The 57671-nt window shown below is 70.3% G+C and carries 43 protein-coding genes and 2 pseudogenes (2 of these 45 running past the window's edge); 18 read left to right on the forward strand and 27 right to left on the reverse strand.

Features of this window, described 5'->3' with window-relative positions; all coding sequences use genetic code 11:
- The 4 genes in view from QSK35_RS00480 to QSK35_RS00495 are tightly spaced (each overlapping or abutting the next) and all read right to left on the reverse strand, a layout consistent with a single transcriptional unit that may run on beyond the window.
- A protein-coding gene (locus QSK35_RS00480) for an ABC transporter permease subunit (protein ID WP_285741161.1) crosses the window boundary here: on the reverse strand, positions 1–95 show its 5' portion. Its footprint begins 706 nt before the window's first position; the window shows 95 of its 801 coding nt (coding positions 1–95); its start codon is at positions 93–95; its stop codon lies beyond the left edge, outside the window.
- Positions 85–972 carry an ABC transporter ATP-binding protein gene (locus QSK35_RS00485; protein ID WP_285741162.1) on the reverse strand — a complete coding sequence of 296 codons (888 nt, stop codon included), beginning with the start codon at positions 970–972 and terminating at the stop codon, positions 85–87. Before QSK35_RS00485 ends, QSK35_RS00480 begins: the two co-directional genes overlap by 11 nt.
- The gene (locus QSK35_RS00490; protein WP_285741163.1) at positions 969–1568 is read right to left on the reverse strand and encodes a hypothetical protein; all 600 of its coding nucleotides are present in this window, start codon (positions 1566–1568) and stop codon (positions 969–971) included. The genes QSK35_RS00485 and QSK35_RS00490 overlap by 4 nt, the downstream gene beginning before the upstream one ends.
- On the reverse strand, positions 1516–2205 hold the full coding sequence (locus QSK35_RS00495; protein ID WP_285741164.1) for a universal stress protein: 690 nt from the start codon (positions 2203–2205) through the stop codon (positions 1516–1518). Before QSK35_RS00495 ends, QSK35_RS00490 begins: the two co-directional genes overlap by 53 nt.
- A gap of 168 nt (positions 2206–2373) precedes the next feature.
- Here QSK35_RS00495 and QSK35_RS00500 point away from each other — a divergent pair, with 168 nt between their 5' ends.
- Complete coding sequence (locus tag QSK35_RS00500; protein WP_285741165.1) at positions 2374–3747, forward strand: MBL fold metallo-hydrolase RNA specificity domain-containing protein; 1374 nt, start codon at positions 2374–2376, stop codon at positions 3745–3747.
- A gap of 14 nt (positions 3748–3761) precedes the next feature.
- Here the strand turns inward: QSK35_RS00500 and QSK35_RS00505 are convergent, their stop codons facing one another.
- Entirely contained in the window at positions 3762–4217 is a 456-nt protein-coding gene (locus QSK35_RS00505; RefSeq protein WP_285741166.1) for a universal stress protein, read from the reverse strand.
- Between the two features lie 127 nt (positions 4218–4344).
- On the opposite strand from QSK35_RS00505, the gene QSK35_RS00510 reads away from it, so the two are divergent.
- The 4 genes from QSK35_RS00510 to QSK35_RS00525 all read left to right on the forward strand — a co-directional run bounded on the left by QSK35_RS00510 (position 4345) and on the right by QSK35_RS00525 (position 8710).
- Positions 4345–4905, forward strand: coding sequence for a CBS domain-containing protein (locus QSK35_RS00510; RefSeq protein WP_285741167.1), 561 nt, complete (start codon positions 4345–4347; stop codon positions 4903–4905).
- A gap of 238 nt (positions 4906–5143) precedes the next feature.
- On the forward strand, positions 5144–5599 hold the full coding sequence (locus tag QSK35_RS00515) for a universal stress protein (protein ID WP_285741168.1): 456 nt from the start codon (positions 5144–5146) through the stop codon (positions 5597–5599).
- Positions 5596–6219, forward strand: coding sequence for a CBS domain-containing protein (locus tag QSK35_RS00520; RefSeq protein ID WP_285741169.1), 624 nt, complete (start codon positions 5596–5598; stop codon positions 6217–6219). Before QSK35_RS00515 ends, QSK35_RS00520 begins: the two co-directional genes overlap by 4 nt.
- Positions 6200–8710, forward strand: coding sequence for a cation-translocating P-type ATPase (locus QSK35_RS00525; protein ID WP_285741170.1), 2511 nt, complete (start codon positions 6200–6202; stop codon positions 8708–8710). The genes QSK35_RS00520 and QSK35_RS00525 overlap by 20 nt, the downstream gene beginning before the upstream one ends.
- On the opposite strand, the gene QSK35_RS00530 is transcribed toward QSK35_RS00525, so the two are convergent.
- The 7 genes from QSK35_RS00530 to QSK35_RS00560 all read right to left on the reverse strand — a co-directional run bounded on the left by QSK35_RS00530 (position 8698) and on the right by QSK35_RS00560 (position 15676).
- Positions 8698–10368 (reverse strand): aminotransferase class V-fold PLP-dependent enzyme, encoded by a 1671-nt coding sequence (locus QSK35_RS00530; RefSeq protein WP_285741171.1) that lies wholly within the window; start codon positions 10366–10368, stop codon positions 8698–8700. The two genes, QSK35_RS00525 and QSK35_RS00530, sit on opposite strands and share 13 nt — an antisense overlap.
- Before the next feature lie 528 nt (positions 10369–10896).
- Positions 10897–11325 carry a hydrogenase maturation protease gene (locus tag QSK35_RS00535; RefSeq protein WP_285741172.1) on the reverse strand — a complete coding sequence of 143 codons (429 nt, stop codon included), beginning with the start codon at positions 11323–11325 and terminating at the stop codon, positions 10897–10899.
- Positions 11322–12617 carry a Ni/Fe hydrogenase subunit alpha gene (locus QSK35_RS00540; RefSeq protein ID WP_285741173.1) on the reverse strand — a complete coding sequence of 432 codons (1296 nt, stop codon included), beginning with the start codon at positions 12615–12617 and terminating at the stop codon, positions 11322–11324. Before QSK35_RS00540 ends, QSK35_RS00535 begins: the two co-directional genes overlap by 4 nt.
- The gene (locus tag QSK35_RS00545) at positions 12614–13366 is read right to left on the reverse strand and encodes an NADH-quinone oxidoreductase subunit B family protein (RefSeq protein ID WP_285741174.1); all 753 of its coding nucleotides are present in this window, start codon (positions 13364–13366) and stop codon (positions 12614–12616) included. The genes QSK35_RS00540 and QSK35_RS00545 overlap by 4 nt, the downstream gene beginning before the upstream one ends.
- Complete coding sequence (locus QSK35_RS00550; RefSeq protein ID WP_285741175.1) at positions 13366–14148, reverse strand: FAD/NAD(P)-binding protein; 783 nt, start codon at positions 14146–14148, stop codon at positions 13366–13368. Before QSK35_RS00550 ends, QSK35_RS00545 begins: the two co-directional genes overlap by 1 nt.
- Complete coding sequence (locus tag QSK35_RS00555; RefSeq protein ID WP_285741176.1) at positions 14145–14606, reverse strand: Crp/Fnr family transcriptional regulator; 462 nt, start codon at positions 14604–14606, stop codon at positions 14145–14147. The genes QSK35_RS00550 and QSK35_RS00555 overlap by 4 nt, the downstream gene beginning before the upstream one ends.
- Positions 14607–14608: 2 nt before the next feature.
- A complete protein-coding gene (locus QSK35_RS00560) occupies positions 14609–15676 on the reverse strand; it encodes a 4Fe-4S dicluster domain-containing protein (RefSeq protein WP_285741177.1) in 1068 nt (355 codons plus the stop codon).
- Positions 15677–15826: 150 nt separating this feature from the next.
- Here QSK35_RS00560 and QSK35_RS00565 point away from each other — a divergent pair, with 150 nt between their 5' ends.
- Both QSK35_RS00565 and QSK35_RS00570 read left to right on the forward strand, forming a co-directional pair.
- Positions 15827–16237, forward strand: coding sequence for an Hsp20/alpha crystallin family protein (locus QSK35_RS00565; RefSeq protein WP_285741178.1), 411 nt, complete (start codon positions 15827–15829; stop codon positions 16235–16237).
- Positions 16221–17195, forward strand: coding sequence for a magnesium transporter (locus QSK35_RS00570; RefSeq protein WP_285741179.1), 975 nt, complete (start codon positions 16221–16223; stop codon positions 17193–17195). Before QSK35_RS00565 ends, QSK35_RS00570 begins: the two co-directional genes overlap by 17 nt.
- Here the strand turns inward: QSK35_RS00570 and hypE are convergent.
- From hypE to QSK35_RS00605, 7 genes are all read right to left on the reverse strand, one after another.
- Positions 17192–18217, reverse strand: coding sequence for a hydrogenase expression/formation protein HypE (gene hypE, locus QSK35_RS00575; RefSeq protein WP_285741180.1), 1026 nt, complete (start codon positions 18215–18217; stop codon positions 17192–17194). The genes QSK35_RS00570 and hypE overlap by 4 nt on opposite strands.
- Positions 18217–19311 carry a hydrogenase formation protein HypD gene (hypD, locus tag QSK35_RS00580; protein ID WP_285741181.1) on the reverse strand — a complete coding sequence of 365 codons (1095 nt, stop codon included), beginning with the start codon at positions 19309–19311 and terminating at the stop codon, positions 18217–18219. Before hypD ends, hypE begins: the two co-directional genes overlap by 1 nt.
- A complete protein-coding gene (locus tag QSK35_RS00585; RefSeq protein ID WP_285741182.1) occupies positions 19308–19553 on the reverse strand; it encodes a HypC/HybG/HupF family hydrogenase formation chaperone in 246 nt (81 codons plus the stop codon). The genes hypD and QSK35_RS00585 overlap by 4 nt, the downstream gene beginning before the upstream one ends.
- Positions 19553–21736 carry a carbamoyltransferase HypF gene (gene hypF, locus QSK35_RS00590; protein ID WP_285741183.1) on the reverse strand — a complete coding sequence of 728 codons (2184 nt, stop codon included), beginning with the start codon at positions 21734–21736 and terminating at the stop codon, positions 19553–19555. The genes QSK35_RS00585 and hypF overlap by 1 nt, the downstream gene beginning before the upstream one ends.
- Positions 21733–23982, reverse strand: coding sequence for a phosphoenolpyruvate synthase (gene ppsA / locus QSK35_RS00595; protein WP_285741184.1), 2250 nt, complete (start codon positions 23980–23982; stop codon positions 21733–21735). The genes hypF and ppsA overlap by 4 nt, the downstream gene beginning before the upstream one ends.
- Complete coding sequence (locus QSK35_RS00600; RefSeq protein ID WP_285741185.1) at positions 23979–24971, reverse strand: Acg family FMN-binding oxidoreductase; 993 nt, start codon at positions 24969–24971, stop codon at positions 23979–23981. Before QSK35_RS00600 ends, ppsA begins: the two co-directional genes overlap by 4 nt.
- Positions 24972–25041: 70 nt before the next feature.
- A complete protein-coding gene (locus QSK35_RS00605) occupies positions 25042–25173 on the reverse strand; it encodes a hypothetical protein (RefSeq protein ID WP_285741186.1) in 132 nt (43 codons plus the stop codon).
- Between the two features lie 221 nt (positions 25174–25394).
- On the opposite strand from QSK35_RS00605, the gene QSK35_RS00610 reads away from it, so the two are divergent.
- From QSK35_RS00610 to QSK35_RS00620, 3 genes and pseudogenes are all read left to right on the forward strand, one after another.
- Positions 25395–25988 (forward strand): Rv1733c family protein, encoded by a 594-nt coding sequence (locus QSK35_RS00610; RefSeq protein ID WP_285741187.1) that lies wholly within the window; start codon positions 25395–25397, stop codon positions 25986–25988.
- 154 nt (positions 25989–26142) lie between these two features.
- A pseudogene (locus tag QSK35_RS00615) lies at positions 26143–26367 on the forward strand (DUF4389 domain-containing protein); the annotation flags it as partial.
- 145 nt (positions 26368–26512) lie between these two features.
- Positions 26513–27556 carry a DUF4389 domain-containing protein gene (locus QSK35_RS00620; protein ID WP_285741188.1) on the forward strand — a complete coding sequence of 348 codons (1044 nt, stop codon included), beginning with the start codon at positions 26513–26515 and terminating at the stop codon, positions 27554–27556.
- 96 nt (positions 27557–27652) lie between these two features.
- Here the strand turns inward: QSK35_RS00620 and QSK35_RS00625 are convergent, their stop codons facing one another.
- Positions 27653–28132 carry a universal stress protein gene (locus QSK35_RS00625; protein WP_285741189.1) on the reverse strand — a complete coding sequence of 160 codons (480 nt, stop codon included), beginning with the start codon at positions 28130–28132 and terminating at the stop codon, positions 27653–27655.
- Between the two features lie 2 nt (positions 28133–28134).
- Entirely contained in the window at positions 28135–28608 is a 474-nt protein-coding gene (locus tag QSK35_RS00630) for a GyrI-like domain-containing protein (protein ID WP_285741190.1), read from the reverse strand.
- A gap of 136 nt (positions 28609–28744) precedes the next feature.
- On the opposite strand from QSK35_RS00630, the gene QSK35_RS00635 reads away from it, so the two are divergent.
- A complete protein-coding gene (locus tag QSK35_RS00635) occupies positions 28745–29431 on the forward strand; it encodes a CBS domain-containing protein (RefSeq protein ID WP_285741191.1) in 687 nt (228 codons plus the stop codon).
- Positions 29432–29482: 51 nt separating this feature from the next.
- Here the strand turns inward: QSK35_RS00635 and QSK35_RS00640 are convergent, their stop codons facing one another.
- From QSK35_RS00640 to QSK35_RS00660, 5 genes are all read right to left on the reverse strand, one after another.
- Positions 29483–32083 carry a cation-translocating P-type ATPase gene (locus QSK35_RS00640; RefSeq protein ID WP_285741192.1) on the reverse strand — a complete coding sequence of 867 codons (2601 nt, stop codon included), beginning with the start codon at positions 32081–32083 and terminating at the stop codon, positions 29483–29485.
- 65 nt (positions 32084–32148) lie between these two features.
- Positions 32149–33081, reverse strand: a complete 933-nt coding sequence (locus tag QSK35_RS00645; RefSeq protein ID WP_285741193.1) for a DUF2157 domain-containing protein — start codon at positions 33079–33081, stop codon at positions 32149–32151.
- 45 nt (positions 33082–33126) lie between these two features.
- Positions 33127–33792, reverse strand: coding sequence for a LiaF transmembrane domain-containing protein (locus QSK35_RS00650; protein WP_285741194.1), 666 nt, complete (start codon positions 33790–33792; stop codon positions 33127–33129).
- Positions 33789–34061, reverse strand: a complete 273-nt coding sequence (locus tag QSK35_RS00655) for a DUF4342 domain-containing protein (protein WP_285741195.1) — start codon at positions 34059–34061, stop codon at positions 33789–33791. The genes QSK35_RS00650 and QSK35_RS00655 overlap by 4 nt, the downstream gene beginning before the upstream one ends.
- Positions 34062–34452: 391 nt before the next feature.
- Complete coding sequence (locus QSK35_RS00660) at positions 34453–35295, reverse strand: helix-turn-helix domain-containing protein (RefSeq protein ID WP_285741196.1); 843 nt, start codon at positions 35293–35295, stop codon at positions 34453–34455.
- Positions 35296–35438: 143 nt separating this feature from the next.
- Here QSK35_RS00660 and QSK35_RS00665 point away from each other — a divergent pair, with 143 nt between their 5' ends.
- The 5 genes from QSK35_RS00665 to QSK35_RS00685 all read left to right on the forward strand — a co-directional run bounded on the left by QSK35_RS00665 (position 35439) and on the right by QSK35_RS00685 (position 39978).
- Positions 35439–36479: an SDR family oxidoreductase gene (locus QSK35_RS00665; RefSeq protein ID WP_285741197.1), complete on the forward strand. Its 1041-nt coding sequence runs from the start codon at positions 35439–35441 to the stop codon at positions 36477–36479.
- 242 nt (positions 36480–36721) lie between these two features.
- Entirely contained in the window at positions 36722–37579 is an 858-nt protein-coding gene (locus tag QSK35_RS00670) for a 3-hydroxyacyl-CoA dehydrogenase family protein (protein WP_285741198.1), read from the forward strand.
- Positions 37579–37836, forward strand: coding sequence for an acyl carrier protein (locus QSK35_RS00675; RefSeq protein ID WP_285741199.1), 258 nt, complete (start codon positions 37579–37581; stop codon positions 37834–37836). The genes QSK35_RS00670 and QSK35_RS00675 overlap by 1 nt, the downstream gene beginning before the upstream one ends.
- Positions 37829–38926, forward strand: a complete 1098-nt coding sequence (locus QSK35_RS00680) for an acyl-CoA dehydrogenase family protein (protein ID WP_285741200.1) — start codon at positions 37829–37831, stop codon at positions 38924–38926. Before QSK35_RS00675 ends, QSK35_RS00680 begins: the two co-directional genes overlap by 8 nt.
- The gene (locus QSK35_RS00685; protein ID WP_285741201.1) at positions 38923–39978 is read left to right on the forward strand and encodes an HAD-IIIC family phosphatase; all 1056 of its coding nucleotides are present in this window, start codon (positions 38923–38925) and stop codon (positions 39976–39978) included. Before QSK35_RS00680 ends, QSK35_RS00685 begins: the two co-directional genes overlap by 4 nt.
- Here QSK35_RS00685 and QSK35_RS00690 read toward each other — a convergent pair.
- Entirely contained in the window at positions 39956–40606 is a 651-nt protein-coding gene (locus QSK35_RS00690) for an O-methyltransferase (RefSeq protein ID WP_285741202.1), read from the reverse strand. The genes QSK35_RS00685 and QSK35_RS00690 overlap by 23 nt on opposite strands.
- Positions 40607–40733: 127 nt before the next feature.
- Between QSK35_RS00690 and QSK35_RS00695 the strand changes: the two are divergent.
- Both QSK35_RS00695 and QSK35_RS00700 read left to right on the forward strand, forming a co-directional pair.
- Positions 40734–56156, forward strand: a pseudogene (locus QSK35_RS00695) (SDR family NAD(P)-dependent oxidoreductase); the annotation flags it as partial.
- Positions 56157–56311: 155 nt separating this feature from the next.
- Positions 56312–57671, forward strand: the start of a protein-coding gene (locus QSK35_RS00700; protein WP_285741204.1) for a type I polyketide synthase. Its footprint extends 8636 nt past the window's final position; 1360 of the gene's 9996 nt are visible here — the first part of the coding sequence; its start codon is at positions 56312–56314; the stop codon falls past the right edge of the window.

Raw genomic sequence — 57671 nt, forward strand, 5'->3', positions numbered from 1 at the left:
AGCTGCAACGCGACGCTGGCGACCAGGGCGAGGCCCCAGCCGATCGTGCTGCTCCGGTTGTCCCGCAAGGATTTCGTCACCAGTTCAGTCGTCATGGCCACGGTCCCCGGTGTAGTGCAGGAAAATCTCCTCGAGGTCCGGTTCGTCGCTGGTCACATTGAGCAGCGGGAATCGCGCGGCGGTGCGGACGAGCTCGCCGACCGCCCCGGTCACGCGGCAGCGCACGGTGGTTCCGTCGGCGTTGACCGAGCGGACGCCCTGGATGCCCTGGAACGTCGCGGCCGCCACGGGTTCGGCGAAGGTGAAGGTGAGCTCACGCAAGGCGTTGGCCTTCAACGAGGCGACGCTGTCCTCGACGACGAGACTGCCCGCGAGCAGGATCCCGACGCGGTCGGCGACCTGCTCCACTTCGGACAGCACGTGCGAGGAGAACAGCACGGTGCCGCCGCCGTGGACGTACTCGCGCAGATAGGAGTGGAACTCGCGCTGGGCCAACGGGTCCAGGCCGCTCGCGGGTTCGTCGAGGATCGCGAGGCCGGGCTGGTGCTGGAAGGCCTGCACGATGCCGAGCTTCTGCCGGTTTCCCTTGGACAGTTCGCCCGCCCGGCGGTCGAGGTCCAGGTCGAGCCGCTTGGCGAGGCGCGTCGCCTCGCCGAGGTCGTGGGTGCCGCGCATGGCGGCGCAGAACCGCAGGTACTCGGCGCCGGTGAGGCGGTCGTAGAGGACCAGGTCGCCTGGCAGGTATCCGATCCGGCCGCGCAGTCGCGGTGACATGGGTTCGCCGAACAGCGTGATGCTGCCGCGGGTGGGGCGGATGACGTCGATGAGCAGGCGCAGCGTGGTGGTCTTTCCCGCGCCGTTGGGGCCGAGCAGCCCGTAGACCTCACCGGGCCGGACCTCGAGGTTCAGGTCCCGCAACGCCGACGTCTGCCCGTAGCGCTTGGTGAGCTGCCTGGTGCTGATGACGTTCATCGCAGGCCGCCGGTTTCGGCGGAGTGCTTGGCGGTGCGCAGGATCGCGCGGCCGATGACGCCGAGGAACGGGGTGCTGATCCGCCAGAGGCGACGCAGGTTCAGCCAGGCGCCGGGATCGGTGAACATCACGCGTATCTCCGCGGTGAGCACGGTACGGCGTTGTCCGTAGGGCAGCGCGGAGATCGAGCAGACCACCTTGGCGTAGCCGGGTTTGCTGAAGTCCATGAAGTCGCGTGCCTCGACCGGCACCCATTCGATGACGGGTTTCCAGAACTTGCCGATCGCGCCGAACACGATCTCGTGGCCCGGCTGTTCGCCCAGGATCACCCAGTCCGATCCGGTCGCGAGGTCGTTGATCGTCATGCGGGTCCGGTGGCGGTAGCCGCCCTGTTTGCGGGCCCGCCACCATTCGGGCAGCTCGCGGAGCCGGAGGGCCGTGGTCGCCGCGATGCCGTGCAGTTCGGTGAGGTCGAGGTCGTGGACGGCTTTGTAGGCGGAGAGGGGATCGGCGTCGACCACGAGATGGTCGGTCCGGCCGAACTCACACCGTGGTCCGAACCGGTCGACGAGGAGCGGGGATGGCGGCGAGGTCATGACGTTCCTCCGGGACGGGGCGGTGCACGACGAGGACGGGGCAGGGGGCGTGGTGCAGCGCGGCCTTGGTCACGGCGCCGCAGTCGTGGGTCTCGCCGGCGCCGACGACGAGCAGGTCGGTGTCGGTACAGCGGGCGATCGCCTCATGCGGGTGCAGCCGCATGAGCACGGCCGTGTGCGGGAATCCGCCCAGGTGCCCGGTCGAGTGGGCGAGGACCCGGCTGTGGTCCTCGTCGAGGTCGGCGCGGATGATCGGGAGCGGTGCGGCGTGCAGCACCCGCAGCGCCGCGCCACGACGCCGGGCGAAGTCGGCGGCGTGGTCGAGCACGGCGAGGTCGTCGGGGCCGCCGCTGACGAGAGCGGTGATCCGGCCGTGTTCCCCGCGCAGTGCCGCTGGTGTCCCACGCAGGACGACCGTGTCGCAGGCCGTCGGGTCGCACACCTGGGGCACGACGTGCCTGCTCAACCCCAGTGGTGAGCCGGTCCGGCCCTGGATGACGACGAGCTGGGCGCGGAACGCCTCGCCGGAGCGGTGCGTCTCGACGTCCGCGCCGACCAGACGCGCGTGCTTGGACGCCCACCGCAGCGCGGCATCGTCCGGCACCGGGCCGTCTTGGATCACCACAACGGGTCTCATGCCTCCACGGTGTTCTCGCGGCGCCGCACCGGACAGGGCGGCGGGAAACGTCGTGGGCGGGACCAAAGTCCTGACGCGGTCGGGCCTCGCGGCCGCTGTTGCCGGAGTCCCCTGAAAAGCACCTTGGAGACGACTCCCGGAGAGCCGATCAGTGAAGGGGTGGACGGGATGACGTCACTGACCTTTCTCGGTGCGACCGGCACCGTCACCGGCAGCAAATACCTGTTCGACACCGGCAAGTCACAGGTGCTGGTGGATTGCGGGCTGTTCCAAGGGCTCGCGCCGTTGCGCAGGCGCAACTGGAAGCAGCCACCGCTCGACCTCGACCGGCTCGACGCCGTGGTCCTCACCCACGCCCACCTCGACCACTGCGGTTACCTGCCGGTGCTGGTACGGCACGGGTGGCGTGGCCCGGTGTTCACCACGGAAGGGACCGCGGATCTGGCCGCGATCGTGCTGGCCGACAGTGCCCACCTGATGATGGAGGAGGCGCGGCAGGCCAACGAGGGCGGCTGGACCAAACACAAGCCGGCGCTGCCGCTCTACGACGCCGACGACGCCGACCGCGCGATCCGGCTGTTCCGGCCGATCGACTTCTCGATGTCGCGGCGGGTCGCCGACGGCGTCGACCTGGAGTTCGGCCGGGCGGGCCACATCCTGGGTTCCGCCTGGGCGCACCTGACGTTCGGGTCCCGCGGTGTCGTGGTGAGCGGCGACCTCGGCCGCCCCGCCCACCGCGTCCTGCTCCCGCCGCAACAACGACCGGCGTGCGACGCGTTGCTGCTCGAGTCCACCTACGGCGACCGTACGCACGACGACGCGGCCGCCTCGTCGTTGTTCGCCGCGACGATCCGGCGGACCGCGGCTCGCGGGGGCAGCGTGCTGATCCCCGCGTTCGCGGTGGACCGCACGGAGGTGGTCCTGGTCGAGCTGGCGCGGCTGGTGCGCGCGGGCGAGATCCCGGACCTGCCGGTGCTCGTCGACAGCCCCATGGCACTCGCGTCCCTGCGGGTGTACCGGCAGGCGATCGCCAAGAGCTGGCCCGAGATCCGGCCGGAGCTGATGAACGGTGAGGACGCGTTCGATCCCGGCCGGCTCGCCGAGCTGTCCACGGCGACACAGTCCATGCGCGCCAACGACCCGCACGAGCCGTCGATCATCATCTCGGCGTCCGGCATGGCCACCGGCGGGCGGGTGCTGCACCACCTGAAGTCGATGCTGCCCAACCACCGGCACACGATCCTCGTCGTCGGCTACGCCGCGGCCGGGACCCGTGCCCGGCAGCTCGTCGGCGGCGCCCGCGAGATCAAGATCCACGGCCGGTACGTGCCGGTGAAGGCCGAGGTGCAGGTGCTGGACGCGTTCAGCGCGCACGCGGACGCCGACGAGCTGCTGGCGTGGGCGACCGATGGTCCGATGCCCGCCACGACGTACGTGGTGCACGGCGAACCGGAGAGTTCGGCGACGCTGGCCGAGCGGCTGGAGACCGAACACGGCTGGACCGCTGTCATTCCCCGCGACGACGAACGGGTGCTGATCTGAGGATCCGGCTCGATTTACAGGTCCCCACGCCGGGCGTTGGGAGGGATCACTACGACCGGGCACTCGGCGTGGCGCAGACAATCCGCGGCGACGCCGCCCATGAACACCTCGGCGAGGGGCCCGTATCCGTGCGTGCCGACGACCAGGATGTCGGCGAACCGGGAGGCGCGGGACAGCTCGTGCGACGCGTCGCCGACGATGGTCACCTCGGTGACGTCGGGTGCGTCCGGGATCTCGGCACGGACGTCACGGACCAGGTTGTGCAGTTCGTGCGCCGGGTGCCGTTGGGGCTTCTCGCCGTACGGGTTCAGGCCCATCGCCGTCGAGGGGACGAACGCCGCGTCGCGTTGCCAGGCCAGCATCGCCTCGACCTCGGCGCCGCTGCGGGCCGCCTCCTTCAGCGCCCAGCGCAGCGCGTCGCGTGACGCGGGGGATCCGTCTACACCTACCAGGATCACGGGTGGCCTCATCGCTCGCTCCAATCGCTCACCACGAGCGTCCAACGCGGGCGATCGGGTTGTCAGGGACCAACGTCACGACGCTTGTGAGCCCATGCGCACTGCTGGATGAGCGAGGTGCCGGCGGAGTCTCAACGGCATGAAGGCCGTTGATGTGATGAGCCGGCCGGTCGTCTCGGTCGAACCGAGCACCACCGTCCGCGCTGCGAGTGCGTTGCTGGGCGACCGCGGGTTCTCCGCACTGCCGGTCACCGATTCCGAGCACCGGCTGGTCGGCATCGTCTCCGGAGCCGACCTGCTCCTGGCGAGCGTGCGCCCCGAGGACGACCAGACGCCGGTCGCGCAGGTGATGCGGACCGTGGTGATCAGTGCGCCGCTCACCGCGACGCCGGCCGAGCTGGCCGACACGATGCTGGCGAATCGGTTGCGGTGCCTGCCGATCGTCGCCGAGGGACAGGAACTGGTCGGTGTGGTGAGCCGCAGCGATCTGCTCCGCGTTCTCACGCCGCAGGACGACGTCCTCGCCGGCCGCGTCGACCAGGCGCTGCGGGCCTACAGCCGTACGCCGCGCTGGACGGTGCGGGTGAACCACGGAGCGGTGAGCGTCACCGGGCCGTTCGCCGACGAGGCGGAACGTCACATCGTCGAAGCGCTGGTGCACACCATTCCCGGTGTGCGGAAGACGGAGCTGGTGCCGTAAAGCGGAGCCGGGCGACTGGCTCGTCGTCAAAGGACTGCATGCCGGCTGACCGGTGGACCTGGCCTGGTGGGGCGGGACGAAGGTCCCACACCGCGCGGGACCGCGGCCACTGAACGGTGGCGACCCGCCACGTGAGGCTGAAGTACATGAGCGACAACGAATCCCGGCCCATCGTGGTCGGTGTGGACGGATCGGCCACCGGACAGCTGGACGAGGTCCGCATCAACGAGGAGGAACGATGAGCACCAACGGAAATCCCATCGTGGTCGGGATCGACGGCACGCCGGCGTCGGAACGGGCGTTGCGGTGGGCGCTGGACGAGGCCGTCACGCGGAACTGCCCGCTGCACGTGGTGAACGCGTGGGCCCATGAGCCGCTCACCGAATGGTCCGAAATGGACGAACAGGAGGCGCGGCGCAAGTCGGAGGCGCTCATGGAGGAGGCGCTGCGCGCGGCGGCCGTCGGGCGCCTGGAGTTCCCGGAGATCGTCCGCCGCAGCATCCGCGGCCCGGCGGCGGAGGTGCTGGAGAAGGTGTCACAGGACGCGGCCATGCTGGTCGTCGCCTCGCATACCGGGCATCGGCTGCGCAAGATCGTGCTGGGATCGACGAGCACGCACTGCGTGCGGCACGCGTCGGCTCCCGTCGTGGTCATCCCGGTGAACGACCGGGCGCACGCGGAGGCCGCACGATGAGGACGCGGGACGTGATGACGAAGCAGGTCGTGGTCGTGTGGCCGCAGACCGCCGCACGGGACGCGGCGGCGCTGCTGGCCGAGCACGGATTCACCACGCTGCCGGTCGTCGACGAGCTGGGCATGTTCGTCGGGGTGGTGGGCGAGGCCGAGCTGCTGCGTGACCGCCTGCCGGTCGATCCGCGGTCGCTGGTGCACGGTGTGCCGGAGCATCCCAGGCCCGTGCCGGCGCCGACGGTGGGCGAGGTGATGGCGAAGCCGGTCGTGCTGGCCACACCGGGGATGGACATCGCCGAGCTCGCCGACCTGATGCTCGAACACGACGTGCGCAGCGTGCCAGTGGTCGACGAGGCACGGCTCGCCGGCATCATCACCCGCCGCGACATGCTGCGGGCGATCAGCCGCGACGACGCGACCATTGAGGCCGAGATCCGGCACCGGCTGGGTGTCTTCGCCAGGGCGAGCCGATGGACCGTGTCGGTCGCGAACGGATCGGTGTCCATTGTGGACGAGATGGACGACCCGGCAGACCGGCACATCGCGGAGGTGCTCGCGCGGGCCGTGGCGGGGGTCGTCGAGGTGCGGTTCCCGGAGGCCTCCCGTGCCGCTGACCACGGCTGACCGCGAGGCGGTCGCCCATCACGGGCTGCCGGTGCACGAGGTGGTGCTGCTGGCGGAGACCGATGCGGACACCGGGCTGTCCACCGCGGTGTGGAAACAGCGGCTGGCCGGCCTCGGACCGAACGAGCTACCACCGCGCCGGGGGCCGAACTGGGTGGTTCGGTTACTGGGCCAGTTGCACCACCCGCTGATCTACGTGCTGCTGGCCGCCGCCACCGTCACCGCCGCGCTCGGCGAGGTGGTCGACGCCTCCGTGGTGTTCGGTGTCGTCGTGGTCAACGCGATCATCGGGTTCCTGCAGGAGGTCCGCGCCGAAAGCGCCCTCGACGCGCTCGTCGCCATGGTGCGCACAGAGGTGACAGTGGTGCGCGACGGGGCGGCCGTACGAGTGAGCTCATCCGACCTCGTGCCGGGCGACGTCGTGGTGCTGGACGCGGGTGATCAGGTCGGCGCCGACGTGCGGCTCGTGAGCACGCGGGATCTGCGGATCGACGAGTCCGCGCTGACGGGTGAGTCCGTGCCGGTGGTGAAGGACTCCCTGGTGCTGCCGTCGGACACGGCTCTCGCCGATCGCGTGAACATGGCGTACTCGGGCACGCTGGTCACCGCGGGCGGGGGCCGGGGCGTGGTCGTCGCCACGGGTGCGGACACCGAGATCGGCCGCGTGCACCGGCTCGTCGGCGCGACCAAGTCCGTCGAGACCCCGTTGACCCGCAAGCTCGCGCACTTCAGCAAGGTGCTGACGGTCGTGATCCTCGGGCTCGCGGTGTTCAGCGTCGTCGTGGGGCTGCTGCGCGGGGAACCGCTGGCGGAGATGGTGACCGCGGCGGTCGCGCTGGCGGTCGGCGCGATCCCGGAAGGCCTGCCCGCGGCGGTCACCGTGACGCTCGCGATCGGCGTGGCCCGGATGGCGCGCCGCAACGCGATCATCCGCCGGCTGCCCGCCGTCGAGACGCTGGGCAGCACGACCGTCATCTGCACCGACAAGACCGGAACCCTGACCGCCAACGCGATGACCGTCCGGGCCGTGGTCGTCGGTGGACAGCGGTTCGACGTCACGGGTATCGGCTATTCGCCGGACGGTCACGTGGACGCCGCGGCGCGCGAGTGCCTGCTCGCCGGACTGGCGTGCAGTGACGCCCGGATCCTCGAGGACGACGGCCGGTGGTTGCCCGTCGGTGACCCGACCGAAGCGGCGGTGGTGGTCGCCGCGCGCAAGGCCGGGCTCGACCAGGGCGATGTGCCACAGCGGGTGGACGTGCTGCCGTTCAGCTCGGAACGCCGGTTCATGGCCACCAAGCACGCCGACGGCTCGGTGTACGTGAAGGGCGCGGTCGAACGGGTCCTGGGTTTCGCCGGGCTCCCGCACAGTGCGGAAGCGGAGTCGCTGGGCCGGGAAGGTTTGCGGGTGCTGGCGATCGGCCGGGCTCGCGGTGTGGAGCTGTCCGAGGAAGGGCTGCGCGGACACGTCGAGCTGCTCGGGCTGGTGGCGATGCGGGATCCGTCGCGGCCGGAGGCGATCGAGGCCGTGCGCGCGTGCCAGGACGCGGGTATCGAGGTGAAGATGATCACCGGTGACCACCCGGCCACCGCGGGGTCGATCGCGTCGGAGTTCGACATCTCGGACGTGCACGCACGGGTGTCACCGGAGGAGAAGTTGCGGCTGGTACAGGAGATCCAGGCGCGCGGTGAGGTCGTCGCGATGACCGGTGACGGCGTGAACGACGCGCCGGCGTTGCGCCGTGCGGACATCGGGGTGGCGATGGGGCGCGGCGGCACCGAGGTGGCGAAGCAGGCCGCCGACATGGTGCTGACCGACGACAACTTCGCGTCGATCCGCGCGGCGGTCGAGGAAGGCCGCGCGGTGTTCGACAACCTGCGCAAGTTCATCATCTGGACGTTGCCGACGAACATGGCGGAGGGCTTGGTGATCCTCGCCGCGATCGTGCTCGGCGCGGCGCTGCCGATCCTGCCGGTACAGATCCTGTGGATCAACATGACCACCGCGGTCGCACTCGGCCTGACGCTGGCGTTCGAGCCGCGTGAGCCGGACGTGATGCGCCGGCCACCGCTGCCGCCGTCGTTGCCGCTGCTGACCCGGAGCCTGGTGGGGCGCATCGGGTTCGTGTCGGCGATCCTGCTCGCGTGCTCGTTCGGGGCGTTCCGCTGGCAGCTGTCGGCGGGGGCGTCGCTGGAGGTCGCGCGGACGGTCGCGGTCAACGTGTTCGTCGGTGCGCAGATCGCGTATCTGATGAACTGCCGGTCGCTGGAGCGGGTGTGGCCGCGCAACGGGCCGAACCGGTGGCTGGTCGTGGGTGTTGCGCTGACCGCCGGGCTGCAGCTGCTGCTGACCTACACGCCGTTCATGAACACCTTGTTCCACACGGCGCCGATGCCGTGGCACACGTGGTGGCCGGTCGTCGTGCTGAGCGCGGTCACGTATGTGTTGGTGGAGCTGGACAAGTGGCGGCAGCGGGTTCAGCGCCGCTGATCGCGCAGGCAGGCCGGCGGGAGCGCGAACCAGCGCAGCGTCTCGAAGGCCGCCGGCAGGCCGGTCGGCCCGTCGTCGATCGTGTCCGCGCGCTGGACGAGCAGCCGCTGGGCCGCCTGGAGTTGCTCGGCGAGCACGCTGTCGTCGGTTCGCGGTGCGCGGCGGAAGCCGGCCACGCCCGACGTGATCGACCGCAGGTCCGGGAGCGGAACCGGGGTGGCGGTGCGGTGGCGCCAGAGGCCGCTGTGCGGGTCGAAGGTGTAGTCCGGCAGCAGCCGGTGGCCGTACCGGGCGATCAGGTGCACCGCCTCGACCAGATAGTCGCGCACGGCGTCGGAGACGAAGTAGTTGAAGTTCACGCGCACCCAGCCGGGTTTGATGCCGTCGCAGCCGAGTTCGACCTCATGGTCGTAGGCGTGCGAGTGCGCGGCGTCGATGGCGAGCAGCCGGTGCCCGTACGGGCCCGCGCACGAGCAGCCGCCGCGGGCCTGGATGCCGAACAGGTCGTTGAGCACGGCGACGACGAAGTTGTGGTGCAGGTACCGGTCACCGGTGCGGACGCGGAACGACACGATGGACAGGCGGGCCGAGTGGTGGTTGCCCAGGATCTCGACGGCCGGGTCGGCCGACCAGCTGGCCAGCGCGTGCTGCCACAGTTGTTCCTCGCGCGCCTGGATCAGGCCGGTGCCGACGGCGTCCTTGATGGCGAACACCAGACCGGCGCGGATCGACTCGACGATCCCCGGCGTGCCGCCCTCCTCGCGGGCGACGGGATCGGTGAGGTAGCGGTGACCGGACGGGTGGACGAACGCCACCGTGCCGCCACCGGGGACGGTGGGGACCTTGTTCCTGACGAGTTCACGCCGGACGACCAGCACGCCGGGCGTCTGGGGACCGCCGACGAACTTGTGCGGTGACAGGAAGATCGCGTCCTTGTGGTCGCCGCGGCCCGGCGCGCTCTCCCGCACCCGGATCGGCACGTACGGTGCCGCCGCCGCGTAGTCCCAGAAGGACAACGCGCCGTGTTCGTGCAGCAACGCGGCGATGCGGTCGGTGTCGGTCAGCACGCCGGTCACGTTGGAGGCGGCGGAGAAACTGCCGATCCTCAGTGGCCGGTCGGCGTGGCGCCGCAGCTGGTCGCGCAGCTGGGCGAGGTCGATGTGCCCGTCGGCGTCCTCGTCGATGACCACGACGTCCGCGATGGACTCGCGCCAGGGCAGCTCGTTGGAATGGTGCTCGTACGGGCCGACGAACACCACGGGGCGTGGCCGCACGGGTGCACCCCGGCGCAGCTCGAGGATGCCGACCATCTTGTTCACCGCGGTCGTGGATCCCGAGCCGCAGAAGATCACCAGGTGGTCGTCGGTTCCGCCGACCGAATCGCGGATCAGGTGGCGCGCCTGTTCGCGCAGCCTCGTGGTGTACAGGCCCGTGCCGGAGCTCTCGGTGTGCGTGTTGGCGTAGCGGGGCAGGACCATCCGCCGGATGAAGTCCTCGACGAAGCCCAGCGCCCGCCCGGACGCGGTGTAGTCGGCGTAGATGATCCGGCGAGGACCGTAGGGGCCGTCGAGAATCTCGCCTTCGCCGATGATGTTCCGCCGGATGCGGTCCAGCAGGGCGGCGGCCGACGCGTCGTTCCCGTCCATCAGCGCACTCATCGGCCCGCCTCCTTCCGCGACCGCGCGCGTCCAGCATGGACATTCGCGCGCGTCCGCGATGCGGCCGATCGGCCCTGGTCACCGGGACTTCGGACCCCGAGGTCCGGGGTGGACGGTCACCGTCCGAGTTCGGACAGGACGGTCGCGGTGAGCGCGGGTACCGTCGCGGCCACGGTCGGGCTGAGCTCGGTCCCGAATCCCGTGTCGGCGACTTCGACGGCGAACACGATCAGCCGTTCGGGCTTGCGGTCCAGCGCTTCCGCGATGCGGCCGATCGGTCCTGGTCACCGGGACTTCGGACCCCGGGGTCCGGGGTGGACGGTCACAGTCTGAGTTCGGACAGGACGGTCGAGGTGAGCGCGGGTACTGCCGCGGCCACGGCCGGGCTGAGCTCGGTCCCGAATCCCGTGTCGGCGACTTCGACGGCGAACACGATCAGCCGTTCGGGCTTGCGGTCCAGCGCTTCCGCGAGGCGGCCGATCGGTCCTGGTCACCGGGACTTCGGACCCCGAGGTCGGGTGTGGACGGTCACCGTCCGAGTTCGGACAGGACGGTCGCGGTGAGCGCGGGTACCGCCGCGGCCACGGCCGGGCTGAGCTCGGTCCCGAAACCCGTGTCGGCGACTTCGACGGCGAACACGATCAGCCGTTCGGGCTTGCGGTCCAGCGCTTCCGCGAGCTCGACGGCCTCCGGTACCCCGAAGCCGTGCGAGCTCGCGGCGGGGATGCTGTGCGGCAGCGACGTCCGGTGCCAGCGGCCCGGTGTCGAGGGCGCGCATCGCACGGCGTCCACTATGATCACCAGGTTGGCGCCGTCCCAGGTCTCCATCAGCCGCACCGGATCGCCGTCGCTGACCGCCGCCGGTGCCCCGAGCCGCGTGAGCTCCCGCGCCACCGCCGGCCCGACTCCGTCGTCGCGGCGGAACTCGTTGCCGACGCCGATGACGATGCTGCTCATGCCCGTTCCCTGGTGAAGTCGAGGAAGTGCGCGGAGCAGGAGACGCACGGGTCGTAGTTGCGGATCGTCTGCTCGCACAACGACTGCAGCGCGTGGTCGTCCAGGTGCTGGTAGGACCGCACGACATGGGTCACGTCGTCCTCGATGGCGGACTGGTTCTGCGAGGTGGGCGGAACGATGTCCGCGCTGAGGATCTTCCCGTCCGCGGCGAGTTCGTAGCGGTGGTACAGCAGGCCCCGTGGTGCTTCGGTGATGCCGTGCCCGACCGCGGCGCGTGGTGTCACCTCGACGCATGGCTCGGCGGGACGCTCGTATTCCGCGATGATCCGCAACGCCTCGTCCACCGCGTACACGACCTCGACCGCGCGCACGACGATGCTGCGGAACGGGTTGCGGCACACGGAATGCAGGCCCGCGTCGGCGGCGGCTTGCGCGGCGACGGGGGAGAGGCGGCCGGAGTTGAGGCTGTACCGGGCGAGCGGGCCGACGAGGAACAGCCGGTCGTCGAGGCGGGCGTGCAACGCCGTGGAGTGTGCCACCTGATGTTCGACCACGTGCACGCCGAACTCGTTGGCGGGGAAGGAGAGTCCGGTGCTGACGTGCGGTCTGCCGCGGTCGAGGGGGTAGCCCTCGGTGTCGCGCAACGCCATCAGGTCGTGCGGCGCATTGATGTCGGGGAAGTCGAACCCGGCCACCCACCGGACGGTCTCCAACGCGTTGTCGAGGGCATGCCGCAACGTTTCGGCCAGCGGGCGGAGCTCCTCGGCGGTCGGCACGCGGTAGAAGCCGCCGACGCGGACGTTCACCGGGTGGATCGCGCGGCCACCGATGAGGTCCATGATGCTGTTTCCCGCCTTCTTCAGCGCCAGCCCGCGCTCGACCAGCGCGCGGTGCTCGGTGGCCATGGCTATGCCGTCGGAAAAACCGAGGAAGTCGGGCGCGTGCAGCAGGTAGATGTGCAGCGCGTGGCTGGAGATCCATTCCCCGCAGTACAACAACTGCCGCAGTGCCCGCAGCTGACCGCCGACCTCGACCCCGCACGCGTCCTCGAGCGCGAGGCAGGCGCTCATCTGGTAGGCGACCGGGCAGATGCCGCAGATGCGGGCGGTGATGTCCGGTGGCTCGCGGAAGTCGCGGCCGCGCAGGAAGGCCTCGAAGAACCGCGGCGGTTCGTAGATGTTCAGCTCGACCCGGTCGACCTCGCCGTCGACGGTGCGTACGTGTAGCGCGCCTTCGCCCTCGACGCGGGCGAGGCCGGCGACCTGGAGCGTGCGGTTCGGCCGATGCGTCATGACCACTCCGCGGCGGCGTTGAAGGTCCGGAACACGAGGTGCAGCTGGTCGTCGCCCATGCCGCCGCGGCGCAGCAACGGGACCAACGCGGGCACGTTCGGCCGGTTCATCGGGCCGAAGCAGCCGTAGCAGCCTCGGTTCACCGCAGGGCAGAGCGCGCCGCAGCCGGCGTGTGTGACGGGGCCGAGGCAGGGCGTGCCGTCCGCCACCAGGACGCAGGTGAGGCCGCGGCGTTTGCATTCGGTGCACACGCTGGTGTCCGGGAGGTCGGGCTCCCGTCCGGCGAGCAACGCGGTGAGCAGCTCCAGCAGCTGGGTCTTGGAGATCGGGCAGCCGCGCAGCTCGTAGTCGACGGTCACGTGCGCGGAGATCGGGGTGGAGGTGGCGAGCGTCGCGATGTGGTCCGGGCGGGCATAGACGATCGAGCGGAACTCCTCGACGTCGGCGAAGTTGCGCAACGCCTGGATGCCGCCCGAGGTCGCGCACGCGCCGACCACCACGAGCACGCCGGACTGCTCGCGGATCCACCGGATCCGCTCGGCCTCCTCCGGTGTCGTCACGGATCCCTCGACGATCGAGATGTCGTACGGGCCGGGCTCGCTGACGCTCGTGACCTCCAGGAAGTGGGCGAACCGGATGTGCTCGGTCAACGGCAGCAGCTCGTCCTCGCAGTCCAGCAACGTCAGCTGGCAGCCGTCGCACGAGGTGAACTTCCACACCGCTGCCGTGGTCGTTTTCGGGGAGGGCATCACAGCTCCTTCGCCAGCAGGAGTGGTTCGGCGACCGGGTAGGGGACGACCGGGCCTTCCCGGCACAACAGCATCGGGCCGAGCTGGCAGTGCCCGCAGAGGCCGACGCCGCACTGCATGTTGCGTTCCAGCGACACCTGGATGCGGCCGGCGGGCACGCCGCGGCCGAGCAGTGTCCTGGCGCAGAACCGCATCATCGGTTCGGGTCCGCACAGCAGCGCGGTCGTGCACGCCGGGTCGAGCGGGACCGACGCGAGCGGTTCGGTGACGAACCCGATCCGGCCGTGCCAGTCGTGGTCGCCGCGGTCGACGGTCAGCACGGCCTCGACATCGGACAGACTCACGATCTCCTTCTCGTACAACAGGTCCTGTGGTGTCCGGGCGCCGGCGACGAGCACGGTGCGACGGGCCGGATGCGTGAGTACCGGCCGCAGGGGCGCCAGGCCGATGCCGCCCGCGACCACGAGCAGGTCTTCGACGTCGTCGAGCCGCCACGCTGTGCCGAACGGACCGCGGGCGCCGAGTACCGTGCCCTGCGCGGCGTCGTGCAGCGCGCGGCTGACCGCGCCGACCGCGCGGATCGTGTGCACGAGCGTGCCGTCACCGGGGATGCCGCTGACCGAGATGGGCACCTCGCCGACGCCGTGCGCGTAGAGCATGGCGAACTGACCGGGCCGGAAGGTGGGCAACGACTCGGCGACCGGCCGCAGCACCAGGGTCGCCGAGTCGTGGGTCTCGACGGTGCGCGTCACCACCCGGTAGGGCGTGGGCAGCCACGTCATGCGGGGTTCCGATACAGGTCGAGCAGCCGGATCCTGGTGGCCTGCAACCGGTTCAGCAGTGCCTCGAGCAGGATCTGCGACAGCTGGTAGCCCAGCGCGGGGTCCTCGTCCGCGAGCATCCGCAGCGCCTGGGTGTCCACGACGACAGCACGGGTGGGCGAGACGACCGTGGCGCCGAAGTGCCACTGGTAGGGCGGCAGGAGCCACGACCACCCGAGCAGCTCGCCGGGCCCGATGCTCTGCAGCACCACGCGTCCCCGGCCCGGCACCTGCGTGTCGACCATGACGCAGCCCGCGAGGATCACCCAGCACTGGTCGGCGAGACCGCCTTCCTCGAACAACCGGGTGCCCGCCTCGTAGGTCTCGATCCGGCTGACCCCGGCGACGGCCGCTCGCTGGCTGTGCGTGAGGCGCGCCAGCAACGGCAGCACGTCGAGTTTGGTCATGGGCGTGGTCATGGTCACTCACCGCCGAGTTGAGTCGTTTCGGCCAATGCCGCGGCTTCCTCGGTGATGTCGATGCCGGCCGGGCACCACGCGATGCACCGTCCACAACCGACACACCCGGACGTGCCGAACTGGTCGCGCCACGTGCCCAGCTTGTGGGTCATCCACTGGCGGTACCGCGCGGCGCCCGAGGTGCGCACCGCGCCGCCGTGCAGGTACGAGAAGTCGATCTCGAAGCAGGACGCCCAGCGCTGCGAGCGTTCCGCGTTCCCGTCGAGGTCGGTGGTGTCCTCGACGGAAACGCAGAAGCAGGTGGGGCACACCATCGTGCAGTTACCGCAGGTGAGGCAGCGCTCGGCCACGGCTTCCCAGTGTGCCGAGTCCCGGTTGGCGGCCAGCAGGTCCCGCAGGTCCACCTCGGGCATCGCGCGTCCCATGCGCTGTGCCGCGGCGTCCACGTCCTGCGCCGCCAGGGTGATGTCCTCCTGCGTGGCGGCACGGCCGGGCAGCCGGTCGAGCAGGCGGGTGCCTTCCACGGTGCCCGCCGCGGCGAGGAACCGGTGCCCGCCGGAGTCGATCCGCTCGGTGAGCGCGACGTCGTAGCCGGGACCGGCCGCGGGACCGCACCCCATCGAGGCGCAGAAGCAGAGCTCGCCCGGTTCGGTGCACTGGGCGGCGATCACGAACGGCGCCGGCCCGCCGACCACCTGCCGCAGCTTCGCGATCGCGGCGAGATCACAAGCTCGAACGCCGAGGAACGCGTAGTCCGGAGCAGTGTCCTGCGCGGTGCGGAATTCGTTGCCGTCACTGGACATCAGCACGCGGCGTGGCGGGTGCAGGAACCGCTTCCAGGACTGTGGCCCGGCCGAGTGGCCGAACACCGCCGCGTCGTCCCGCTTCCGCACCCGGTAGTGGCCCGCACCGATCTCGACACCCCACCCGCCGGGCAGATCAGCCGCGGAGTCCAGTTCCGCCAACGTGATCGCGTTGTCGCGCAGCACCGGGCCGACGACCACACGGCCGTCGTCCCGCAGCACGCGGATCAGCGCGTCGAGCCCGTCGAGGTCCAGGACCAGGTTCATGGCAGCGTCCTCCTGACTGGTTCCTCCATCGTCGCGAGCGGGCGTGGAGGCCCCCAGGGACGAAAGGCCCTCGGCGCCCGGCGCTTCGGTCCCTGTCCGCGCGATCCGGCCGGTGGTGGGCTTGACGTGGTGCAACGAGAGGAGATGCCCATGACGTCACCGGCTCGCCGTCCGGTGAGCTCGCTCATCCCCGACATCTGGGAGATATTCGACGCCTCCTGGCCGTTCGGCACCCGGCACCCGATGCACATCGAGGACTACGTGGAGAAGAACGCGTACGTCGTCCGTGCCGAGCTGCCCGGCCTGGACCCGGCCAAGGACATCAGCGTGAGCGCGACGGACGGCACGCTCACCATCACCGCCCAGCGCGAGGAGACCAAGCAGGAGCAGCAGCGGTCGGAGTTCCGCTACGGCTCGTTCAGCCGCACGGTCTCGCTGCCGGTGGGGGCGGACACGGAGAAGATCTCGGCGAAGTACGAGAAGGGAATTCTCGAAGTGCGCGTCCCGCTGGCCGCGCCGCCCGAGGAACGCAAGATCCAGATCGATGTCCAGCCCGAATGAGCTCAACCACCGGCTGGACACCGCGGCCGCGCACGCGTCCGCGAACGTGCCCGTCGTCTCGGCGGAGAACACCGCGAACGAGGCGCTCGAGGCCGTGCTCGGCAAGCGGTTCGACAGCGCGTCGGTCCTGGCCGTGTGCCGGGACGACGCGCTCGTCGGCCTGCTCACCATCGAACGACTCCTCGCCGCTCCCGGCGAGGCCGTCATCGGCGACCTCATGGATCCGGCGCCACCGACCGTGCATCCCGGAGCGGACCAGGAACACGTGGCCTGGCAGGCTGTCCAGCACGCCGAACCGGGTCTCGCCGTCGTGGACGGCACCGGCCGGTTCCGCGGCCTGATCCCACCGCAACGCCTGCTCGCCGTGCTGCTCGAGGAACACGACGAGGACCTGGCCCGGCTGGGTGGTTTCCTGTCGTCGTCGGCCTCGGCGAGACTCGCGTCCACCGAGCCGGTCGGCCGGCGGCTGTGGCACCGGCTGCCCTGGTTGCTCGTCGGGCTGGTGGGTGCCCTCCTGTCCGCGGTCGTGGTGGGCGGATACGAGGAACTGCTGGCGCGCCAGGTGCTGGTGGCGTTCTTCGTGCCCGGCGTGGTCTACATCGCCGACGCGATCGGCACCCAGACCGAGGCGCTCGTGATCCGCGGGCTGTCCGTCGGCGTCGGCATCGCGCGCGTCGCGGTGCGCGAGGTGCTGACCGGTGTCCTGCTGGGGGCGGTGCTGGCCGCGCTCGCGTTCCCGGTGATCGTGCTGGTGTGGGGCGATGTCCTGGTGGCATGGGCGGTCGCGATCGCCCTGCTCGCGGCGTCCTCCATCGCCACCGCGGTCGCCATGGCCCTGCCGTGGCTGTTCCACCGGCTCGGCCGCGACCCGGCGTTCGGCTCGGGTCCACTCGCGACTGTGGTGCAGGACCTGTTGTCGGTGCTGATCTACTTCGTCATCGCGACCGCGATCGTCTAGCAGATGCGGGGGAGCTGCTCGCCCACCAGGACGTCCACGATGCGCGACGCCCCCACCATTGTGTGCGCGATGACGCGGCCCGCGACGCCGTGGGTGACCTCGCCGATGACTGTCGCGCTCTCCCCTTCGGGCAGGGCGCGCATCGCTTCCAGGACGGCGTCGACGGAGTTCGGTGCCACGAAGGCGACGAGGCAGCCCTCGTTGGCGACGTGCATCGGGTCGAGGCCGAGCAGTTCGCATGCGGCGGCAACCTGCCGTGGCACCGGCACGGAGGTGTCGACGATCTCGACGCACACGCCGGACGCCTCGGCGATCTCGTTCAGCGAGCTGGCGAGGCCACCGCGGGTGGGGTCGCGCAGCGCGTGCACGTCCGCGCCGCCCGCCTCGATCATCGCGGCCACCAGCTCGTGCAACGGCCGGCTGTCCGAGGAGATCTCCGCGGAGAACCCGAGTCCTTCGCGGGCGCTGAGGATCGCGGTGCCGTGCAGGCCGATCGGCCCGGACACCAGGACGATGTCGCCCGGCACGGCGGCGGCCGCGGAGGGCCACGCGTCGCGCCGGCGCACGCCCACACCCGTGGTGGTGACATAAAGCCCGTCGGCGGCGCCGCGTCCCACGACCTTGGTGTCACCGGTGACGATCGGTACGCCGGCGGCACGGGCCGCGGCCGCCGCGGAGCGGGTGATCTCCCGCAGTTCGGAGATCGGCAGGCCTTCCTCGATGATGTAGGCGAGGCTCAGCGCGATCGGACGGGCGCCGCGCATGGCGAGGTCGTTGATGGTGCCGTGCACGGCCAGCGAGCCGATGTCGCCGCCGGGGAAGAACCGGGGTGTCACGACGTAGCTGTCGGTGCTGAACACCTGGTCGAGGCCGATGAGGGCGGCGTCCTCGAGCGGACCGGTGGCGCTCAGCTCCGGGGTGATCACGTCGGTGAGCAGCTCGGTCATGAGCTGTCCGCCCGAGCCGTGGCCGAGCAGTACGCGTTCGGTCTCCACGCGGGGCACCGGGCAGACAAGATCCATCACATCTCCAGTCCTCGGCCGGCGTTGTGGAACGCCGCGCAGGTTCCCTCGCTGGACACCATCGGTGCGCCGAGCGGAGTTCGCGGGGTGCAGGCGCGCCCGTAGGCGGCGCAGTCGGTCGGCACGCGGGTGCCGCGCAGGATGTCGCCCGCGATGCACAGTGGCGACTCGACCGTCACGACATCACCGACGGAGAACCGTTGCTCCGCATCGAAACCGGCGAACTCCGCGCTGAGGGCGAGGCCGCTCGCCGGGATCGGGCCGATGCCGCGCCACGTCCGGTCGGTCACCTGGAACACCGTCCGCACCGCGTCCTGTGCCGCGGCGTTTCCGGAGCGGCGCACCGCCCGGACGTACTGGTTCTCCACCTCGGCACGGCCGTCCTCGAGCTGCCGCACGGCCATGAGGATGCCCTCCAGCAGATCCAGCGGCTCGAATCCGGTGACCACGATGGGCACCTGGTACTTCAGCGCGATCGGTTCGTACTCGGTCCAGCCCATCACCGCGCAGACGTGCCCGGCGGCGAGGAACGCCTGCACCTGCGTGTCCGGCTCGTCCATCAGCGCGGTGATCGCCGGTGGCACGAGCACGTGGCTCACCAGCACGCTGAAGTTGTCCACCCCGGACGCCGCGGCGTGCAGCACGGCCATCGCGTTGGCGGGAGCTGTGGTCTCGAAGCCGACCGCCAGGAAGACCACGGACCGGCCGGGGTTCTCGTGCGCGATGCGGACGGCGTCGAGCGGTGTGTACACCACCCGCACGTCCGCGCCGCGCGCCTTGAGGCCCAGCAGGTCACCGGAGGTGCCCGGCACGCGGAGCATGTCGCCGTAGCTGGTGAAGATCACGTCCGGGCGGGCGGCGATGGCGAGTGCCTTGTCGATGATCTCCAACGGTGTCACGCACACCGGGCAGCCGGGGCCGTGGATCATCCGGATTCCGGCGGGCAGCAGTTCGTCGATGCCCTGGCGCACGATCGTGTGCGTCTGGCCGCCGCACACCTCCATGATCGTCCACGGCCGCGTCGCGGTGGCGTGCAGCTCGGCGAGCAGCCGCCGGGCCAGTACGGGATCGCGGTACTCGTCGAGGTACTTCACGATCCGAGCTCCGTCTCGATCGCGTCCGGCATGGCCCGCAGCACCGCCAGGGTCTTCGCCGCCTCTTCCTCGTCCACCAGGCTGATCGCGAACCCGACGTGCACGATCACGTAGTCGCCGACGCCCGCCTCGGGCGTGTAGGCGAGGCACACCGGCCGCCGCAGGCCGTCGAAGTCGACGGTGCCCGTACGCGGTTCGGTGTCCTGCAGGCCGACGATGCGGCCGGGGATCCCGAGACACATCAGTGCTCACCCCCTGCGAGCAGTGCCGCGGCGATGGCGGCCTGTCCGTAGCTGATTCCTCCGTCGTTCACCGGCACGCGTTCGCCCACCAGAACCTGGAATCCGTCGAGCCCACGGGTCACCTCGTCGACGAGCCCGCGGTTCTGGAACACCCCGCCGCCGAGGCACACCGTGCGGACGGTGCCCGCCACCTCGTTCACCAGTGCCACGGTGACCTCGGCGATGGTGGTGTGGAACCGGGCGGCGGCGACGCCCGCGGGTTCGCCGAGCAGGTCGCGCAGCGTCGGAATCGGGTCGTACACCCACATCCCGTCCCGCCGGTGCAGCTTCCAGTCCAGTGCCGGGCCGCTGTGGCCGTGTGCCGCGGCCTCCAGGAGCACGGCGGCCTCGCCCTCATAGGAGTTCTCGTCGCACAACCCCAGCAGCGCGGCGGCGGCGTCGAACAGCCTGCCCGCGCTGGAGGCGATCGGGCAGTTGACCCGCCGTTCGATCATGCGCCGGATGAGCTCTTGGTCGTCGACGTCGAAACAGTCCGGAATGGACGGTTCACCGAAGTCCTCGGCGCCGTACAGGTATCCCAGCGCCATGCGACCGGGGCGGCGGACCGCGACCTCACCGCCGGGCAGTGGCGCGCGGCCGAACCGGCCGACCCGCCGGTAGTCGCGGTAGGTCGCCAGGAGGATCTCGCCGCCCCACAGCGTGCCGTCGCCGCCGAGCCCCAGCCCGTCGTAGGCGACGCCGATGAACGGGCCGCGAACCCCGTGTTCGGCGGCTGTCGCGGCGACGTGGGCGTGGTGGTGCTGCACGGGGATGCGGCGTTCCCGCGGCCACCGCCGGGCGTGCCTGGTGGACAGGTAACGCGGGTGCAGGTCGTGGGCGCAGTAGTCGGGTGTCACGTCCTGCCACCGGCAGAGCGCCTCGGCGGTGCGTTCGAACGCCGTGAACGTCTCGACGTTCTCCAGGTCACCGGTGTGCGGACCGATCACCGCGCGGTCGCCCACCGCGAGCGTTGTCGTGTGCTTGAGCTGCGCCCCGAGCGCCAGCACCGGCGCGGGCGACGGCACGGGCAGCGGCAAGGAATCAGGGGCGAAACCCCTGGCCCTGCGCACCATGCGTCCCGCTCGCACGACGGAGTCGTCGTAGCGGGCGACGATCGGCCGATCGTGTGCGAGGATGCCGTCGACCAGCGGCCCGAGCGTTGCCTCCGCCCGTTCATCGGTGATCGCGATGGGTTCGCCGGATCGGTTCCCGCTGGTGACCACGAGTGGCCGGGCGAGGTCGTGCAGCAGCAGGTGATGCAGCGGGCTGTACGGCAGGAACAGTCCGACGTCCAGGGCCCCGTCCCGCGCCGGCAGCACCACGATCGGAGCCGCGGGCGACTCCAGCTGCCGCGCCGCGGCGGCGTCCACCACAGCCATCCCGCGTGCCTCGGACACATCGCGCACCATCACGGCCAGCGGCTTGCGCGGCCGGTGTTTCACGATCCGCAGCCGGGCGATCGCCTCGTCGTTCCGGGCGTCGCAGACGAGCTGGTAGCCACCGATGCCCTTGATCGCGACGATCCCACCTCGCGCGATCATGGACGTCGCGAGGTGCAGTGCCTCGCCACCCGTCACGGCGTCCCAGCGCAGCCGGGGACCGCAGTCCGGGCACGCCACGGGCTCCGCGTGGAACCGGCGGTCCGCGGGATCGTGGTACTCGGCCGAACACAGATCGCACAACGGGAAGCCGCGCATCGCCGTGCGCGACCGGTCGTACGGCAACGACTCGACGATGGTCGCCCTGGGACCGCAGTCGGTGCAGTTGATGAACGGGTAGCGGTAACGCCGGTCGTCCGGATCGAACAGCTCCCCGAGACACGCCTCGCACGTCGCGAGATCGGGCACCACCGTGCGGGGACCGACGCCGAAACCGCTGTCCCGCACGAAGAAATCCGTGAGTCCGAAGTCCTCCGCCGGGGTCACCGTGATGTCGTCGATGCGGGCGTGCGCGGGTGCACGGTCGCGCAGGTCCCGGCGGAAGGCCGCCAGCGTCTCCGGGTGCCCGGACGCGGTGATCACGACGTGACCACCCACGTTGCGGACGTCGCCGCGTATGCCCAGTGCGCTCGCGACCCGGTAGACGTGCGGCCGGAAGCCGACACCCTGCACGGTCCCGTGCACCTCGATGCGCTCGCTGTTCACCGGGCGCGCTCCAGCAGCAGCCGCCGTTCCGCCGAACCGATCGCGGCGCGGGTGGCCGGGACGGCGTCGGGGTTGACGGAGACGGAGGTGATGCCCAGTTCGACGAGTTTCTCGGCGAACTCGGGGTGGTTGGACGGTGCCTGGCCGCAGAGCGATGAGGTGATGCCGGCGTCGCGTGCGGCGGTGACGATGCGGCCGATCATGTCGAGGACGGCGGGGTCGGATTCGTTGAACAGTTCGGCGCATAGTTCGGAGTCGCGGTCGACGCCGAGCATGAGCTGGGTGAGGTCGTTGCTGCCGATGGAGATGCCGTCGATGCCGGACTTGGCGTATTCGGGGATCCAGTACGCCACGGACGGAACCTCGGCCATAACCCAGCGGTGCAGGCCGCGTTGGCGGCCGAGCGGGCTGCGGTCGATCTGTTCCAGACAGGCTTCCAGCTCCCACTTGGTCCGCACGAACGGGATCATCATGTGCAGGTTGGGTGTCTGTTCGCGAACCCGTGCAAGGGCTTGGAGTTCGAGGCCGAAGAGCATGGGGTCGCGGACGTAGCGGTAGCAGCCGCGGTAGCCGATCATGGGGTTGTGTTCGTGCGCCTCGAACTCGTCGCCGCCCTTGAGCTCACGGAACTCGTTGGTGCGGAAGTCCATCGTCCGGTAGACGACCGGACGCGGCGCAAAGGCGTGCGTGATCTGCAGCAGCGACCCGGTCATCGCGTCGAGGAACCGGTCGGCGCCGTGCTGGGCGAGGAACCGGCGCGGGTGTTCGGCGTCGAGCGCCTCGGTGAGCATGAACTCGGCGCGTAGCAGACCGACGCCGTCGACGGGCATGGCGGCGACTTCGGCGGCGTGTTCGGGCAGCGCGAGGTTGACGTACACGCGGGTGCCCAGCGCCTCGGTTGCGAGGACGGCCGGGGGGACGATGCGGGGTGCCGTGGTGATCGCGGCTGTGCCCGCGCGTACCTCGCCCGCCGCGCCGTCCACGGTCACCTGTTGACCGTCGCGTAGCACCGTGGTGGCGAGGCCGGTGCCGACGACGCAGGGGACACGCAGTTCGCGGGCCACGATGGCGGCGTGGCAGGTGATCCCGCCGCCATCGGTCACCACGGCGGAGGCGCGGCGCATGGTGGGCACCCAGTCGGGGTTGGTCATCTCGGCGACGAGCACTTCGCCGTCGCGCAGCCGTGCGCCCTCGTCCGGTGAGCGCAGCACGCGCACCCGGCCGGACGCGATGCCGGGTGAGGCGCCCAGGCCCGCGACGAGTGGACCGTCCGCGGGCTCGGGTTCCTCGTCCGGTAGCGTGGTGATGGGCCGGGACTGGACGAGCCAGGTCTTGCCGTCCGCGATGGCCCACTCGGTGTCCTGCGGGGCGCCGTAGTGGCGTTGCACGCGCACACCGAGCCTGCCGATCGCGACGGCCTCGTCCTTCGTCAAGACCTGCGTGTGCGATTCCTTCGGGGTCAACGCGACGTGCTGGTCGGCTCCGTCCGCGCCGCGTACGATCTTGTGTGACTTGCGGCCGACGCGAGTGTCCACTAGGGACACGATCTCGCCGTCGCGGTGCAGCACATAGGTGTCCGGTTCGACCGCGCCGCTGACGACGACCTCGCCGAGGCCGAACGAGGCCTCGATGACGATGCGGTTCCGGTCGCCGGTGGCGGGGTCGGCGGTGAACATGACGCCGGAGCGTTCGGAGTTCACCATCTGTTGCACGACGACGGCGATGGCGGGTTCCTCTGTGATGCCCTGTTCGGCGCGGTAGGCGAGTGATCGGGCGCCGAACAGCGAGGCCCAGCAGTCGATCAGCCGGTCGATCAGCTGGTCGTCGCCGCAGGTGTTGGTGAAGGTGCTGTTCATGCCCGCGAACGACGCGCCCGCGGTGTCCTCGGAGGTGGCGGACGAGCGGACCGCGACGGACACGGCGTTTCCCAGTCCGTGATAGGCGTCGAGTACCGCCGTCCGCACCTGTTCGGCGACGCCTGCCTTGCGCACCAGCGCCTGCATGCGTTCGGCGCACTCGGCGAGCGCGTCCGTGGTCGTGGAGCGGTCGAGCGCGATGGTCAGCAGCTCGGCGAGCTCTTCGCGGACCTGGGTCATCGACGCGCGGTAGGCGTCGGCGGTCACGACGTAGCCGGGTGGGACGGGCAGGCCGGCGCGCGTCAGCTCACCGAGGTTCGCGCCCTTGCCGCCCGCGACGTCGGTGTCGTTCTTGCCGAGGTCGGTGAAGGTCCGGACGTACTGGCTCATCGCAGCTCCTCGAGGACGTCGATCAGGGGTCGGCGCGGTGTCGGGGGCAGGGGGTCGGCGTTGAACCCGGCCCAGCCGATGCGCAGCACCATCTGCGGGCAGCTGGTACCGCCGAGCACGTGGTCGCGCACGAGGTCCTTGGTGCTGAGCACTTCCAGGGGCTGGCTCAGCGGACACGTGGCGAGCCCGGCGCTCGTGGCCTCGAGCAGGACCGCGCTGGTCGCCTCACCCGCTCGTAGCCGTGAGAGCGTGTCGTCGGAGGAGGTGCTGAGCACGAACAGCGATCCGGCGTCCTCGGAGAGTTGCCTGCGGTCGGTCTGCAGCAGCTCGCCTGCGGAGAACTCGCGGACCTGGACGTCGCCGTAGGTCCGTTCGCCGGACGGGATGTTGGCGGCCGGGACCCCGGCGACGGAGCCGGTGTGCATGCCGCTCCACGCCCGGATCTCCGATCGGTATTCGGGGTCGCTCTCCTGCGCCGCGGCGGCTTGGGCGATCGCGGCCACCAGGTGGTAGCGCGCCTCGGCCGTTCCAACCTCGCGGGCGAGCACGCCCTCGTCCTCCGCCCGTGTGACGAGCTGCTTGATCAGCTCGCCGGGCACGGCCCACGACGAGTAGGCACGCCGGTCGGTGCGGCGCCGGGGGATGGCGGCGGCGAGGGCGATGTCCGCCTGCGTGGGTTCGTGCCGCGTGAACTCGACCGCGGCGAGGTGGTCCGGGTCGGCGGGGTTGGGCAGCCGGTGCACGATCGCGCGCCAGCCCAGCGCGGCCAGGCCGACCCGCAGGTGGTGCAGCGCGGCGCCGCAGCTGATGATCAGATCCGCGCCATACGGGTCCGTCGCGAGCATGCTCCGGGTCTGGTCGGCGTACAGGTGCACGCTCCGTTCACCGAGCTTCCAGCGCCACGGCTGGGAGTTGTGCACCGAGGGTGCGCGGCAGGCCAGCGACAGGGCGGCCCGCAGGGTCTTCTCGTCCGGCTGCATCCTGCTCACCTCCAGGTAATGGTTCTCTTGACCGTGTCACCGCCGGATCGCCGGGTTCAGGGGCCTAGGTCCCGGCCCTTCAGGGCATGCCGTCCTGCGCGGCGGCGAGGCTCGCGCGGCACCAGCGGTGCCCGGTCACCTTGATCACATGGTCGGCGGAGCGCACGCAGTGGTGCAGCCAGCACCAGCGCGAGCCCGCGGTCGCGCACATCGGCGAAGTGCGGCGCGCGGGCGATATCGGCGGCGGCGAGAAGTGGCGTGGTCATGGCGTGCTCCCGGATTCGGTGTGGCATCCAGACTTCGCCGCCGGAGCTGAGCCGGACACCACAGCCGGACTCCACTTTCGCTGAGCCCAGGGGCTCATCCGTGACGCGACGAAGGGCCCTGGGGCGCACCGCGTTCGCCGGGAAACCCTGAACCCGGAGGTGGACCATGACCACGACGCTGCTGTCCCGAATCGTCCACACGGCCTTTCCGGGCCGTAACCGGCTCGCCGGTGCGGGTGACCGCGTGGAGGCCGCCGTGCTCATCGGCGCGGTCGCGGTGGCGCTCCTGGCCGTCCCGATCGCGGGTGCCACGGGCTCGGAGATCTATGCGACGCAGAAGGTGCAGGCCGCCGGGCAGCAACAGACCCGGCACCGCGCGCAGGCCGTGCTCATCGAGAACGCCCCGCCGATGATCGGTTCCGCCGAGAAGGGCGGCGTCGTGGAGTCCGCACCCGTGGCCGCGGCGTGGCGGCTGCCTGACGGCATGACCCGTGAGGGCACGGTTCAGGCGCACTACGGCGCGCAGGCCGGTGCCACCCTCCCGATCTGGATCGACGACAACGGCGACATCGCCGACCCGCCGCTGACGCCGCAGGGCGCGGCGATCAACGCGATCATCCTCGCGCTGCTGCTCTGGGGCGGGATGTCGGGCACGATGGCGGTGCTGTACCTCGTGGTCCGATTCGTGCACTCGCGGTTCCGCCTGCGCCGGTGGGGCGCGGAATGGGACCGGATCGCCCCCGAGTGGACCGGTCGCTGAGTCACCGTCTCCTCAGCGACGACCCTCTCCGCCTCCAACCGCTCTGGGGACGTCGCCCGCGGTGTAACAGGGCACTTCGACTCACTGTGGCCGGGTCGCCGGCTACTGCCTCCGGCCGCGCGTGCGCGTGATGGTGCAGGGGAAGGAGGTTGAGATGACTACTGCGACCGCCGGTTATCCGGTGCGCGTGCACGCGCGCCTGGATCCCGGTCTGAGCCGCTGGCTGTGGCTGGTGAAGTGGCTTCTCGCGATCCCGCACTACGTGGTGCTCGCGTTCCTGTGGGTCGGGTTCGTGGTGTTCAGCGTGGTGGCGTTCTTCGCGATCCTGTTCACCGGCCGCTACCCGCGGGTGTTGTTCGACTTCAACGTCGGCGTGCTGCGCTGGTCGTGGCGCGTCGCCTACTACGCCTACGGGGCGCTGGCGACGGACCGGGTACCCGCCGTTCAGCCTCGGCCCCGAGCCGGACTACCCGGCGACACTGGACATCGCGTATCCGGACCACCTGTCGCGCGGGCTGGTCCTGGTGAAGTGGTGGCTGCTCGCGATTCCGCACTACCTGATCGTCGGCTTCTTCGTCGGTGGCGGCAGCTATGTCGCCTATCGGACGGGGGAGACGGTCTACAACTCCGGTGGCGGCCTGGTCAGCCTGCTCGCGTTGTTCGCGGCTGTGGCGTTGCTGTTCACCGGCCGCTACCCGCAGGGCGTGTTCGACTTCGTGCTCGGCATGGACCGCTGGGCGCTGCGCGTCGCGGCCTACGCCGGCCTGATGACCGACTCCTACCCACCGTTCCGGTTCGACTCGGGTGGCGACGAGCCCGGCGTCACCACGATCGACCAGACCCCGCCACCCACGCCGAGCGGCAGGGGCGGTTGGTCTGGCGGCCGGATCGCGGCCGTGCTGATCGGGGCCCTGCTGCTGATCAGCGGCGCCGGGATGGCGGCGACCGGTGGCGTCGGGTTGTGGGCCGACCAGACGCAGCGCGATGCGCAGGGGTACCTGAGTTCTGGCACGTATCACGTTCATAGCGACGGCTATGCGCTCGAGTTCGGCACGGTCGAGTTCCGGTGGACCGCGGCGGACTGGGCCGTCGGTGATGGGTTCGTCGGCGACATCCGGCTGACGGCGGGTGGCAACCGGTTCATCGGCATCGGTCGCGCGGACGACGTCGCGCGGTATCTGTCCGGTGTGGAGCGAGACGAGGTGAACGGCATCGGTCCGCGGGTCAACTACCGGCACCGCACCGGTGGCGCTGCGGCGGATCCGCGCGCCCAGACGTTCTGGGTCGTCGCCGGCACCGGGTCGGTGGACTGGCGGGCCGAGCCGGGCAGCTGGACCGTTGTGGTGCTGAACCCGGACGGCACGCGCGTCGTCGACACGGACGTGTCCGCGTCGGCGACGATTCCCGCGTTGGGAGCGGTGTCGATCGGCCTGCTGGCCGGCGGAGTCGTGCTGTTCCTGCTGGGCGGCATGCTGGTCGCCTTCGCCGCGGTGCGGGCATCAGAGCGTGACGGAGCCTCGCAATCGCCAGGCGCCCAGCCCGGACAGCCCGCCGGCGGTGACGAGTAGCACGGCCGGTTGCGGCGCCACGCTCACCAGGTCACCACCGTGCCTGGTGAGCGTGGCGCCCGTCGTTGGCCCATGCCCGCGCCGTTCGGGCCGAGGTCACCGAAACTCCTGCGCGGTCCGCGACACGACAGGACCGTCAACGCGATCTCCCTCCAACGGCACCACGACGACCGGACACGACGCGTGCCGCAGGCAGTAGCTCGTGACCGAGCCCATGACGATGGCCGAACCCTTGCGGTAGCCGTGCCCGCCGAGCACGAGGGAGTCCGCGTCCGCGGCGATCTCGACGAGCACGCGGCCGGGTGCTCCACTCGGTACGAGTTCCTCGACGACCACACCTTCGGTGTCCACGGCGTCGATGGCCAGCCGCAGTTCGCGTTCGTGCATCTCGCGGAACGGGTCCGCGCCGGCGTGCCCGGTGACCGGCAGCGGGACGCTCGACGGCGGCACGGGGTGGATCTGGCAGACCGATACGGCCAGCACGGACTTTCCGGTGCGCCGGGCCTGGTCCGCCGCCCAGGCGAGCGCGGCGGCGCTGGCCGGGGAGGCGTCGATGCCCACGACGATCTTGCTCATGATCAGCTCCTCCGCAGCGGCACGACGACCTCGGTGAGGTAGTCCGCCGGACTGCTCGTGTCGTTGGGGCCGTTGAGATACAGCTCCCTCGGTGGACCGGCCTGGTGTCGTCCGTGCTCGTGAATCCACTCGAACACGGCCTCGTAGGCGGCGCTGATGTCCTCATGGCCGCCGCGGTGGAAGGCCTGCGCGGCCGGCCCGCCCGGCAGCTCCACCACGTCGACGTCACCGTTGGCGGCGGGCGTCCTCGAGATGGGCAGGTACAGGTCGAGGTCCACCTCACCGTACGGTTCGAACTCGCCGGGATACGCCAGCTGCGGTGGTCCGGTCGGCACCGCACCGGATCGCGCGGCGAACTCGTACAGTTCCTTGAAGCCCTGGCCGACGGCGTCACCGATCTTCGCCGTGCTCGTGTGGACACGCAGGTGCGAAGCGGTGGCCGAGGCCAGTTCGGTGAGCTGCACTTGGTATGTCATGACTTTGAGCATCCGAAGGTGCGGTCGCGGTCAGCAGAGCCGAACGACGCGCCACAGCAGGGACCTTCGGGCGTGGAACCGGCCGTTGCCCGGATCGATGCTGGACGGGAGACCAAGCGACAGCCGGAGGACTGCCATGCGTGAACCGACCGTGGCCTCGCTGATGACCGGCGAGGTGATCACCACGAGTCCCGAGACCCCGTTCAAGGATCTCGTGGACCTGTTGCAGAACAACCCGATCAGCGCGGTTCCCGTGCTGGACGGCGGATATCCGGTCGGCGTCGTGTCCGAGGCCGACCTGCTGCCCAAGGAGGAGTTCCGGGGTGGCACCGCGGACGCACCGACGATTTTCTCCGGCCGGGCTGCCAAGCACCGCTGGGAGCAGGCGAAAGGGCTCACCGCGCGCGACGTGATGACAACGCCGGTGAAGACGATCGCACCGGACGCGAGCGCGAGCGCCGCCGCGCATGAACTCGCGCTCGCCGGTGTGCGCCGGCTGTTCATCGTGGGCTCCGACGGCGCGCTCGTCGGTGTGCTGTCGCGGCGCGACCTGCTGAAGGTGTTCGTGCGCGAGGACGACGACCTGCGTACCGAGATCCGCGGCGAGGTGTTCGGCCGGACTTTGTGGGTCGATCCGGACACAGTGGACGTCGAGGTCGCCGACGGCGTGGTGACGTTGCGCGGGCAGCTGGAGCGCCGCAGTGAAGTCGACATCGCCGTGCACCTCGTGCGCGCCCTGCCGGGTGTCGTGGGCGTGGAGAACCACCTGACCTACACGTGGGACAACACCGCCGACCACATCCACCACGGCATGGGCACGTGAAGTCGTGAGTGGTTTCCGTTGCCATGACGACGGAAACCACTCACGACCCCGTCACGCCCTGGAACGCCGGTACCACCGCCACAGTTCGTCCGCGCCCCACACGATGACGGGGAACGCCAAGAGCACCGCGAGGTGTCCCGCGGGCGGGACGGCCGTGCCGAACACGTGCCGCAGCGGGGGAAGCGTCACGACGGCGGCGGCGAAGGCGACCTCGAACGCGATGCCCCACAGCAGGAGCCGGTTGCTCAGCGGGCCGATGGCCCGCAGCGAGGCGTACTGGGTGCGCGACGCGAACGCGGTGCCGATCTGGCACGCGACGATCCCCAGGAACGACATGGTCGTGGCCTGCACCCAGAGGTCGTGCGGGGGCACCTCGCCGAAGTGCCACCCACCGGCCAGCAGTATCCAGAAGAAGCCGGCCAGCACCAGCACCGCCGACACACCGCCGAGCAGGCCCCAGGCCCGGCCGAGCATCGCGCCGTCGATCACGTTGTCCGTCCGGCGCCGCGGCGGCCGGTCCATCAGGCCGGGCTCGGCCGGTTCGCGGCCCAGCGCCAGTGCGGGCAGCGTCTCGGTGCCCAGGTCGATCGCCAGGATCTGCAACACGGTGAGCGGCAACGGGATCGCCCCGCCGGACAGCGCGAAGAGCAGGAACGGGACGACCTCGGGTGTGGCGTGCGCGAAGATGTAGAGGATGAACTTGCGGACGTTGTCGTACACCCGGCGGCCGGCCTCGACCGCCGTGACGACGGTGGCGAAGTTGTCGTCGGTGAGCACCATCGTCGAGGCCTCGCGTGCCACGTCGGTGCCGGCCATTCCCATCGCCACACCGATGTCCGCGCGGCGCAGCGCGGGTGCGTCGTTCACACCGTCGCCGGTCATCGCGACGATGTTGCCCTCGGCCCGCAACGCGTCGGCGATGCGCAGCTTCACCTCCGGGGAGCTGCGCGCGAAGATCAGTTCCTCACCGCCGCGCAACAGGTCGTCCAGCTCGGCCTCGCTCATCTCGTCGAGCTCGGCGCCGGTGACCACCTTCGTGCCGTTGCGGGCGATGCCCACCTGGCGGGCGATCTCCTTCGCGGTGAGACCATGATCGCCGGTGACCACGATGAGCCGGATGCCCGCGGTGTGACAGCGGGCGACCGCGTCGGCGACCTCGGGCCGCGGCGGGTCGAACATCGCGACGACACCGAGCAGCGTGAGGTCGCGCTCGGCGTCCTCCCGCCGTTCGGGCACCTCGTCGCACGAGCGGCGGGCCACGGCCAGTAACCGCAGGCCTCGCCGGGCGTATCCCGCGATCAGCTCGGTGAGCGCGGCGCGATCGGTGATCCCGGTCGACCGGGCCAGCACCTCCTCCGGGGCTCCTTTGACGTTGACGACCAGCCGCTCACCATTGAGGTCCACTGTGGACATGATTCGGAGTGCGGGGTCGAAGTGGAACTGCCGCGCCCGGCCGAGCTCGCGTCGTCCGGCCGACACGTCGGCGCCGAGCTCGGACGCGGCCCGCAGCAGCGCCAGTTCGGTGGGATCCCCGGTCCCGGCTTCGAGATCGGCGTTCGAGCACGCCGCGACGGCCTCGGCGAGCGCGGCCCGGTCCGTGTCACCGGGTGTCCAGATGTCGGTGACGCGCATGCGGTTCTGCGTCAGCGTGCCGGTCTTGTCGGTGCAGATGACCGTGGTGGAGCCGAGCGTCTCGACCGCCGAGAGCCGTTTGACCACCGCACCGCCGCGGGCCAGCACCCGCACCCCGACGGCGAGCGCCAGGGTGATCGTCGGCAGCAGCCCCTCCGGCACGTTCGCGACGAGCAGGCCGATGGCGAAGTTGAACGAGTCCGCCAGCGGCAGCCCGGCGACGAACACGCCCAGCGGCAGGAACGCGATGCCCGCCCCGACCGCGACCGCGGCGATCAGCCACGCGACCCGTTTCACCTGACGTTCCAACGGGCTCTCGTCGCGGCCGACGCGTTGCGACAGGGCGGCGATCCGGCCCAGCTCGGTGCGCATGCCCGTCGCGAACACGACGGCCTTCGCCTCACCACCGGTGCAGCTGGTGCCGCTGAACAACAGGTCGCGGGCGTCGAGCAGGGGACCGCCGACGTCCGTGAGATCCGCGGAGCGGAACGCGGGCAGCGACTCCCCGGTCAGTGTGGACAGGTCGACCTCGACGCCGCCGTCGACGAGCCGCGCGTCCGCGGACACTCGGTCGCCTTCCCCGACCAGGAGCACGTCACCGGGCACGAGGTCACGCGCGGGTATCTCGGCCCGCGTGCCATCCCGCAGCACGGTCGCCTTCGTGGGCAGGTATGCCGCGAGTGCCTCGACGGCCTTCTCCGCCTGCTGTTCCTGGACGAACGCCAGCGCGGCGTTGAGCACGATCACCGCCACGATGGCGATGCCGAGCACCGTCGTGCCCGCCACGACGGCGAGACCGGCCGCCAGCCACAACAACAGAGCCAGTGGATGCGTGAACTGGCGCAGCAGCTGTTGCGGCCAGTCGCGGCGTTTTCGCCTCGTCAACTCGTTGGGGCCGTGGGCCTCCAGCCGCCGCGCCGCCTCGCGGGCCGACAGCCCGGCCGGCCGGGTGCGCAGGTCGCGGAACAACCGGTCCAGGGGTTCGCGCGGATCGCTCTCGGTCACGGTCGCAGTGGTCATGAATCCGAGCATTGCCAACACATGTGGCGCTCCCCAGGGACGAAAGACCGTGCCTGACGGGACCCTCAGCGCGTGCGCCGCAACCGCATTCCGATTCCACTCGCGGCGAGCAGGACGGCCCCGGCGACGAGCAGGAGCGCGCCGCCGCCGACGACACCGTCGGTCCAGTCCCACACGGCTTCCGGCACCGCGATGGTGGTCGCCACGACGCCCGCCACGAGCAGGACGATCGAGTGGAAGCGGAAGTACGCGGCGAAACACCCGACGGCGAGCGCGGCCGTGAGCGAATAGGTGAGGGCGGCGGTGTCCGAGCCGGCGAGTGGTTGCTGCGCGCCGAACAACGCGACCACCCCGCCGATCGCGATCGCGAGCGGGACCGGGCGCAGCACCCCGGCGATCGCCAGTCCCATCCCGAGCACTCCGAGGGTGAACAACGCGATCCCGACGGCGACCGGAGTCTCGGCGACGAAGTCGGTGACCCACGCGCCGGTGGCGAACGCGGCGGTGGCGGCCACGGCCAGGTAGGCGATCACGGTGGGCAGGACGACGTATCCGGCGATCGCCACGACGAGCCCGGTCGTGCCGCCGACGACGGCTTCATGGTCTTCGTAGGCGACTCCACCGGTGAACGCGGCGGTCGCGGCGGCGAGGGCGAACAGGGTGCTCACGACGCGTCCGCGCTGGTGTGTGAGGGTCCGCACGCGGGCGGGACCACCCGCGATCAGCAGTCCCGCGACGACGAGTACCACCGTCGTGGTGCCGAGCAGCGCGACCTTCGCGGTCCGGGACAGGTCCTCCCACGACGTGCCGAGGAGCAGGGCGGCACCGCCGAGCAGCAGGCCCCCGCCGAGGTACCCGAGCAGCTCGACGATCCGGTGCCGCGGCGCGACACCGGGTTCCTCGAGCGCCTCGCGCACGGCGAGCTCCTGGTCGGCGGACAGCACTCCGCGTGTGGTCAGGTCACGCAGAGCCGCCTGCTGGTGTGCGTTGAGCGGCATCGTCCTCACCTCCCGGCGTCACCACCAGCGTGCCGCCCCACGGGCTCAGCCGCTCGGCTTGTTCTTCACCTCGACGCCGCCGAAGATCGCGGTGGCGTTGACGGTCAGCAGCGGCGCGTCCGGTGACAGGTCTCCGTTGCCGTCGGTCTTGTCGTCGATGCCGCCCATGAACGGCAGCCCGCCGACCGCCACGCGCCAGCCCTCGGGCACCAGCACCTCGACCCCGCCGAAGAGCGCGAACGCGTCGACGCTGGCCTCGGTGTCGATGTGGGCGCCGCGCAGGTCGAGCGTCGCGCCGCCGAAGACGGCCGAGATGTCGGAGTGTTGCAAGTGCTCGGAGCGTTCGCGCACCTTGCTGCCGCCGAACAGGACGACCGGGGTCGGCACGCTCTGGTGGTCGTGGACGCGATGCCTGCGCAACCCGGCGAGCACCGCGAGCCCGGCCACCACCAGCACCGCCGGCCAGAACAGGTCGCCGGTCGTCCAGCCCAGGTTGCCCACCAGCAGGATCAGCCCCACCACGCACACCACGACCGGTCCGGTGGACACCGCGGCCTGCGCGACCATCGCCACGACACCGAGCCCGATGATCGCGACGGGCCACCAGCGCCCGACGAGGCTGCCGGAGTCCAGCACGCCGGTCGCGTCCAGGACGCCCAGCAGGCCGAGCGCGAGCAGCACCAGCCCGACCCACAGCCGCACGGGTTTCACGGCGTTTCCCCGGTGGACGGCGGCTCTTCGCGTCGCTCGACCTCGATGGACCACTCGCTGGCGAGCGCCGCGATGGCGCCGATGGCCGTCACGACGGGAGCGGCGATCGCGGCGACGACACCCGCGGTCACCGGGATCTCGATGACGGTGTGCCCCTTGTCGTTCTTGATGATCACGCGCCGGACGTTGCCCTCGTGGATCAGGTGCTTGACCTGGTCGACGAGCGCCTGTCCCCGGACGCGGGTCTCCTTCGACTGTTCCACGGTCATGGTTGTCTCCCTTCCTCACGAACGATGTGGCCGACCTCAGTAAGGATCGCGATGAGCGCGGCGGCGGAACCGGGCTGGAAGTCACCTCGGAGGCGGGCCCCAGGGCCCTGCTGCCCGGCGCATCCGGATGTTCGAGGACCGGTGTGCCGAGCTGTACAGCGCGGCGAAGATCCGTTGGCCGCCGAGCGGCCCGACGCCGCGCACCGGCGCGCGCTCACCGGCGGCATGATGAACTATGAATGGGGGATCAACGGCCGCGCGGGTGATCTCACCAGTCCGGCTCGGGTCCGAAGTGGACAGAGATGCGGGTCGTAATCGTGAACACGACGATGACATCGCGGTCGTGCTGCCCGGCCAGACCGTGGCCCGCGACTTCGACCCGGACTTCGTCTCAAGGCTTGACGATGCCGCCCACGGGAGCGCGCGTGGCGGAGCCGAGGAGTGCGAGCTTGTCCGCGTCCTCGGTGCCCGCGTCGGGGTGGTAGACGACGAGCATGATGCTGTCCGTACCGCTGACCTGGTACTTCTCCCTGTTGAGGGTGAGTTCGCCGACCTGTGGGTGGAGGAAGCGGACGGTCGCGCTCATCCGGGGACGGACGTCGTGGCGGGCCCAGAGCTTCTGGAAGTACGGACTGGCCAGGGTGAGCTCGCCGACGAGCTCGATGAAACGAGGGTCGTCGGTTTCGGCGCCGACGGCCTGGCGGAAGCCCGCGATCAGGTAGGCCGCCGCCATCTCCCAGTCCAGGAACATCTCCCGCTCCTCCGGGTCGAGGAACACGTCGCGCAGCCTGTTCGCGCCCGCGGTCAACCGAGGTGAGAGCGCGGTGGCGAGCGGGTTCGCGGCCAGGACGTCGAGACAGCGCCCTTCGACGAAAGCGGGCAGCGGAAGCATGTCCAGCAGTTTGGCGGTGCCCGCGGGTACGGTTTCCCGCCGTCTGCGGCGGGGCTTGCGGGGTCTGTCAGCGGCGAGGCTGAACAGGTACTCCTTCGTGTCGTCGTCCAGGCGCAGCACGGTGGCGAGGGACTCCAGGACCTGAGCCGACGGGCGCCGGTCGCGGCCGCGCTCGAGTCTCAGGTAGTAGTCGGCACTGATGCCCGCCAGCATCGCCACCTCCTCCCGGCGCAGCCCCGGAACCCGTCGCACCCCATGCACGGGGAGGCCCACCTGCTCCGGTGTGACGAGCTCGCGGCGAGCGCGCAGGAATGCGCCGATCAGGTTCGGATCGTCGGTCATGGCACCACGGTAGAACGGCGCGCAGGCACCTGAGGGGCCCTGTCACCACCCAGGCTCACGAGGGCTCTGGCAGGACGGCACTGTCGGCCGAAAGATCATCGGTGATGGCTTCACCACCGCGGTTGAGCAGGGAAGTGAACGACATGAACAACACCCGAGAGCGCGTTCTGGTCACCGGCGGGTCGGGCTTCATCGCCGGCCACATCATCGTGCAGCTCCTCGAACAGGGCTACCAGGTCCGCACCACCGTGCGGTCGCTGCGCAAGGAGAGCACGGTGCGCGCCGTCCTGGCAGACGCGGGCATGGTGAACGACTCGGCGTTGAGCTTCGTCGCCGCCGATCTCACGAACGACGCGGGCTGGTCCGAGGCCGTCGAGGGGTGCGACTACGTGCTGCACGTGGCGTCACCCGTGCACCTGCGGAACGTCAGGAACGAGGACGATGTCATCGTGCCCGCACGGGAGGGCACATTGCGGGTGCTGCGGGCCGCCCACCGCGCCGGTGTGCGGCGGGTGGTGCTCACGTCTGCTTTCCATGCCGTCGGTTTCGGTCACGGTCGCGCCGACCGCACGTTCACCGAGGACGACTGGTCAGTCCTCAATGGACCAGGTGTGGACGCCTACGGGAAGAGCAAGACCCTGGCCGAACGCGCCGCCTGGGACTTCATCGCCGCAGAGGGACGCGGGATGGAGCTGGTCACCATGCTGCCCGTCGCGGTGATGGGACCGGTGATGGGCAACGACATCTCCGGCTCGAACCACGTCGTTCAACGCAGCCTCGACGGCCGGATGCCCGGCTATCCGAACATGTGGATGCCGATCGTCGACGTTCGAGACGTGGCATCCGCCCACATCCTCGCGATGATCGAACCCGGCGCCGCTGGGCAGAGGTTCCTCGTCTCCAGCGGACCGTCGATCGCGATGAAGGACATCGGCGTCCTGCTCAGGACACACCTCGGTGACGCGGCCAAGCGAGTGCCAACCCGCACGATCCCCGACTTCGTGGTCAGGCTGGTGGCCAGGTTCAACGCGGATCTCAGGCCGGTGGCCGCCGACCTCGGCTTCGTCAAGAAGGTGTCGAGCGACAAGGCCCGGCGGGTGCTGGGCTGGCAGCCGCGCCCGTCGCAGGAGGCCGTCATCGCGGCGGGCCAGAGCATGATCAGGAAATCACTCGTCAAGAGCTGATGCGCCGCGGTGATCACCAGCTCACACGAAGGCGCTCTGGCCGTCTCCGAAGACGATCACCGGCGCGCAATCGTGGTTCTGATCGGATGCTGCACTGTCCTTGGGGAACGAGGCTGTGGGAGTGGTGCCTCAGCCTGTTGAGACGCGACCCGCCGTGCGGCTGGTGCGCATCTTGTTTGGGGATTTCCACAGACATGCGCGGTTAGGTTCGCACGTGAACCGGTGACAGTGCGGGAGTGTGAGTGAGTCACAACGCTGAAGTGCGGCTCGCGGTGCTCGGCGCCGGGGTGATGGGGCTCGCGATCGCGACGATGGCGGTCGGTTGCGGTGTTCCGGTCATCCTGGTCGAGACCGATGCCACGAAGCGGGACGAGGCCGGTGGCGCGGTCACCCGCCAGCTGCGGATGGCGCACCTGCTCGGTGGCCTGGACCGCACGACGGTGCCCGGCCGGCTGGAGGTGACCGGGGCGGTCGATGACGTGGCGGGCGCGACGGCTGTCGTCGAGGCGATCGTCGAGGACGCTGGGGCGAAGGCCGAGGTGCTGCGCGCGGCGTCGGCGGTGGTCGCGCCGGGAACGGTGCTGGCCACGAACACTTCCGGTATCCCGGTCGACGAGCTCGCCGACGCCGTGGCGCGTCCCGAGGAGCTTGTCGGCACTCACTTCATGAACCCGCCGTACCTCATCGCGACGGTGGAGGTGGTGCGCGGCCGGCGCACCGGCGACGCCGCGCTCGAACGCACGCGGGCCGTGCTGGCGGCGCTGGGCAGGCAGGCGATCGTGGTCGGCGACGGGCCGGGTTTCGTCAGCAGCCGCATCCTGCACCGGATGATCAACGACGCCATCCGGATCGTCGACGAGGGCAGGGCGCCGGTCGAGGCGGTGGACGCGTTGATGCAGGGGTGCGGGCACAAGGTCGGGCCGTTGCGCACGGCGGATCTGATCGGGCTCGACAACCTCGCGGACTCGTTGCGCTGTCTGTACGAGAGGACCGGCGACGAGACGTTCCGGCCCGCCGAACTGCTGCTGCGCAAGGTGCGTGACGGTCATCGCGGACGTAAGTCGGGCCGCGGTTTCTACGAGTACGTGGAGGCGTTCTGATGTCGGACGCGGTGGTCGAGTCGAGCGAGATCGACGACGAGGTGCTGCGGTTCCTCGAGACCAAGACCAAGATCCGCTGGGGGACGGACCAGGACCTCTTCGCGTCCGGCGTTGTGTCGTCGATGTTCGCGATGGAACTGGTCGTGTACCTCGAGAGCACGTTCGGCATCGTCATCCTCGGGCCGGATCTGCAGATGGACAACTTCCGGACCGTGCGGGCGATGACAGACCTCGTCACCAGGCTGCGCGGTGCCTGAGGACCTCACCACGCTGGTCGGCGACTCGGCGCCGGAGTGGGACCGTACCGGCCTGCTGCCGCTCGAGCTGCTGCGCGACCTCGGCCGTCGCGGCCTGCTGTGCGCGCAGGTGCCCGCCGAGTTCGGCGGGCTCGGGTATTCCGGTCAGGACAACGGGGAGTTCACCGCGCACGTCGGCGGCCTGTGCAGCTCGCTGCGCAGCGTGATGACGTCGCAGGGGATGGCGGCCTGGACGGTGCAGCGGTTCGGCGCGCCGGACCAGCGTGCGCGGTGGCTGCCGCGGTTGACGGGCGGAGAGCTGGCCGCCGTGGCGTTCAGCGAGCCGGGGGCGGGCAGCGACTTGGCCGGCATGGGCACGACCGTCGAGCAGGATGGCGACTCGGTGATCGTCACCGGCCGCAAGGTGTGGATCACCGTTGGCGCGTACGCCGACGTCGTCGTGGTTTTCGGTCGATACCAGCACGGAGCGGCCGCGGTCATCGTGCCGGTGTCCACACCGGGTGTGCGGATCGAACGGATCGCCGACCCGCTCGGCTGCCGCGCCGCGGGGCACGCCAACGTCGTGCTGGACGCGGTGCGCGTTCCGGCCGAGAACATGCTGGGACGGTCCGGGATTCCGCTGCCGTTCCTCGTGACGGCGGCGTTGTCCTATGGCCGGCTCTCCGTCGCCTGGGGCTGTGTCGGCATCCTGCGGGCTTGTCTCGGTGCCGCGGCGAGGCACGCGAAGACGCGCGAGCAGAACGGAATCGTCCTCGCCGATCATCAGCTCGTGGCCGCGCACCTCGCTGATCTCTACGTCGCCGAGCAGGTGGCGACTCGGGTGTGCGAGCACGCGAGCCGCTGCTGGGACTCGGAGTCGCCGGAGCTCGTGAGCGCGGTGGTCACCGCGAAGCACGTCGCGGCGACGCAGGCCGCGGCCGGGGCGTCGACCGCGGTGCAGGTGCTGGCGTCGGCGGGATCGAGGGACGGGCATGTGGTGGCGCGGGCGTACCGCGACGCGAAGCTGATGGAGATCATCGAGGGCAGCAACGAGATCTGCCGGACGGTGCTGGCCCGGCACGTGCTCGCCGGCGTCGGGAGTGGACAGTGACCCTGGTCAAATGTCTTGTCTGGGATCTGGACAACACGTTGTGGCGCGGCACGTTGCTCGAGGACGACGCGGTCGTGTTCGACGACGCGGTGCGCGACGTGATCGTCGAGCTGGACTCCAGGGGCGTGCTGCAGGCGGTGTCCAGCAAGAACGACCACGACCTCGCGTGGGCGAAGCTCGTGGAGCTGGGGGTCGCGGAGTACTTTGTCGCCGCGCGCATCGGCTGGGGACCGAAGTCGGCGGCCGTGCGGGAGATCGCGGACGAGCTGGGCTTCGCACCGGCGACGATCGCGTTCGTGGACGACCAGCCAGTCGAACGCGCGGAGGTCGCCCACCACCTGCCCGCCGTGCGCTGTTATCCGGCGGAGCGGGTCCTCGACCTGGCCGCCCTCCCGGAGTTCAGTCCCGAGGTGGTCACGGTCGACGCGCGACGACGCCGGTCGATGTACCAGGCCGCGCGGCGTCGTGATCACGAACGCGCCGGGTTCACCGGGCCGGACGAGGACTTCCTGCGCTCGTTGGATCTCGTCATGGAGATCGTGCCCGCCACCGCCGACCTGGTGTCCAGGGTGGAGGAGCTGACGCGCCGCACCAGCCAGATGAACGCGACCGGCGTGCACTACTCGCAGGAGACGTTGTGCGGTGTGCTCGACCAGGTCCTCGTCGTCACGATGTCCGACCGCTTCGGCTCCCACGGTGCCGTCGGTGTGGTGCTCCTGGAACGCGGCCCGGCGGTGTGGCACCTGAAGCTGCTGGCCACCTCGTGCCGGGTGGTGTCGTTCGGCGCGGGTGCGGTGATCCTGCGGTGGCTGGCCGACCAGGCGGCGCGGGCGGGCACGCACCTGGTCGCCGACTTCCGGCGCACCGAACGCAACCGGATCATGGAGATCGCGTACCGCTTCGCGGGGTTCACCGACGACGCGTGCGCCTGCCGGGATGGGCTGGCCCCGGCGGAGGACGTCGAACGGCTGCACCTGCTTCCGGTGCGTCAGAAACCACCCGGAATAATGCGTCTCACTGCGCCCGATCTCACCGCTTTCGCAATAACGTAACGCCGTCCGCGATCGGCAGCAGAACGAGATCGACGCGTTCGTCGTTACGCAATTGCGCGTTCACCTTCCGGATGGTCTCGGTGTCGGCGTCGTTCGCGTCGGCGTCAACGACGCGACCCGACAGCAAAGTGTTATCCAGAATGATGAGGCCGCCAGTTCGCACTAGGCGTAGGCTCTCTTCCAGGTAGTGACCGTAGCTCGACTTGTCGGCATCGACGAAAACGATGTCAAAGCCTTCAACCGGCATCGTCGCGAGCATCGTGGTGGCGTCGCCCTGCCGGAAGTCGATGCGGTCGCGCACCCCGGCCTCGGCCCAGTAAGGCTCCGCGACACTCAACCACCTGGCGGTGATATCGCAGGTGACGACCTTGCCGTCAGCTGGGAGGGCAGAGGCGATGCAGAGCGTGCTGTAGCCGGTGAACGTGCCGATCTCAAGCACCTCGCGTGCGGCGGTGAGCCGCACGAGAAATGCCAGCAGCTGCCCTTGTCCGGGCATCACCTGCATTGCCTTCCCCAACGGAATTCCGGCCGTCTCAATTCGCAGTCGTTCGAGCACGGAATCTTCGCGAAGTGAGACGCTGTCGACGTAGTCGAGCAGGTTCGGTGTCAGCTCTATTTGACCGGCCATGGGATATTTCCTAGATTGTCACGCAATATCGTGTCAAGACGTGTGACATGACAGGTCAAGCTGGTGCCGGTCCCGTCGAAAGGTGAACATGGACTTAGCGGTCGTCGGGTTCTCCTGTCGTGTGCCGGGTGCGTCCTCGCCGGAGGAGTTCTGGACACTGCTGCGCACCGGCGTGGACGTGGCGGGTCGCCCACTCGACGGCGTCGACCTCTTCGACGCGGCGTTCTTCGGCATCTCGCCCCGCGAGGCCGACGTCATGGATCCGCAGCAGCGGCTCGCGCTGGAACTCGCGTGGGAGGCGTTCGAGCACGCGGGAGTCCGTCCTGGTGGCCGGGCCGGTGTCTTCGTCGGCGCGATGTGGGACGACTACGCCGAACTGTGCGGTGACGCGGCCGGCCGGCACGCGGTCACCGGGCTGCGGCGCGGAATGATCGCGAACCGGATCTCGCACGTGCTGGGGTTGCGGGGACCCAGCACGACGATCGACACCGGTCAGTCGTCCTCCCTCGTCGCCGTGCACCAGGCGTGCCAGAGCCTGTGGTCGGGGGAGTCGGCGGTGGCGCTGGCAGGCGGGGTGAACCTCGTGCTCGCGCCGCACGACGAGGCGGCGTTCGGCACGCTCTCACCGGATGGTCGCTGCTTCACGTTCGATCACCGCGCCAACGGCTACGTGCGCGGTTCCGGCGGCGGGTTCGTCCTGCTGAAGCCACTCGCGGACGCGCTCGCCGACGGCGACCGGGTGCACTGCGTGGTGCGTGGAAGCGCGGTCAACCACGACGGCACCGCGGCGGGATTCACCGTCCCGTCCGCGGCCGCGCAAGAGGACGTCGTGCGCTCGGCCTGTGCACGGGCGGGCGTCCGTCCCGAGGACGTCGCCTACGTCGAGTTGCACGGCACCGGAACTCCGGTGGGCGACCCGGTGGAGGCCGCCGCGCTCGGCGCCGTGTTCGGGACGTCGCCGCGGCGCGTGGCCGTCGGATCCGTGAAGACGAACATCGGGCACCTGGAGAGCGCCGCGGGCGTGGCCGGGTTGCTCAAGACGGTCCTCGCGCTGGCACACGGGGAGATCCCGCCGAGTCTGAACTTCGAGCGCTCCGACCTGCCGCTGGAGTCCTACAACCTGAGCGTGCGGACAGCGCTCTCGCCGTGGCCGGACGGGCCGCGGGTGGCGGGGGTGAGCTCGTTCGGCCTGGGCGGCACCAACGCGCACGTGATTCTTGAAGCGTCCCCTGTGGATAACTCGGTTTCCGGCCCGGAACTGTCGGACCGGCGTGGGACGATTGGAGTGGGGACCTCGGTCCCCCCATGGGGGGTTCCGCTTGTTGTTTCGGCGAAGTCCCCGGCTTCGCTGTGCGCGCAGATCGAGCTCATCCGCGACGTGCGGGCCGATCCGCTCGACGTCGGTTACTCGCTGCTGACGACGCGGTCGTCGTTCGATCATCGGGCCGTCCTGCTCGACGGGGTCGAGATCGCGCGCGGGCGTGCGACGGACGGGCGGCTCGGTTTCCTGTTCTCCGGGCAGGGAACGCAGCACCGCGACATGGGCCGGCGGTTGTACGAGGCCTTCCCGGTGTTCGCCGCCGCCTACGACGAGGTGCTGCGTCACCTGCGGGTGCCGGATCTCGACCCGGTGGAGACCGGGTTCGCGCAACCCGCGTTGTTCGCTTTCCAGGTGGCGCTGTTCCGGCTGGCCGAGTCGTGGGGTCTGCGGCCCGACTTCGTGGCCGGCCACTCCGTCGGCGAGCTCGCGGCCGCGCACTGCGCGGGCGTGTGGTCGCTCGCGGACGCGGCCACCGTCGTGGCGGCGCGGGCACGACTCATGCAGGTGCTGCCGCCTGGCGTGATGTTCGCGCTGCGCGCGGATCCAGACGAGGTCACCGGCGTCGACATCGCGGCCGTCAACGGGCCGCGGTCGATCGTGATCGCCGGTGACGAGGAGACCGTGGCAGGCGTCGCCGCGCGGTTCGAACACCGCAGACTCGACGTGACGCGGGCGTTCCATTCGGCACACGTGGACGCGATGCTCGACGAGTTCCGTGTCGTGCTGAACGCGGTGACGTACGCCGAGCCGTCCATTCCGTTCGCCGGTAAGGACGTCCGTTCGCCGGAGTACTGGGTGCGTCAGGCGCGCGACACCGTGCGATTCGCCGACGATGTCGCCCACCTGCGATCAGCGGGTGTGACGCACTTCGCCGAGATCGGGCCGGACGGCGTGCTGTCCGCGCTGGTCGATGGTGCGGTTCCGTTGCTGCGCAAGGGACAGGACGAGTCGCGATCCGTCGTCCTCGGACTCGCGCGGCTGCACGTTGCCGGAGTCGGCGTGGACTGGTCGGAGTTCGTCCGCGGCGGGCGCCGGATCGAACTGCCGACGTACGCTTTCGACCGCCGCAGGCACTGGTTCGGCGAACGCGCCACCGCTCCCGCTCCGGTCATCGCGCGTGACCAGGCCGAGGTCGTGACGACGCAGGTCGCCCTCGTCCTCGGCCACGAACCATCCGATGTGGACATTCGCAGGACGTTCAAGGACCTCGGCTGCGACTCGGTCTCGATCGTGGAGCTGCGCAACGCCCTCTGTTCCGCGCTGGGACGTGACCTGCCCACGACGATCCTCTTCGACCGGCCGACGCCCGAAGCGCTCGTCCGTTTCCTCGACGGGGCGGACGACCAACCGGTGGCCGTCCCGGTGAACCCGAGCGAGCCGATCGCCATCGTGGCGATGAGCTGCCGCTATCCCGGTGGTGTCACGACGCCTGAAGAGCTGTGGCGACTCGTTGCTGAGGGCCGGGACGCGATCTCGGACTTCCCGCACGACCGGGGCTGGAGCGCGTCCGGGGCCGGCGGATTCCTCCACGACGCGGGAGAGTTCGACGCCGCGTTCTTCGGCATGTCGCCGCGGGAGGCGCTGGCGACCGACCCGCAACAGCGTCTCCTGCTGGAAACAGCATGGGAGGCCATCGAACGCGCCGGTATCGACGCCACGGCGCTGCGCGGGAGCGCGACCGGTGTTTTCGCCGGTATCAGCGGGCAGGACTACGCGACGGCGTCCACGGGCCGCCAGCTCACCGGAACGTCCACCTCGCTGGTGTCGGGGCGGGTGGCGTATGCGTTCGGGCTGCAGGGACCCGCGGTGACCGTCGACACGGCGTGCTCGTCGTCACTGGTAGCCGTGCACCTCGCCGCCCAGGCCCTGCGGTCGGGGGAGTGCTCGCTGGCGTTGGCCGGCGGCGTGACGGTGATGGCGACGCCGCGCATGTTCGCCGAGTTCTCCCGGCAGGGCGGGCTCGCGTCCGACGGGCGGTGCAAAGCGTTCTCGGCTGCCGCCGACGGGACCGGCTGGGCCGAGGGCGTCGGCGTGCTCCTGCTGGAGCGGTTGTCGGACGCACGGCGCAACGGGCATCCGGTGCTCGCGTTGCTGCGCGGTTCGGCGGTCAACTCCGACGGCGCCTCGAACGGGCTGACCGCGCCCAACGGGGTGGCCCAGCAGCGGGTGATCCGGTCCGCCCTCGCCTCGGCCGGTCTGTCCACTTCGGACGTTGATGTGGTGGAGGCGCACGGGACGGGTACGGCGCTGGGTGATCCGATCGAGGCCTCCGCACTGCTGGCCACTTACGGCCAAGATCGTTCTTCTCCGGTGTTGTTGGGTTCGGTGAAGTCGAACATCGGTCACACGCAGGCGGCGGCGGGTGTGGCCGGTGTGATCAAGATGGTCGAGGCCATGCGGCATGGTGTGGCGCCTGCGTCGTTGCACGTCTCTGAGCCGTCGCCGCACGTGGACTGGTCGGCGGGTGCGGTTTCGCTGGCTGTCGAGGCGGCGCCGTGGCCTTCGACGGGACGGCCGCGTCGTGCGGCGGTGTCGTCGTTCGGGATCAGCGGCACGAACGCACATGTGATTCTCGAAGATTGCCCTGTGGATAACTCCACTTCGGCCCAAGAACTGTCAGACCCCCATGAGACGCTTAAGAAGGGGGCCTCGCGTCCCCCGGCGGGGGGCCAGGCGGAATCGATTCCGCGGTTGGTGTCGGCCAAGTCCGAGCTTGCGCTGCGCGAATACGTCGAGTTGATCAAGCGGGTCGAGGCGGATCCCGTCGACGTGGCGCACACGCTGGCCCGCCGCACGACGTTCGACCATCGGGCGGTGCTCCTCGGTGAGGACCTGGTCATGGGGCGTGCGGCGGGCGGGACGCTCGCCGTCGTGTTCTCCGGGCAGGGCCTGCTGGACATCGGTCAGGTCGAGCTGTTCGAACGCCAGGTGGCGGAGTTCCGCGAACTGGAGGCGCTGGGCGTGCGGCCGGCCCACCTCATCGGACATTCGCTCGGCGAACTCGCCGTCGCGCATGTGTCGGGGGAGTGGAGCGAGGATCAGGCGCGGACGATCATCCGGGCGCGCGAACGACTCATGGAGCCGTTGGCCGGCGGCGTGATGGTGGTGGTGGAGGCGTCGGAAGCCGATGTCCTGCCGTTGCCGGACGGGGTCGCGCTCGCCGCGGTCAACGGCCCGAACTCGGTCGTGTTGTCCGGTGACGAGGCCGCGGTGGTGCGGGCCGCGCGACGCTGGCGGCACAAGCGGCTCACGACGCGGCACGCGTTCCACTCGCACCACATGGATCCGATGCTGGCCGAGTTCCGGCAGATCCTGCAACGAGCCGGTGTGCCGAGGCCGGAGCACTGGGTTCGGCACGTGCGGGACACCGTCCGGTTCCACGACCGCCTCACCGAGGCCAACCCGGACCACGTCATCGAGATCGGCTCCGGCAAGCCACTGCTGAAGCAGATCGCGAAGGCATGGGTGAACGGCGCGGACGTCGACTGGAACCTGCCCGGCCGCCTCGTCGACCTGCCCACCTACCCGTTCGAACGCGAGCGCTACTGGCAGGCCACCGCGCCGAGGCAGTCCGCCCACCCCGTTCTCGACGAGGGCACCGACATCGCGGGCGACGACACGACCGTGTTCAGCGGGGCGCTCTCCACCGCGGCGCAGCCGTGGCTCGCGGACCACGTGATCCTCGGTGAGCGGCTCGTTCCCGGAACGGCGTTGCTGGAACTGGCGCTGCACGCCGCCCGTGTCACCGGACACGCGAGGGTCGACGAGCTCGCGCTGCTCGCCCCGATGGCCTTGCCCGGTGACGACGTGCTCGAGCTCCAGGTGGTGGTGGACGGGGCAGCGATCGCAGTGCACGCCCGTCGTCGAGGTGAGCGGTGGACCAAGCACGCCGAAGGTGTGCTCGGCGACGCCTCAGCCGCCGGGACGACGTTCACTGTGCCGCCGGACGCCGAGGAAATCGACCTCGACGAGCTGTACGAACTGTTGCACGACAACGACTTCGTATACGGACACACCTTCCGCGGGCTCACCACGGCGTGGCGGCACGGTGACGACGTCTACGCCGCGATCACGCTTCCTGGTGAACCGGACGGTTTCGCGCTCCATCCCGCCTTGCTCGACGCTGCGCTGCATCCCGTGGTCGGCGGGCGCACCATTCCGTTCGCCTGGCGCGGTGTCACTCTGCAGACCCAACGTTCTGGCTCGTCGCTGCTCGTGCGTCTGGCACCCGCCGGATCCGACAGCTACGCCATGACGGCCGTGGACGACGCGGGCACGCCTGTGCTCACGGTCGACTCGCTCGTGCTGCGGCAGGCCGCGAAACCGAACGCGGGCGCGGTGTTCACAGTGGAGTGGACGACCACCACGGAGCCGGTCACGACACCGCGGTTGCCCGTGCTCGACCTCCGAGATCACGGTGAATCGGACGCGATCAGCCTGTGTACGCGAGTGCTCGGTGAAGTGCAGGCCGCGCAGGACGGTCTGGTCCTGGTGACTCACGGTGCGGTGGAAGCACGACCCGGCGACCCCGTGGATCCTTGCGCGAGCGCCGTGTGGGGACTCGTCCGGTCCGCGCAACGTGAGCATCCCGGCCGGTTCGTGCTGGTGGACACCGATGGACCCGTGCTGGTGCTGACGGGCGAGCCGGAGGTCGCGGTCCGCGCTGGTGCCGTGCTCGTCCCGGGACTCAAGCGAACCACGAGCTCCGCTGCCCACTGGCACACGGACGGCACGGTCCTCATCACGGGTGGAACGGGCGCAATCGGAACGGCGTTGGCACGTCACCTGGCTGCGCGGCACGGGGTGCGGCGCCTGGTGCTGGTGAACCGGGATGGTCCCGCCGATATGCCGGAGCTCGACGTCACGGTCGTTGCATGCGACGTGACGGACCGGCAGGCCGTCGCCGACCTGCTGGCGTCGATCACGGACCTGCGTGCGGTCGTGCACCTGGCGGGAGTGATCGACGACGGGCTGCTGGATTCGCTCACACCCGAGCGGCTCGCCGCCGCCATGCGCCCCAAGGTCGATGGGGCACGCCACCTGCACGAACTGACCGCGGGACTGGACGCGTTCGTCCTGTTCTCGTCGGTCACCGCGACGATCGGCAGCCCCGGTCAGGCCGCCTACACCGCGGCCAACGCCTACCTCGACGGGCTCGCCAGGCAACGTCGCGCCGCGGGACTGCCCGCCACGTCGCTCGCCTGGGGGTTGTGGGAGGAACGCGGCGGCATCACCGGCCACCTCACCGAGACCGACCTGCACCGGATGCGGCGCTCGGGCGTGGCCCCGCTGACGACCGAGGACGCGCTCGCGCTGTTCGATCGGGTGTCCACAACGGACTTCGCCGTTCCGATGCGCGTCGACCTGTCGGCTCTCGACGGTGGGCCGATGTGGCGCAACCTCGTCCGGCCACCCCGTGCGTCGGCAGGCGCACGAGAGTTGCGTGAGGTGGTGCGCGCCGAGACGACGGCGGTGCTGGGGCACCCGCGTCCGATCGACATGGACACGTCGTTCGCCGCGCTGGGCGCCGACTCGCTGGCCGCGCTGGAGCTGCGGAACCGGATCAACCAGCTCACCGGACTGCGGCTCTCCGCGACCGCGCTGTTCGATCACCCGACGCCCGCCGCACTCGTGCGGCATCTCCAGAGCACAGCACCGAAACCCGCTGTCGTCCGGGCGGCCGCCGTGGACGAGCCGATCGCGATCGTGGCGATGAGCTGCCGTTATCCGGGCGGTGTCACGACGCCCGATGAGCTGTGGCGGCTAGTCGCCGAAGGCCGGGATGCGATCTCGGAGTTCCCGGACGACCGCGGGTGGGACACGGACCGCCTCTACGATCCCGACCCCGACGCGACTGGGAAGTCCAGCACCCGTCACGGCGGGTTCCTGCACGACGCGGCCTACTTCGACGCCGGGCTGTTCGACATCTCTCCGCGCGAGGCCGCGGCAATGGACCCGCAGCAACGCCTGCTGCTCGAAGCGTCGTGGGAGGTGCTCGAACGGGCGGGCATCGCGCCGACCTCGTTGCGTGGCAGCCACACCGGCGTGTTCGCCGGCCTCATGTACCACGACTACGCGGCCCGTTGGCAACGCGCGCCCCACGGCTACGAGGGCGCGGTGCTGACGGGCAACACAGGCAGCGTGCTGTCCGGCCGCATCGCCTACACGTTCGGCTTCCAGGGACCAGCCCTCACCGTCGACACGGCGTGTTCGTCGTCGTTGGTGGCGTTGCACCTGGCGGTGTCGGCGTTGCGCTCAGGGGAGTGCTCGCTGGCGTTGGCCGGTGGCGTCACCGTGATGTCGACGCCCAGCACGTTCGTCGAGTTCTCCCGCCAACGCGGGCTCGCGCCTGACGGGCGCTGCAAGTCGTTCTCGGCTGCCGCGGACGGCACGGGCTGGGCCGAGGGTGTCGGCGTGCTGCTCGTCGAACGGCTATCCGATGCCCGCCGGAACGGCCATCCGGTGTTGGCGCTGGTGCGCGGCACCGCCGTGAACTCGGATGGTGCGTCGAACGGGTTGACGGCGCCGAATGGTCCGTCGCAGGAGCGGGTGATCCGTGCGGCGCTGTCCGTGGCTGGTCTGTCCACTTCGGACGTCGATGTGGTGGAGGCGCACGGGACGGGGACGAGGCTCGGTGATCCGATCGAGGCTTCCGCTGTGCTGGCGACGTATGGCCAGGGTCGTTCGACGCCGGTGTTGCTGGGGTCGGTGAAGTCGAACATCGGTCATACGCAGGCGGCGGCGGGTGTGGCTGGCGTGATCAAGATGGTTGAGGCGATGCGGCATGGCGTGGTGCCGGCGTCGTTGCACCTGGATGAGCCGTCGCCGCATGTGGACTGGCAGTCGGGTGCGGTTTCGCTCGCCACTGAAACCATCCCGTGGCCCTCGTTCGACCGTCCGCGTCGCGCGGCGGTGTCGTCGTTCGGGATCAGTGGCACGAACGCGCACGTGATTCTTGAAGAGTGCCCTGTGGATAACTCCATTTCGGGCCCGAAACTGTCAGATCCCCGTGAGACGCTTAAGAAGGGGGCTTCGCGTCCCCCGGCGGGGGGCCAGGCGGAATCGATTCCGTGGTTGGTGTCGGCGAAGTCCGAGTTCGCGCTGCGCGAATACGTCGAGCTGATCAAGCAGGTCGACGCGGATCCCGTCGACGTCGCGCACTCGCTGGTGACGACCCGCGCGGAGCTCGATCACCGCGCCGTGCTCATCGGCGACCAGGTGATCGGTGGGGTGGCGAAGCACGACCGGGTGGTGTTCGTGTTCCCCGGTCAGGGTTCGCAGTGGGCCGGGATGGCGTCGGAGCTCATGGCGGTGTCGCCGGTGTTCGCGGGTCGGATGGCCGAGTGCGCCGAGGCTCTGGCGCCGTATGTGGAACTCGACCTCGCCGAACTCGAGCGTGTCGACGTCGTCCAGCCGGCGTTGTGGGCGGTGATGGTGTCGCTGGCGGAGCTGTGGCGTTCGTATGGCGTTGAGCCTGATGGTGTGGTGGGGCATTCGCAGGGCGAGATCGCGGCCGCGGTGGTGGCGGGGGCGTTGTCGCTGGAGGACGGCGCAAAGGTCGTCGCGTTGCGGAGCCGGGCGTTGCGGCGGTTGAGCGGCCGGGGTGGCATGGTCGCGGTGCGGGAGCTTCCGGCAGACCCTCGGGTGTCGTTGGCGGCGATCAACGGCCCGGACGCCTATGTCGTGTCGGGTGACCTCGACGCGATCGAGGGCCTGGACGGCAAGCGACTTCCGGTCGACTACGCGTCTCACTCGCCACACGTGGAGGAGATCCGGGACGAGCTGCTGGAGGCCCTTGCGGACATCGAGCCGCGGGAGCCGTTGATCCCGTTCCACTCGACGTGCGGCGGCGGTCCGCTCGACGCCGAGTACTGGTACCGCAACCTCCGCGACACCGTGCGCTATGACGCGGTGGTGCGTGAGCTCGACGACTTGCTCTTGCTGGAAGTCAGCCCGCATCCGGTGCTGATGACCGGGTTCGGCACATTGCGGCGTGACGATGGTGGGCTGGACCGGTTCCACCGCAGTGCCGCCGAACTCTGGGTGCGCGGCATCGGGGTGCGCTGGCCGCTGCCGGGCAAGCGGGTCGACCTGCCCACCTACCCGTTCCAACGCGAACGCTACTGGCTCGACGCCACGACGGCCCCCGGCGGCGTCGATCACCCGTTGTTCGACGGTGAGGTCGATCTGCCCAACGGTGCTGTGTTCACGACGACGCTCTCCACCCGCACCCACCCGTGGCTCGCCGATCACGCCGTACACGGCATCCCCGTGCTGCCAGGCACCGCCCTGCTCGAGATGGTGCGGCACGTCGGCGGCGATCACATCGCCGACCTCACGATCACCGCACCGGTGGTACTGGACGCCGAACTCCGGGTGTCGGTCGACGGAGACAACGTGACGGTCCACTCGCGACAGAAGGACCAGGACTGGGTCGCGAACGCCACCGCTGTGCTGGGCAGCGGCACGGCACAGCCTGGGACGTGGCGGACCACTGGGGAACCGGTCGGGGGCGACTGGTACACGACGCTCGCCGACGCGGGCTACGAGTACGGACCGTCGTTCCAGCTCCTGCGCACGCTGCGACGGGACGGCGACGAGGTGTTCGCCGAAGTCGGACCGGTTGGGGACACTGGCTTCGGGCTGCACCCGGCGTTGCTCGACGCCGCACTGCACGCAATAGTCCTCTGTGGACTGTCGGACGGCGTTCCGTTCACCTGGTCCGGCGTTCGAGTTCATCGGACCGGTGCGGAGAACCTGCGGGTGCGCCTTGCCCGAACCGGTGAGAGCGCCGTGACGTTGACCGCATGGGACGACACCGGGCAACTCGTGCTGACCGTCGAGTCCCTCTCGCTGCGGCCCGTTACCGGACTCGGAGATGTGCGGCGGCATCTGCACCGGGTCGACCTGGTCGAGGTCGCAGGCCCCCATCCCGAGGTCGTGGAAGTGTGGCGTTGCCCTTCCGAGGACGCGTGCTCCGCGACTTTGATCCGGCTGCAGGAGGCGATCGCCGCCGACGAACCGCTTGTCGTCGTGATCGAGGACCAGAACATCTCGACCGCGGCCGCGCGTGGGCTCGTGCGGTCGGCGCAGACCGAGCATCCCGGCCGGTTCGTGCTCGTCGACACCGACGGGCCCGTGCTGGTGCCGCCGGACGAGCCGGAGGTCGTGGTCCGTGACGGCGCGGTGCTCGTTCCGCGACTCGCCAAGGCCGGGACCAGGTCGGCGAGGACGACGTTCACTCCGGACGACAGTGTGCTGATCACCGGCGGGACCGGCGCGCTCGGGGCCGCGCTGGCCCGTCACCTCGCGCGGCGGCACGGCGTTCGTGACCTCGTGCTCGCCAGCCGGACCGGCACCGCCCCCGACCTCGTCGCCGAGCTCGCCGCGCTGGGCGTCTCCGCGACGGTCGTGGCGTGTGATGTCGCGGAACGCGACGACGTGGCGAGGCTGCTGGCCGAGCACCGCGTGACGGCCGTCGTGCACGCGGCCGGCGTGCTGGACGACGGCGTCATCGAGGCGCTCACCCCGGAACGGGTCGACGCGGTGCTGAGGCCGAAGGCCGACGGCGCACGGCACCTGCACGAGCTGACCGGCGACCTGACCGCGTTCGTGCTGTTCTCCTCGGCGGCGGGAATCCTCGGCACCGCCGGCCAAGGCGCCTACGCCGCCGCGAACGCCGCACTCGACGAGCTGGCGCGCCACCGCAGGCGCCTGGGGTTGCCCGCGGTGTCGCTCGCGTGGGGGTTGTGGAGCGAGCGCGGCGCGATGACTTCCGCGCTCGACGACTCGGCGTTGCGGCGACTTCGCGGACAGGGAGTCGCGCAGCTGTCCACAGAGGACGGTCTGGAGCTCTTCGACCTGGCGTTGTCGGGTGATGACCCCGTGGTGGTCCCGTTGTACGCCGATCTCGGCGCGCTGCGCCGGTCCACGCCGGCGATCTGGCGCGGGCTGGTGCGCGGACGCGTGACGGCGCGCTCAGCGGTCCGCACGCTCGAAGACTGGCAGCGGGTCGTGGCGGCCGAGGTCGCGGCGGTCCTCGGGCATGCTTCCGCTGAGGCGGTCGATCCGAGGAAGGCCTTCCGGTCGCTCGGGTTCGACTCCTTGATGTCGGTCGAGCTGCGCAACCGGCTCGGTGAGATCACCGGAACTAGGCTTCCGGCCACGCTCGTCTTCGACCACCCCACAGCGGACGACGTCGCCCGGTTCCTCGCCGGCCGGACGCGCGAGGAAGGGCAGGCGGTCGTCGCGACTACGGACGAGCCGATCGCCATCATCTCGATGAGCTGCCGTTATCCCGGTGGTGTCCGTACGCCGGAAGATCTGTGGCGCCTGGCGTACGACGGCGTCGACGCGATCTCGGGGTTCCCAGCCGACCGCGGCTGGACCATCTCCGGTCGCGGCGGGTTTCTGCACGACGCCGCACTGTTCGACGCCGAGTTCTTCGGTGTCTCGCAACGGGAAGCGCTCGCCATGGACCCGCAGCAGCGACTCCTGCTGGAGACGTCGTGGGAGCTGTTCGACCGGGCCGGTTTGGACGTGCACTCGCTGAAAGGCAGCAAGACCGGTGTGTTCGTGGGCGTCATGCACCACGACTACGAAGCGCGGCTGCAGAACATCCCGGAAGGCTTCGAAGGGTACATCGGCAACGGCAACACGGGCGGCGCCGCGTCCGGCCGGATCGCTTACACGTTCGGGTTCGAGGGCCCCGCGCTGACGGTGGACACGGCGTGTTCGTCGTCGTTGGTGGCGTTGCACCTGGCGGTGTCGGCGTTGCGGTCGGGGGAGTGTTCTCTGGCGCTGGCCGGTGGCGCGACGGTGATGGCGACGCCGAACCTGCTCGTCGAGTTCGCCGCGCAACGCGGTCTGGCCGCCGATGGCCGGTGCAAGTCGTTCTCCGCCGCCGCTGACGGAACGGGTTTCGCCGAGGGCGCCGGCATGCTGCTGCTCGCCCGATTGTCGGATGCGCGCCGGCTGGGGCATCCGGTGCTGGCGGTGGTGCGGGGTTCGGCGGTGAACTCGGATGGTGCGTCGAACGGGTTGACGGCGCCGAATGGTCCGTCGCAGGAGCGGGTGATCCGTGCGGCTTTGTCGGCTGCCAGCCTGTCCACTTCGGACGTTGATGTGGTGGAGGCGCACGGTACAGGGACGACGCTCGGTGACCCCATCGAGGCGGCTGCCCTGCTCGCGACCTATGGCCGGGATCGTTCAACGCCGGTGTTGCTGGGGTCGATCAAGTCGAACATTGGACATGCGCAGGCGGCTGCGGGTGTGGCGGGTGTGATCAAGATGGTCGAGGCGATCCGCCGCGCCAAGGTTCCGGCGTCGTTGCACGTCTCGGAGCCGTCGCCGCACGTCGATTGGTCGGCCGGTGCGCTCGAGCTGGCGACCTCGACCCAGGATTGGCCTTCGACCGATCGGCTGCGTCGTGCGGCGGTGTCGTCGTTCGGCATCTCGGGCACGAACGCGCACGTGATTCTTGAAGAGTCGCCTGTGGATAACTCCATTTCGGGCCCGGAACTGTCGGACCCTCGTGAGACGCTTAAGAAGGGGACCTCGCGGCCCCCGGCGGGGGGCCAGGCGGAATCGATTCCGTGGTTGGTGTCGGCCAAGTCCGAGTTCGCGCTGCGCGAATACGTCGAGCTGATCAAGGCGGTGGACGCCGACCCGGCCGATGTCGCTGCCACGCTCGCGAGGCGCACCGCGCTCGACCACCGCGCGGTGCTGCTCGGCGACGAGACGATCACCGGACAGACGCGGCCGGGGCACGTGGTGTTCGTGTTCCCCGGTCAGGGTTCGCAGTGGGCCGGGATGGCGTCGGAGCTGATGGTCGTGCCCGCGTTCGCCCGCCGGATGGCCGAGTGCGCCGAAGCCCTGAAGCCCTATCTGGAGCTCGACCTCGCCGAACTCGAGCGGGTCGACGTCGTCCAGCCGGCGTTGTGGGCGGTGATGGTGTCGCTGGCCGAGCTGTGGCGTTCGTATGGCGTTGAGCCTGATGGTGTGGTGGGGCATTCGCAGGGCGAGATCGCGGCCGCGGTGGTGGCGGGTGCGCTGTCGCTGGAGGACGGCGCGAGGATCGTGGCGTTGCGGAGCCGGGCGTTGCGGCGGTTGAGCGGCCGGGGTGGCATGGTCGCGGTGCGGGAGGTTCCGGCAGATCCTCGGGTGTCGTTGGCGGCGATCAACGGTCCTGACGCCTATGTCGTGTCGGGTGATCTCGACGCGATCGAGGGCCTGGACGGCAAACGGCTTCCGGTTGACTACGCCTCGCACTCGCCTCAGGTAGAGGAGATCCGCGACGAGCTCTTGGACGCGCTGCGGGACGTCGAGCCGCGAGAGCCGTTGATCCCGTTCCACTCGACGTGTGGTGGCGGTCCGCTCGACGCCGAGTACTGGTACCGCAACCTCCGGGACACAGTGCGGTTCCACCCGGTGGTGGAAGAGCTCGGTGATCAGGTTTTCCTCGAGGTCAGCCCGCATCCGGTGCTGATGACCGGGTTCGGCACGTTGCGGCGTGGCGATGGTGGGCTGGATCGGTTCCACCGCAGTGCCGCCGAACTGTGGGTGCGCGGTGTCCCGGTGCGGTGGCCGTCGCAAGGCAGGCGGATCGACCTGCCCACCTACCCGTTCCAACGGCAACGCTACTGGCTCGACGCGCCCCGGACCTCGGATGACGAGGACTTCTGGCAGGCGGTCGAAAGCGGCAGCCCGGACGAGCTCGCCGAGGTACTGGGCATCGCGAACGAGCTCGCGGCCGCGGTGCTGCCCGCGCTGTCCGCCAGGCGGGGCCGCGACGACGTCGACGAGTGGCGCCACGAGGTCGTGTGGCGTCCGGCGACCGGAAACGATTCGCCGCCCGCGGGACGGTGGTCGTTCGTCGCCGCGGACGGTGATCCGGATGCCGATGCGGTGCTGGAAGCGCTGCAGCGCAAGGGAATGTCGGTCGGGCGCGACTTCGGTGATCCGCCTGCGGGCATTGTCGCACTGGTACCTGGGGACGACGAACCATCGGCGGCGACTCTCACGAGGGTCCTCGATGTGGCGCGATCCAGCGACGTCCCGCTGTGGTGCATCACCCGCGGCGCCATGCGCGTGGTGGAAACCGACCGGGTCGAACGGCCCGCGCAGGCGCTCGTGTGGGGCCTGGGTCCGGTGCTGCGCCGGGAACTGGGTTCGCGCTGGGGTGGTCTTATCGATCTTCCGTCCGAAGTGGACCGCAGGGTGCTCGACCGGATCACGTTCGGAGCCGAGGAGGTCGCGGTGCGGCTTGAAGGCGTGTTCGTGCGGCGCCTGGTGAAGGCCACCCCACGTCCGCGGCGGCGGGCGTGGCGGCCGACCGGCACTACGGTGATCACCGGCGGCACCGGCGCGCTCGGCTCACACGTGGCGCGATGGCTCGCCGGCCAGGGTGCCGAGCACCTCGTCCTGCTCAGCAGGCGGGGACCCGACGCGCCCGGCGCGGCGAGACTCCTGGACGACCTGACCTCCAATGGCACCAGGGTGACGCTGCTCGCGTGCGACGTGGCCGACCGGGACGCACTCGCGGCCGTGGTCGCCGAACACCCGCCCAACGCGGTGTTCCACACCGCCGCGATGCTCGACGACGCGCTGGCGGAATCGTTGACCGCGGAGCAGATCGACCGTGCACTGCGGGTCAAGGCACTCGCGGCTCACCACCTGCACGAGCTGTCGCCGGATCTGGACGCGTTCGTGCTGTTCTCCTCGCTCGGAGGTGTCGCGGGTGACATCGGTCAGGCCGGATACGCACCAGGCAACGCCTACCTCGACGCGCTGGCGCACCACCGCCGAGGGCAGGGTCTGAGCGCCACGTCGATCGGCTGGGGGCACTGGGCGGGCGGCGGCATCGGTGGGGGCGTCGTCGAGCAGTGGATGGCGCGCAACGGCATGACGCCGATGCCCGTCGAACGGGCACTGAGTGCGTTGCAGCGGGCATTGGACCGCGACGAGACGCATGTGCTCGTGGTCGACATCAACTGGGAGAAGTTCGGTCATCGCGACGCCAGATCGTTGTCGGAGCTGGTCAGCGCGGCACCGCAGGGACCGCCGTTGCTCGAGCTGCCTCCGGCGGCGCGGGAAGCGCGCGTGCTCGACGTCGTGCGGCGTCACCTGCCTGATCCGTCGGCCGACGTGCGGCTTCCGTTCCGCGAGCTCGGCTTGGACTCCGTCGCCTCGCTGGACCTGCGCGCCCGGCTGACCGAGGCCACCGGTGTGCCGTTGCCCGCTGGGCTGGTGTTCGACTTCCCGACCCCGCTCGCACTCGCACAGCACGTCACGGCTCTGCTCGCCCCGGCTGACGAACAGATGCCGGACGAGATCGACGACATGGACGTGGCCGACCTGATCCGCATGACACAGGAGAACTTCTCGTGAGCGATCCGCAGCACACCCAGGTCGTTGCGGCATTGCGCGACGCGCTCAAGGAGGTGCGCCGGCTCCAGGGCGTCATCCGCGCCGGCACGGAGCCCGTCGCGGTCGTCGGCATCGGCTGCCGCTTCCCCGGCGAGGTGGCGTCACCGGACGACCTGTGGCGGCTGCTCGTGTCCGAAGTGGATGCTTTGGGACCGTTTCCGCGCGACCGGGGCTGGGAGGTCGACGGTGTCGGCGGATTCCTCTCCGACCCGGCCGGTTTCGATCCCGTCTTCTTCGGCATCTCACCACGCGAGGCGCTGGCGATGGATCCACAGCAGCGCCTGCTGCTCGAGACCACGTGGGAAGCACTGGAACGTGCGGGCATCGACGCGGAGTCGTTGCGCGGCAGCGACACGGGCGTGTTCATCGGCACCAACGGCCAGGACTACGCCGAGCTGCTGCGACGCAGCCCGCGCGACGCCGACGGGTACCTCGTGACCGGCACGGCGGCGAGCGTCGTGTCCGGCCGCATCGCTTACACGTTCGGGTTCGAGGGCCCGACCAGCACCGTCGACACCGCCTGTTCGTCGTCGCTCGTCGCCGTGCACCAGGCCGTGCGCGCACTACGCGACGGAGAGTGCGGGCTCGCCGTGGCGGGTGGCGCCACGGTGATGGCGACACCCGCGGTGTTCACCGAGTTCGGCAGGCAGCAGGCGCTGGCCGAGGACGGCCGGTGCAAGCCGTTCGCCGCCGCCGCCGATGGAACCGGCTTCTCCGAAGGTGTCGGGGTGCTGGTGCTGGAGCGGCTGTCCGATGCCCGGCGGCTCGGGCATCCGGTGCTCGCCGTCGTGCGCGGGTCGGCGGTCAACTCCGACGGCGCGTCGAACGGGCTCACCGCACCGAACGGCCCGTCACAACAACGCGTGATCCGCGCAGCGCTCGCGTCCGCAGGTCTGTCCACTTCGGACATTGATGCCATCGAGGCGCATGGAACTGGCACCGTGCTCGGTGACCCGATCGAGGCCGACGCCCTGATCGCCACCTACGGGCAGGACCGTTCGTCGCCCGTATGGCTGGGCTCGGTGAAGTCGAACCTCGGGCACACCCAGGCCGCGGCCGGCGTGGCGGGCGTGATCAAGATGGTGCTCGCGCTGCGCCACGGCGTGCTGCCGCGAACCCTGCACGTGGACGAGCCGACACCGAAGGCCGACTGGTCGGCGGGCGCGGTGCGGCTGCTGACCGAGGCGCTCGAATGGCCCGCGATCGACCGGCCGCGCCGTGCTGCCGTGTCCGCGTTCGGCGTGAGCGGCACCAACGCCCACGTGATCTTGGAGCAGGCGCCTGTGGATAACTCCATTTCGGGGCCGGAATTGTCAG

Source organism: Lentzea sp. NBRC 105346 (assembly GCF_030269605.1).
Taxonomy (GTDB): Bacteria; Actinomycetota; Actinomycetes; order Mycobacteriales; family Pseudonocardiaceae; genus Lentzea.

Excerpts from the sequence above, each read along its gene's own strand:
- QSK35_RS00520 (WP_285741169.1), top strand. The coding sequence starts at position 5,596 with ATGAGGACGCGGGACGTGATGACGAAGCAGGTCGTGGTCGTGTGGCCG.
- QSK35_RS00510 (WP_285741167.1), top strand. The coding sequence starts at position 4,345 with ATGAAGGCCGTTGATGTGATGAGCCGGCCGGTCGTCTCGGTCGAACCG.
- QSK35_RS00665 (WP_285741197.1), top strand. The coding sequence starts at position 35,439 with ATGAACAACACCCGAGAGCGCGTTCTGGTCACCGGCGGGTCGGGCTTC.
- QSK35_RS00675 (WP_285741199.1), top strand. The coding sequence starts at position 37,579 with ATGTCGGACGCGGTGGTCGAGTCGAGCGAGATCGACGACGAGGTGCTG.
- QSK35_RS00585 (WP_285741182.1), bottom strand. The coding sequence starts at position 19,553 with ATGTGTCTCGGGATCCCCGGCCGCATCGTCGGCCTGCAGGACACCGAA.
- QSK35_RS00555 (WP_285741176.1), bottom strand. The coding sequence starts at position 14,606 with ATGACCACGCCCATGACCAAACTCGACGTGCTGCCGTTGCTGGCGCGC.
- QSK35_RS00515 (WP_285741168.1), top strand. The coding sequence starts at position 5,144 with ATGAGCACCAACGGAAATCCCATCGTGGTCGGGATCGACGGCACGCCG.
- ppsA (WP_285741184.1), bottom strand. The coding sequence starts at position 23,982 with ATGAGCCAGTACGTCCGGACCTTCACCGACCTCGGCAAGAACGACACC.
- QSK35_RS00490 (WP_285741163.1), bottom strand. The coding sequence starts at position 1,568 with ATGACCTCGCCGCCATCCCCGCTCCTCGTCGACCGGTTCGGACCACGG.
- QSK35_RS00485 (WP_285741162.1), bottom strand. The coding sequence starts at position 972 with ATGAACGTCATCAGCACCAGGCAGCTCACCAAGCGCTACGGGCAGACG.
- QSK35_RS00505 (WP_285741166.1), bottom strand. The coding sequence starts at position 4,217 with ATGAGGCCACCCGTGATCCTGGTAGGTGTAGACGGATCCCCCGCGTCA.
- QSK35_RS00605 (WP_285741186.1), bottom strand. The coding sequence starts at position 25,173 with ATGTGCGCGACCGCGGGCTCGCGCTGGTGCTGGCTGCACCACTGCGTG.
- QSK35_RS00645 (WP_285741193.1), bottom strand. The coding sequence starts at position 33,081 with ATGCCGCTCAACGCACACCAGCAGGCGGCTCTGCGTGACCTGACCACA.
- QSK35_RS00540 (WP_285741173.1), bottom strand. The coding sequence starts at position 12,617 with ATGACGCATCGGCCGAACCGCACGCTCCAGGTCGCCGGCCTCGCCCGC.
- QSK35_RS00630 (WP_285741190.1), bottom strand. The coding sequence starts at position 28,608 with ATGACATACCAAGTGCAGCTCACCGAACTGGCCTCGGCCACCGCTTCG.
- QSK35_RS00495 (WP_285741164.1), bottom strand. The coding sequence starts at position 2,205 with ATGAGACCCGTTGTGGTGATCCAAGACGGCCCGGTGCCGGACGATGCC.
- QSK35_RS00625 (WP_285741189.1), bottom strand. The coding sequence starts at position 28,132 with ATGAGCAAGATCGTCGTGGGCATCGACGCCTCCCCGGCCAGCGCCGCC.
- QSK35_RS00610 (WP_285741187.1), top strand. The coding sequence starts at position 25,395 with ATGACCACGACGCTGCTGTCCCGAATCGTCCACACGGCCTTTCCGGGC.
- QSK35_RS00500 (WP_285741165.1), top strand. The coding sequence starts at position 2,374 with ATGACGTCACTGACCTTTCTCGGTGCGACCGGCACCGTCACCGGCAGC.
- QSK35_RS00560 (WP_285741177.1), bottom strand. The coding sequence starts at position 15,676 with ATGAACCTGGTCCTGGACCTCGACGGGCTCGACGCGCTGATCCGCGTG.
- QSK35_RS00655 (WP_285741195.1), bottom strand. The coding sequence starts at position 34,061 with ATGACCGTGGAACAGTCGAAGGAGACCCGCGTCCGGGGACAGGCGCTC.
- QSK35_RS00530 (WP_285741171.1), bottom strand. The coding sequence starts at position 10,368 with ATGAGTGCGCTGATGGACGGGAACGACGCGTCGGCCGCCGCCCTGCTG.
- QSK35_RS00545 (WP_285741174.1), bottom strand. The coding sequence starts at position 13,366 with ATGCCCTCCCCGAAAACGACCACGGCAGCGGTGTGGAAGTTCACCTCG.
- hypE (WP_285741180.1), bottom strand. The coding sequence starts at position 18,217 with ATGGATCTTGTCTGCCCGGTGCCCCGCGTGGAGACCGAACGCGTACTG.
- QSK35_RS00660 (WP_285741196.1), bottom strand. The coding sequence starts at position 35,295 with ATGACCGACGATCCGAACCTGATCGGCGCATTCCTGCGCGCTCGCCGC.
- QSK35_RS00640 (WP_285741192.1), bottom strand. The coding sequence starts at position 32,083 with ATGACCACTGCGACCGTGACCGAGAGCGATCCGCGCGAACCCCTGGAC.
- QSK35_RS00565 (WP_285741178.1), top strand. The coding sequence starts at position 15,827 with ATGACGTCACCGGCTCGCCGTCCGGTGAGCTCGCTCATCCCCGACATC.
- QSK35_RS00535 (WP_285741172.1), bottom strand. The coding sequence starts at position 11,325 with ATGAGCAGCATCGTCATCGGCGTCGGCAACGAGTTCCGCCGCGACGAC.
- QSK35_RS00550 (WP_285741175.1), bottom strand. The coding sequence starts at position 14,148 with ATGACGTGGCTGCCCACGCCCTACCGGGTGGTGACGCGCACCGTCGAG.
- QSK35_RS00690 (WP_285741202.1), bottom strand. The coding sequence starts at position 40,606 with ATGGCCGGTCAAATAGAGCTGACACCGAACCTGCTCGACTACGTCGAC.
- QSK35_RS00635 (WP_285741191.1), top strand. The coding sequence starts at position 28,745 with ATGCGTGAACCGACCGTGGCCTCGCTGATGACCGGCGAGGTGATCACC.
- QSK35_RS00570 (WP_285741179.1), top strand. The coding sequence starts at position 16,221 with ATGTCCAGCCCGAATGAGCTCAACCACCGGCTGGACACCGCGGCCGCG.